Below are 42,940 nucleotides of genomic sequence, written 5' to 3'. Positions count from 1 at the left end.
CCCGGATTAAACTGAAGCGCCTTTATCCGTCAATTAATTTTTGACAGACTACTAGTAACGCAGCGGCACTTTCTCCAAGGGTGAGATTGACGAACAGGTAAGTGGGTTTGTCTGGAATAGCGACGGAAATAACACAGCCATGACTGCACGCCCATAAGCAGCCTACTGGTTGAATTTCAATTTCTTCATCTGGTAATTTTTCGGTGCATAAAGTGTTGATTTGATCAAGTAAATTGTAGTGTGACAAGGTTTATTTTCTGATTGTTTCTCAGATAAAAGTTGGCATGATTACGAACTAATCAGGTGTGTTTAGATGTGATTTTAGAGGTTATTCACTAGATATTTAAATAAGTCATCAATGACAGTATCGGCAGCTAGTAGATTTCTTGATGATTCCCAGTTAGTAGATTCAACAAAATAAATATGATTTTGTTGAAATGCTTTCAGCTTTTTCCACAGCGGTTTTTTCTTGAGAATACTTAAGTTGTGTTTACCATCATGGTCTGCAATAAACATCACATCGCCATCAGCCATTTCTAAAGTTTCTTCAGAGAGACTAAAAGACCCATCTGAGGGAACTTTTTGTGATTCTGGACGATTTAATCCAACATCACTCAATATAGAACCAATAAATGAATTTTCTCCCACACTGTAAATCGTACCAGCATTAAATACGATGACAGAAATTGTTTTATTCTTATAGCGATTGCCTATTGCGCTTTTTAGTTGTTCAATGCGCTGATAGTAATTTTGCCAAAGTTGCTGGCCAATATCTTCTCTGCCTAGCACTTTCGCTATAAAATTAAAATACTCTTTCCAATTATCTGGATGGTTGATATTAACTACCCAATCGTATAAAGTTGTCGGTGCAATATAAGACAGTTGAGAATAGGTTGACTGTTCATTATGTTTCCAGCCAATAATAATATCAGGCTTAAGTAAGGCAATACTTTCTAAGTTAGGCTCTCCCCAAGTACCTAAAAACTTGATTCCCTCAATTTTGTCTTGAAGATAAGGCGGCAACTGATTAATTGCTTCAGTAGCACTTCCAGTAGGTTGAATGCCAAGCGCGATCGCATTGCCCAAGGCAGCAGGGTTTAAAGTTACAATCCGTTTTGGATGATTAGGAACGCAAATTTCTCCCATTGCATGTTGTACAATTCGACAATTTTTCGTTGTTTGGCTTTTTTCTGGCTGCGGTGTGTTGTGGTTACAGGCAGCGATCGCTAAAACCAACACTATTGTCAGAAAGAATGGTAAAAATTTATAATTACTCGAAATCTGTCGGGGTTGCCACAAGATATACAAACTAGAAAAGACAGTCTTGACAACCCAAACAAACTTAGCAAAAGGCAAAAGGCAAACGGCTTTAACAACAAGTAACAACCGCATAATTGTACTAATGGCTTTCTTTGTCATTGCAAGGGATTTTTTCTTTAACTAATATTCGGCGGGTTGTCTAAAAGACTGGTGTTGTGTACACGCAAATTACTTAACTGATGATCTACAGGAAAGAGTTAAAATTCCCAGCTAATAGAGCCGATAATTGTAAAAGGCGCACCTCTTCGTAAGAATGTTCTGCCATCGTCAGAGGTTCTAATATAGTCCGTATCAAATAGATTACGGATATTGATACCAGCTTTAAAACCATCTCTACGGTAGTAAATTGCCGCATCAGTACGCAAGTAATCGGGTATTTCAAAGGAGTTAGCTGAATCTCCCGATCGCGTACCCACATAAAATAGCCCCAAACCAAATCCCAAACCCTTCAAATCGCTATTTTGAAACTCATAGGTTGTCCAGAGACTAGCTTGATTTTCTGGCACACTTACCAATCGATTGCCTACAGGAATATCGTTATCTTCAGTTACTTCTGCATTAGTGTAAGCATAGGAAGCGATCGCCTTCCAGCCGGGTAAAATCTCCCCCGCAATATAGAGTCAAGTCCGTTCTATCACCTAATTTCCAAGCGATTGTTGGTGCGATTGTAGTCAGATTTGTATTGACAAAATCTTGAAAACTATCTGAGCTTTGATAGCTAGCGTTGAAGCGATAAAGCAAAGTTCTATCGGCATTTAAAGGCCCTGAAAAATCAATACTAGGCTGATAAAATGCCCTGTTCCCCACCTCAAATCCCAGCTGATAATAGGGTTCACTCAAGGGTTGTTTGGTGTTGGAGTTTAGACTAAACGGGCAACAAACCCAGAAAAATAGAGGGTGTGCTTGAACACAGACCCCCTATTAGCAGAACCTGAGAGAAGAACGACCAACTCTCATCTGCCAATATGAAACGTGCCTTATTAGAAGAATTTCGTCAAGCAGCGTACAGATATCTAGGTAGAGCGCATGACGCAACTTTTGAACTGACGGATGCAATATTACTGACTCGCAACGCCTACTGCTGACAATGAAGGGTAATCAATTCTACAGCCTTACTTTCTAGATACATCTGCTTCAGATAGCCTTGATAGGGACACTGGAGAATATGAGATAATACAACCCACATTTCCTGTGTGATTTCCCCTTGCTGGTAATAAGGCTGTAATTTATCGCCCATTAAGGCTTGACGCAGAGAAATTGGGATCTGTTCTAAGTCTTCATCGCCAAAACTGGAGAAAAATTCCTGCGGTTCGATTTCTAGATAAATGCGTGAAAATTTCTCTCCGGCTTTCCAATACTCAGTTTCTTTGATATCGCAATTACATTCAGAATAATATCTGCCTACTGATTCGTCAGTTTTATCTGTTAAACCGTGGCGTTCAATTCTCACTTTTCCTGAAAGAAAAAAGCTCAACCCAAAGCGATAATCATCGAAACTATCTCTCATCCACACAAGATCATCAATAAACTCTTCTTCGTGTATCCAAATAGATAATCCATTGCGTAACTTTGTCCAGCAGTGATAGGTATTACAGACATCGAGAATTTTCCCTTGGCGGATAGTTTCAACTCCCTTTGATTGAATGAAAAGTATACCCTTTTGCTCACTTTCTGCCTTTAGTTCTTGCCAATTTATATCTGTAAGAATTTTTGTCATGGTTTAATAATAATTAATGTCATTATCAAGCTAATATATGATCAGGGCTGAGGCACTTTTTGGAAGTTACCAGAACGACAAAAGCATACTAGATAGAATGCTCATGGTTGCTTACAGTCAGCTTGTTGGTAAATGATGATAGTCATAGCGATCGCCTTGGCAATCAACCAAATAATTAATTAAGAATAATTCTTAATTGTCTCATGAATTTAGCAGTAAGAACAGAAACTGAGTATAAAGTCACTTGTTCTCAAGTAATCCACTTTAATTTTTGATAGCTTGTATAGCTTTAATAAATAATTAAAAGTATAAAAATATACGTTTATAGAAACTTTTACCATCCGGCTTTTCAATTTCATGCAATATTCAAGTTCACAGATAAATCCGGCAGTCAATTCAAATGGGAAACCTACCCTAACTTTGGTAAAATTTCCGGTAACAAATGACCAGGAACTTTAGATAAAGCAAGATTTTGTCCTTGAATGCCTAATTCGCTGTGGAAAGCCCGAATTGTTTTCACCACATAAGTCAAAGTTGTTTGATAAGCCTCTGGTTGTTGGCTCAATCCGTTTAAAGCTTGTAAATGATTATTTAATGCTGCTTCTAGGTGTTGTGAACTAGTAGCTTTATTGCCACTAAAAGAACTATCTGTTACTAATTGAAAATGGGCTAATCCCAAGTTATTATGAGTAGCAAATAAATCAAAACTTAAAGGTATCCCACTCAATGAATGAGCCAGTGCAATGGCTTCGTCATAAGCGATAATAGACAATTTCAATAACTTTTGTCGTGCTTCTTTAGTTGTTTGGGATAAATTTGCTAAATGCCAGTAGGCGGTACCAAGATTATTTTGTGTAGCAGCACAAGCACTAGGAACCTGAGCGGGTGTACGATATTTTAAAGCTTCACAATAAACATTAATAGCTAGTTGCAGATGTTCAGATGGTTGTTCATATTGTGCTAAATTCCAGTAGGCAGTGCCGATATTGTTTTGAATCATGCCATATTTGAGCGGTTCCTGTTCGGGGTTGTAGTGCGCCAATGCTTGACTGTATGCTGCGATCGCCTGCTGCAAATGCTCTACTGGTTGTTCGTATTGGGCTAAATGCCAATAAGCAGTACCTAAATTATTCTGGCAAGCTGCATACTTTAAGGGTTCCATTTCCACAGTCCGATAGCGCAGCGCCTCACTGTAAGCTGATACTGCCTTTTGCCAGTTTTCCGATGGGTTAGCAAACCGAGCTAAATCACCGTAAGCTGTCCCCAGATTATTTTGCACCCGTGCATAAGTTTCTGATTGTTCTTGGGCAGAGATGATATTCAAAGCCAACTGATAAAATTCTATTCCCTGCTGGATGTAAGTTGGCCCATCTGCCGCATTGTGCGGTGTGCGGGACAACATCCAATAAAGTGTCCCCAAGTCATTTAAAATATCTGGTAGTTGGGGTGATGCTTCATCGTAGGCGATCGCCTCTTGATAAGCGAGAATTGCTACCATCAAGTTTTCTAAAGTTGACTGCCCTTGTTCAACCCGGAGGCGATATAAATTACCTAAGTGATGATACGCTGCTGCCAAATCCTCTTTAGAAGCTTTTTGTGCATGTAATTCTTCAATCTCTAATAGAACTTGCTGCGGTTGCCAATTATCTTCATCTTGAGAAATCTTGGTATTCAACGTTGCTATTACTAGCTCAGTTAGCTCCTTGCTAATATAAGACAACGACGATATTGATGGGCTATTATTTCTACTAGATTGACTACCAGTTGATTTCTCTGTCTTTGGTCTAGCCTGCAATGATTCTTCATTCACAGCCACAACTTCTTGCTGTTTCTCTAAAGAATGACCTGGTGTTTTCTCAGTGAAGTCAAAATCATCTCCAAATTTGAAGTCTGTTGCAGAGACATTTCTCATTTCTGCTTCCAGAACTGATTCATCCACAAAAGATTGCTCATTTCCTAAATCCAAACTTCTAGAACTAGCAGCACGTTCTGGATAACCTTGATTTTGTGTCGTAGGTGTAGGTTCTCCAGCAAAAACAAACACACCAGTCCGCCAACGCCAAAACTGTGGTACCGACTGCTGAATAGCTGATAACCAAGGCCGTGACACCCACAGCAACACACTAGAATCTAGGAACCGACCAGATTCTTGACTAGAAAAATTCTGATCACTTAAACGCAAATAGTGTAAAAACAAACGCTGTACTGCTACCGTTTGCTTAGTGAGTTGCTCCACACCGACAATTTGAAATGACGGTATCGGTAAAGGTCGTCCAGGTGTATCTTTAGATGCACCAACAATTGGTGGTGGATAGTTAGCCAACCACTGATTTATTTGCTCTATGGGATTAGGATCACTTAAATTTAACCTTAAGGTTACCAATCGCGGATAAGCAGGTGTACTAGTTTCATACCCATCGACAGGCTGATATAGCACCTGCCCAACTGGATAAGCCAAAGTAGAATGCAAACGAGCAGCTACTTGATTTCTCAAGTGTAAATCATCACTTACTGCCAAAAACAACTGTCGTCGTAAGCCCAGACTGAGGCAAAGTTTCAGACGGTGATATACTTGTCTGTTCCAAGTAAAATTATTGGAGTGTGGAGTATCATTCACGCTCATGGCGGCTAAATAGCCAAAACATACTACACATAAACTTTACAAGATGTATTCCGGTAGACGAAAAACTTAATTATGACAGTTAATTTGCTAAGGATGAATCCATCCTTTGAGGTTTGAACAATGTTTAAGTATATATTTATACTTGATATTTTTCTTTTATGATTCTAGCAAAAAACAAAAAACAAGGCTCCTACTAATCAGGGAACCTTTCTAGCTAAAAAATTAAATTTTATTAAACAGTTTATGTCTAACTGACATGAGAAACAGAGAAGGCAACAAAAATTAAGCCAGCAACTAAACCTGCACCAGCCAGCCCTAAGAAAATGTAGTTACGCTTTTGCTCGTTTGTAGGAGGTTCTGCTTGGTAAACTTTTGGTTCCTTGGCAAAATTGTTCAAAAGTCCGCCTTCTTCGTTTGTATAGGGCATGAATTAATTCCTTCACTATCTTCTTTAATTGAATTTATGTTACATAAACCCTATATTCTGCTCGCTTACTGAGAGACAAATCGTTACATTAGGGGCTGGGGATTAGGGAGTAGGGAGAAGAAGCAGAGGGGCAGAGAGCAGGGGGGAAAACTTCTAGCTATGACCAACATTTTCCCTATTGCCTTGTCCCCTTGTCCCCTTGTCCCCTCCCCACTCCCTAACTAGTAATCGTTCCAGTTAGTGGCGAACTAGCGCTAGCATAAGTTTTCAGGGGCATCCTACCGGCTAGATATGCTAAACGACCAGCTACTGCGGCCAAATTCATTGCCTGAGCCATTGCTGGTGCATTTTGGGCCAGGGCGATCGCGCTATTAATTAATAAGGCATCTGCACCTAATTCCATTGCTTGGGCTGCTTCTGATGGTGAACCAATTCCCGCATCTACTACCACTGGTATACCAGCATTTTCAATGATGATTTGAATATTGGCTGTTGTTTTTAGCCCTTGTCCGGAACCAATTGGCGATGCTAAAGGCATGACTGTCGCACAACCGACATCTTCTAATCGTTTAGCTAACATGGGGTCGGCATTGATGTAGGGCAATACGGCAAAACCTTCTTTTACTAGCTGTTCGGCAGCTTGTAGTGTGCCAATAGGATCGGGAAGTAAATATTTAGGGTCAGGTATTACTTCTAATTTGACAAAATTATTATCTTCTTGTCCCAATAGTTTTGCCATTTCTCGCCCCAAACGAGCCATGCGAATCGCTTCTTCTGCCGTTGCACAGCCGGCCGTATTGGGTAACATCCAAATTTTTGTCCAATCTAAGGCTTCAGCTAAACCTTCATGTCCAGCTGCTTTTGTTTGCACCCTGCGTACTGCCACGGTGACAATCTCGCAACCACTGGCAAGAATACTTTGCTGCATTTCGGCAATACTGCGATATTTGCCTGTTCCCGTCATTAAGCGGGATTGAAAGGTTTTACCAGCAATAGTCAGCGGTGAGTCGTCAATGAGTGGCAAGATTGCAGAACGGTGTCCGTTGGCAAAGTTGGCGGAGTGAGTCAGCATGGAGTTTTGGGTAGATGGCTGGGTATGAAAGCGCGAAACTTGGAAGTGAGATAAAATCGGGTCAAATTTTTGTTCGCAGATGCTATCAGCAATTAAGGCGGCAGTAACAGGTGCTAATAATATGCCATTGCGGTAATGCCCGGTAGCCAAGGTTAAATTTTGACAGTGACTAGGTCCAAGAATGGGTAACTCATCGGGGGTAGCTGGGCGAAATCCCCACCAAAATTCTTGAATGGGATAATTTTGTAATTGGGGATATAAACTAATGGCTTGTTGGAGTAAAGTTTGCATCCCTGCGGGGGTATTGTCGGGCGTAAAGCCCACATCCTCGCTAGTTGCCCCAATGATGATCGAGCGATCGCGCCTCGGTACGATGTAAATATTTTCCCCAAATAAAACCCGCCTTAAAGGCAACTCAGATGAAACTTCTGGTACCCGTACACGCAGCATTTGTCCCTTACGCGGACGTACGGGTAATGGTAGTAACTCATTTGACCAAGCACCTGTAGCTAAAACATAGTGGGCAGCACGCATTACCCCTATGTTGGTTTGGACACCAGCTACTTCTCCCTGTTGTTGTAAAAATCCTTCGACTGTAATCCCATCTTTAAGTTCTACCCCCAAAGACTCGGCGGCTGTCCGCAGTACCTCAGCTAAAGCGCGATTATCAACTTGTGCATCTTCGGGATACCACCAGCCACCAACTACTTCTTTTGCTAATCCTGGCTGATATTGATGAATTGCGACTTCATCTAACCAATATGCCGGGGAATGGCCAGATGGCGCGGAAATTATCTTGCTTTCTTGTTCTTGATAAACCGGTGTTAATATCCCACAAGGCCAATAACCAGTATTTAAACCTGTTAAATCTTCGAGTTTGCTTGTCCAATCTGGATATAAGGCACGCGATCGCCTGCACAAAACACGCATGGCTTCATCGGGAATGTTTTCGGCATCTGGTGCTAACATCCCAGCAGCAGCGTGGGTAGCGGCAGCCTGAAAATCACGGCAAAGCACGGTGACATTTGTCCCGCGCAATTTTAGTTCAATGGCGATCGCTAAACCAATAACGCCGCCACCAATAATTAAAACGTCACTAGTCATTAGTCATTTATCATTAGCTATTTATCATTAGTACATAACTAATAACGCATAACTCATAACTAACGACTAGCAACTTAAAACTATCCCGGTTTACCATAAAGCCCGGATAGGTTCTCTGTTTTGATTTGCTGTTCTGCTTGGTGTCGTGGTGCTTTGGGCGGTGGTAGTTCTGGTACCTGTTGTCGTTCCAGGGGTTGAGAACGAATCATTACTTTGAGCCACACTGCTTCTGTTATCAGGAGCAGAAAAACTATCTTGAGCAACGCCGCCTCTACCTGGGGTGGCTGTGCCATTTGTACTCCTGCTAGGGGCAGAACTATTAACATTAATATTCGCCGGCAGGACTCTGGAAGTTCTACCGCCGGGAGCATTATTGCTGGCAGTTTGTTGTTGACCCATAGGAAAATTAATGCCTAAGAGTGTACCCATTAAAATTGCCATGCCTCCGGCCATGAGAATTAGTGGCGTCCATCTACCCATCTTGTTTTTCTCCTTTTTTTAACCTAACCTTCTGGTGTCCATACGATTCGAGAACCTTGTCCCCAAAATTCTGCGAATTTTGTCACTTTTACATCACCTAGCACCTCAGTTTGACAAGCTAAACGTAAGTCTGTTGTAGGAGAATGAGGAGGAAGCGAGCGTCGTGTTTTGTCACGCCAATTCGCAGATGACACCTCACCTTCTACCTTGACTGCACAGGTACCACAACTGCCAATTCCCCGACAGTTTATTACCTTAGCACCGCCATTGTAGAGGTCAATACCATTTTGCTGCAAAATTACCCGTAAATTAGCTCCACGAACACACTCAATTGTCTTCCCTTGAGCTAGTACTTTGGGCATATTTTCATTATCAAACTGGCTTTTTGTTGTATATTGGCACATTGCCTTCAAAGTTGTCTCACAAGTCTTAGTCTTATGACCACACACCCTTCACCTCAACTTTGGCTTTATGACACCACGCTACGGGATGGCACTCAGCGCGAGGGGCTATCAGTTTCTATAGAAGATAAGTTACGCATTGCCCGTAGACTCGACCAACTAGGGATTCCCTTCATCGAAGGTGGTTGGCCTGGTGCCAATCCTAAGGATGTTCAGTTCTTCTGGCAACTGCAAGAAGATCCGCTTAAACAAGCCGAAATTGTGACATTTTGTTCAACTCGTCGCCCCAACACTCATGCCGCAGATGAGCCGATGCTACAGGCTATTTTGACTGCGGGTACTCGCTGGGTGACAGTTTTTGGCAAATCTTGGGATTTACATGTTAAAGAAGGTCTGAAGACGACTCTAGCAGAAAACCTGGCAATGATCCGTGATACTGTTGAGTATTTTTGTTCTCAAGGACGGCGGGTAATTTACGATGCTGAACACTGGTTTGATGGCTACAAGCACAATCCGGATTATGCTTTACAAACATTAGACGCGGCGATGGCATCTGGTGCTGAATGGCTAGTCCTCTGTGATACAAATGGTGGTACTTTACCCCATGAAGTTGGTCAAGTCGTGGAATCCGTCATTAGTCATGTGTCATTAGTTAATGGCCAACAACAAATACCCCAAATTGGTATTCACACACATAATGATTCTGATACCGCTGTGGCTAATGCTTTAGCTGCGGTCATGGCAGGGGCAAAAATGGTACAAGGGACAATTAATGGCTATGGTGAACGTTGTGGTAATGCTAACCTTTGTTCATTAGTTCCCAATTTACAACTTAAACTTGGTTACAGTTGTATCACAGAACACCAGCTAAATCAACTTACAGAAGCTAGTCGTTTCGTGAGTGAGGTGGTAAATCTTGCCCCTGATGAACATGCACCCTTTGTAGGACGTTCGGCTTTTGCTCATAAAGGTGGTATCCACGTCTCAGCCGTAGAACGGAATCCCCTGACATACGAACACATTCAACCAGAACAAGTCGGTAACCGTCGCCGCATTGTCATTTCCGAACAATCTGGACTAAGTAATGTGTTAGCAAAAGCTCGTACTTTCGGTATAGAACTAGATAAACAGACACCAGCCGCCAGACAGATTTTGCACCGCCTCAAAGAATTAGAAAGTGAAGGATATCAATTTGAGGCAGCAGAGGCCAGTTTTGCTTTATTAATGTACGAGGCTTTAGGTGGTCGTCAGCAGTTTTTTGAAGTTAAAGGCTTCCAAGTACATTGTGATTTAGTGGAAGGCAAAGAAACAAATAATGCCTTAGCCACCGTGAAAGTAGGGGTGAGTGGCAAAAATATTTTAGAAGCAGCAGAAGGAAACGGCCCAGTCGCCGCTTTAGATGCAGCCTTACGCAAAGCTTTAGTCAACTTTTACCCGCAAATTGCCACATTTGAGTTAACAGATTACAAAGTGCGGATTCTCGACGGACATGCAGGTACAGCAGCCAAAACCCGCGTACTAGTGGAATCAGGAAATGGTTCTCAACGCTGGACAACTGTAGGAGTCTCCCCCAACATCTTGGCAGCTTCTTATCAAGCAGTGGTAGAAGGCTTAGAATATGGTTTGTTATTACATGCTCAAGCAGAGGTAGCCGTGGAGAGTTCGAGATAGATGAGGAGGATGGGGAATGGAAGAGATAAGGAAGATGAGGAAGATACAAAACAAAGATATTGGTAATCACCGAAAGTCTTTCCCCCCTGCTCCCTGCTCCCTGCTCCCCTGCTTCTTCTTCCCAGTTCCCTAAGAAAACTCTTCCCAAGATTGAGTTAACAACTGACTCAGCCAACGCCGTTGTTGCTGGTCTAACACAGGGTCATCAGCTAGCACTTGAGCAGTTAATTCTTCTAAAGATTGTCCTTGTGAACGTACTAGTTTTATCACTCCGGCGATCGCAGCGGCGACTATTTCTTCATCAACTGGCTTTTGTTGTAGGGCAAAAATTTCTTGGGGACTGTCTGGGATGGGATAATTCATGTCGTGGTGTTAAAAAAATTCAAAATGAACAATAAACTTTGACAAACTATTAAAAATTCTTTACTCAATCTTTATTGAACCAATTAGGGCGGAGTCTAGCGTACTTTATGACTTTCTAAAATCTGTCTTAGTGAATAAATTTATCGGATTTGTCAGCAAAACATGATGAAAGAAATACTCTATTTAGAAGTTCCAACTCCAGATACGGCGGCTGTACTAAGTTGGCTAAAAACAGATTTTGAACCAAAAATTGGGGAAAAATTACTCACCCCAGACGGCTTTCGCCTGAAATTACCCACTGAAACTACAAATACTGACACAGCAATTTCCGACAAATTACCTAGTGAACTTTCTGTATTTGTCTGGTCAGTGCAGCGAACGACCTACGTAAAAGCGTTTCGTTGGTCAGAAAAACCTTTTCCCTCGGAAGGGCAAATCCTGCAACACTTGAGGACTGAAATCAGAAAGCAATTTCCCCATAACTACCCTGAACCTCCAGCTATTGATTCTCAACAGTCTATTTTTGAGGCACTAGCGCCTTATTACCCCCTAACTGTCAAATACTTCCAAAAAATGCCCAAGGGGGAATATGACCTCCAGCGTGCTTATTGGTGGGAACAAAGATGGCGCGAAGGTGTGCGTAATCCTCAACAACCCCGACAGGTGGTTTTCTCTCACAGTAAAACATCCCCATCATCCCCCACCTACGACCTGATTTATATCGGCGGTGCATTAGGGGTAATTCATGCGGCAGTCATGGCTCAAAGAGGCTATAAAGTCCTGCTGATTGAACGTCTGCCCTTTGGACGGATGAATCGAGAATGGAATATTTCTCGTGATGAACTACAGAGCTTAGTTAATTTGGGTTTGGTGACATCCGCCGAGTTGGAAACTGTCATTGTCCGAGAGTACAAAGATGGATTCAACAAATTTTTTGATGGCAATAATCCCCCTAAACTGCGATCGCCTATTCTCCACACACCCACGGTGTTGAATATAGCTTTAGACTCTGATAAATGGCTGCAAATGTGTGGGCAAAAGCTCAAAGATGCCGGTGGTGAAATTTGGGATGAAACAGAATTTATCCGTGCTGATATAGATAAATCACAAGTTGCGATTAAAGTCAAGCATTTGCCTAGTCAAAATGAGCAACAAGTTAGTGGGCGACTATTGGTAGATGCAATGGGAACAGCTTCCCCCATAGCTTGGCAATTAAATGGTGGCCGTGCCTTTGACAGTGTGTGTCCCACAGTGGGCGCAGTGGTTGAGGGGGGATTTGAGCCAGGAGTTTGGGATTCTCAATATGGAGATGTTCTCTATAGTCATGGCGATATTTCCCGGGGCCGACAATTGATTTGGGAATTATTCCCCGCAGCAGGTGAAGAACTGACAATTTATTTATTTCATTACCACGAAGTCAATGCCAAAAATCCCGGTTCTTTACTGGAAATGTACGAGGATTTTTTCACGATTTTGCCAGAGTATCGCCGCTGTGATCTAGATAAATTAATTTGGAAAAAGCCAACATTTGGTTATATTCCGGGGCATTTTAGTGTGGGAAGTAGCGATCGCACGGTGGCCTTTGATAGATTAATTGCCATTGGTGATGCTGCATCTCTTCAGTCGCCCCTTGTCTTTACTGGTTTTGGTTCCCTGGTGCGTAACTTAGAACGGTTGACAATACTTTTAGATACTGCTCTCAAACATAATTTGCTGAGTTTCCGCAATTTAAATCGCATTCGCGCCTACCAAAGCAACGTCTCTGTGACATGGCTATTTTCCAAAGGAATGATGGTACCCACTGGGAAATTTTTACCCCCCCAAAGGATTAATTCCATGCTCAATACCTTCTTTGGGCTATTAGCAGACGAACCCCCACACGTAGCAGATAACTTTATTAAAGATAGATGTGATTGGTTTACCTTTAACCGCCTCGCCCTCAAAGCAGCGCGCAAAAATCCGGCTTTACTGTTATGGATTTGGGAACTAGCTGGGTTTAAGGATTTAGTCAGATGGCTAGGTAATTATTTCAATTTCGGTTTTCACTCCTTAGCCAGTACTTTACTGAGTAGATGGTTTCCCCCCTTCCTACTGCGGAGCAAACCTTGGTTAGAAAACCGCTATCCAGCATTGTGGTTAAGATTATTAGTTATTAGCTACGCTATCACCACAGGTAAGCCGCGATCGCAAAATCCCTTAGCACAAATTAACTCAGACACCGTGCTGCAAAAATCTGAGGCGAGAATTCTCAATTAATTGGGGACTAGGGACTAGGTAAATTTTTATCTAGCCTCTAGCCTCTACTGATTATTCGGTCGAAAATTTGGTAGTTCCACCGAAGACAACGACTTACGCCCCTTGGGTGGACGTTGAGGATAAACTACGGGTGATGGTGATTGATTATCGTTGGCGTAGTCGTTAGCTAATTGTTGGGACAAATCAGTAGACGAAAATTCCACTTCAGACAATTGTGAAATTTCTGACAAATAGTTCTCTGGGGTTATATCTATGGCGTCACTACTTAAGCTGTCGTCATCCCAGCTATGAGAATTTGACTCGTTCACCGCTGAATGCAAGGAAGTTTGTGAATTACTTTCTGCTAAAGTTGTTTCGTCTTCTTCTTCGGCAGCAGAATTTATTTCTGGTGCTAATGTTTGAGATGGCTCATCATCTTCTAGGGTTGTGGCCCAAGTCTCCCATACAGGATCTTCAGTTTGATTGCTGTCTGCATTTTCGGGAGTTGGTGGTGGCGATGCAGGTACAGATGGGGGAGTGAAAAACATTTGAATGAGACTATCAATTTGCTGATCTAGATTTGGTGAACCAGCAGATGAAGGAATTTCTGGTTTTGTGAAAAAATCATCAATTTCGGAAGCAGTCGCCGATTGTGGGGGATTGGGTGTATCTTCCTTAACAGGCCAGTTCCACGGTGATGATGGATTAGTAGGAGGAGGATTATGACTGGTAGATGAAGGTGGTTTTGCAGATTGACCCCCAGGATAATTAATTTTATCAATAAAGGATTCTGGTTCTGCTGACCAAGGTCTAATGGGCTGCACATTAGGAAACAAAGACCGCGCTTTTCTGGAAAATCTTGTTTGGTGGTTGGTTGTTCCCTGGGAATTAGATGCTGTTTCGTCTGAAGAGTCACCGGGAGCGGGAGTTTCTAGGCATTTTTCCAGAGCCGCTTTGAATTGTAAGGTCTGGCGTTGTTGTCGCATTAACCTACTACGGAGTTCTCGACAAGTATTTTCTGATTGCAATGCCTGCTGAGACTGTTCGTTATAGTTAGTTTGCAGTAGCGCACATTCTCGCTCTAATTGGGCAAGACGCTGTTGACTAATTTGGAGTTGTGTTTTATAAGTTTCAATAAAGTTTTCTTGGCGTTGAACAGTTTGTACAGCCGTTTCTAATTCTTGAAAGAGGGATTTAATTTGGGCTTGGGCTGCGGCCAGTTCTTGGGTTTGTTGGTTGAGCATAGATTCAGCAACACTAGAGCGCCGTTTCTGCCACTGCAAGGCTTTTTCCGATTCGGCTAGGTTGTCTTTGAGATGTTCTACCTGCTCATACAATTCATTATTTGCAGCACGCAATTCTTCGTTTAATGTCAGTAATTTCTGAAATTCAGTATCAATAAGTATTTGTTGTTCTTTATTAGGTTCCACAACCCAATCCTGCTGAGTCGTATCTTTTGGCAAATGAGAATTTTGTGTATCTGGTGATTGCTCTGCTGCCGGCTGGAGAAGTGGCAATTGATTGTTTACCATGTTGTCAGGAGGCACAACTGAGTAAAAGGGACAGCTAGGCTGCTCCGGTTGTAGCGAATTATCAGAATTTAAGGATTCCATTACAGCCCGGTTGTTTGAGGTGTCAGGTTCATTCATCACTCTTGACCCACCCACTTAGAATGTTCAGCAGTGCTAAGTTTAGTAATACTTATCAATTGCGTCAGATCAGGGTTTATTCTATAAGCCAAGTTAAACTCTCTCCCAGCATGAGGTAGTCAATCATCAGCTTAGTTCTCCTCTTTTTTGATTGAGGCCTGATGCCGTTATAACATTATGAGCTTATCCCCCGTCAACCTGAGGAATAATGGGGGGTTATAGTTCAAATGCTACCAATGTACGGATTTTTCTACAGATGCCGAGAAAGTTTTTTATCTGGCTCGGCTTTGTTAAACAGTTATTTGGTAGTAGCTTCCTGAGATAAATTCACATTCTCAAGCAAGAATAGCGATGTATCTAATTTAGCAAATACTAGGCTTTTCCAGATAGTTAATATTTAATTCAGTTAACCAGAAAAATGTATTTTCTCCACTTCCTGTTGTCAAGGTAACCAACGGGGATGGAAACCAACTAATGGCAGTTTTTCTGGTTTGATGGCGCTGGAGGTGTCATCGGTGATGGGTAATAAAGGCATTAACCATAAGCTACTAGTAGCGATCGCCTCCCCATCTTCGGTTTTTAATTGGTCTGTAGTCAAAGGTATATCTGGATTTGTTTGTGGTACCACTTGGTCAAATAACAAACCCAAACCATCTGGTGCTAAACTCATTTGCACATTTCGCTGGTCAATTGGTAGTAACAGCAGTGGTTTTTGTTCTCCAGTGTTGACATCTATTGCTACTAAATAAGGCTGTTCTACATATTCTTCTGTGGGGATCAGCTGTGTCAGTAAGCAATACAGTGTGGGTGAGGCAGGATCAAATTGACAGTTAAGAATTGAGCCTGTGGTTTTTAATAGGGGTTTCTGAACGCCTTGGTTGGTCACCAAAAATAAATCTCTGGTGTAATCTGTATTAAATTTTACCATTGCGGCTTGGGAGCCATCTTTAGAGAAAGCCTGCACTAATCCAAATTGCGGGAGAAAATCTAGAGGTTCGTCGGCATCCTTTTGTAGTGGGAGGATAGCAGCTCCTTGACCTTGGGCTACTGCTACGGCTTTACTATCAGGGGTAATCATGAAGTCTCCCCCTGGTTGGCTTTTTAGCTGTTGCGGGGTGGGTCTTTCTCGGGAATTGTTGCTAGTGGTGGGCATAAACCATAAGCCAAAATCGCCGGGATTTTTTCTATTCCCTCGCTGAACTACAATTGTTTCCCCATCTGGCGATAAATCAAATTTGAGGTTTTGATAGTTTTTGTTATCTAAAACTAAGTCAATTTTACCTGCTGGTTCGGCGGGTGCTTGGGGTTGGGCGGCAATACCTGTTGTTACTGTATATAACTGCGCCGAAAGTAAATCTTGATTATTAGAAGTACGAGCCGAAAATAAAATTTTTTCACCATTAGGAAATGGTTTAAAGTCCATGACAATCAGGTCTTTGGGGGTGATGACCTTTTTGTTTTCTTCGGTGAGGTTGTAGAGAACTAACTGTCCACGGTTTTCGGCATCGGCACCTACGTACATAATGACGCGATCGCGGGTGTGGAAGTTACCTGTAAATGGTTGTATTATCCGATTTTTGCCTTCTTTTTCGGCAAATCGATCTCTGGCGTTTTGCAATTGCACTTCGTAATTTGTGCCATAGGGTGCGGGTGTGAGCAGTGTATAAACCATCCGCCGTCCTGCCCAACTAATTTTACCTGCTAGGGGTGGCTCAATTTTCAAGTTCTCCTCAACGCTTTTGACATCCATTGGGCGACTAAAGTTGAGGGTGAAGGAAACATCTTCGGCGCCAATTTGTTGATTTTGCCAGCTAAATTCTCGGACACGAGCTGCCACTACATCACCTTGCAATATGATGAATCCAATCAGCAGACTCAGTAGCAGCATCAGTGCGATCGCCACGCGATCTAGTGGTTGGATAAATGCTTTGGATGTAGTCATTTTTCAGTTATCAGGTATCTGTTATTTGTTGTTAGTTAATAGTTACTTGTTAACTAATAACTATAAGGATTCCGGGGTTGAGGAATTTCTTTAATCGAATTAGCCGCAATGGTCAGGTTGCGTTTACCTGCTAAAGTTTCTGTGGTCATTTCCCCTTCCACTTCTAGCCAAGTATCAGGAGGATAACGTTTTTGATTTTCTGTTAGTTTAACGGGTAATCCTACAGGATAAGCATCTGCTGCACAACAAGTAAGCACAAATCGCGCTAAGAATATATATTCTTCTCCTATGTCTGGTGGGTGAATGACAAATCCCTGGACTTTGGCTTTTTGACCTGTATATGAATCTGGTTCTGGATAAACGTTGAGTGTACGGGCCCAATCTACAAGCGATCGCTCTTCTGGGCGAATGGAAGGCCGAAAGGATTGGGGTTGAACCCGTCCACTTGATAGTAAATCGGTCACTCCTAGTTGTAGAGCAGTGTCGCTAGCAAAAACTCTGGGTGTAACCATTAAACCTAAAATTGCCACTGCCAATAATAAGGCACTACCCCAGCCTGGAGGAAATAAATTGAGATGCTGGACGTTGGCTGTAATCGCACGGCGGCGTTGTCGCCACACTTCTTGCATCTTCAACAAGCCAATCATTAGCAAGGCAATACCACAGACAATCACCAAGCCAAAGAAATTGGGGTGAATCAACAAGTACAACTTGCCAGTTAGCCAGTATTGCAGCATCAAAATGCCCCAAGTTGTAATTGCTAACGCATCCAGCCAGGGGAATAATAAATTTAAAATTTTACGTTTGGGATTTGGAATTGAAGTCATTGCTTATTTAGTCATTGGTCATTGGCTATTGGGATGCTCCTTACATTTCTCCCCATTACCCTAGAAGGGGCCCCGAGTTCCCCACTCAATAAGAGGCAGGGGGCAGGCTTCGCCGTGAGCGTCAGCCGTTAGCGTAGCTTCCCGAAGGGTATGGGGGAAAAGGAGCAGGGGGGAAAACCCATAAATAAATTTAGGGGCTGGAAACAAGGACGCATTATTTCTTGTGCTATGCATCTGGTTCGCGCAGCGTGCCGTAGGCATAATAAATATTTTTGCTTTTGTGCATAAACAAATTTAGGGGCTTGAAACCCTTTTTGCAGGCGAATTTCAGTATCTTTCTCCCCTGCCCCCTGCCTCTTCGGTCACTATTCCCAAAATCAAAGCACATACACGTTCATTAACAGGGACAACAAAAAGGTTAATTGCGCTGCTAAGGCAAATAAGTAAAATATTGTCTTGGGATTAAACACGGATAACATCAATCCCACGCTTTTGATGTCAACCATCGGGCCAAATACTAGAAAGGCCAATAAAGAACCACTACTAAAAGCTGAGGCAAAAGATAGGGCAAAGAATGAATCAACGGTGGAACAGACGGATACAACTGCCGCTAATATCAGCATGACCACAATTGAACTTACATGTCCTGCACCTAAACTCAGGATTAAATCACGAGGAGCAAATACCTGTACAGCCGCGGCGATCGCACTTCCTAAAATCATGACTCCGCCTAATTCTCGCAACTCCTGAACCACGTTATCCAGTACCAGGCGTAGTTTATCGACAACAGATTTACTAGGGGAGGCAGTCAAGGTATCTGCCTGTAATGAACTAGGATCTAAGCGTAGGGGTAATCCTGGCTTTCCTCCTAAAATATAAGTTCCCGATTTTAACCCCTTGGGGACTGCTGCTTCTGGTTGGGCTGCATATCGTCGGCCACGCCGTTTAGTTTCCGGTTTGGCTGGGGGGTTGAATTTGAGATAACGGGCGATCGCTGGCTGCACAATCGGATTGACGTCTTTTTGAAAACTGAAAACAACACCGATAATTACGGCGATTACTAGAGAAAATACGACGCGTAGAACTACTATTTCTGGCTGGTCTCTAAAGGCTATCCATGTTGCCCAAATCACAATCGGGTTAATTGTGGGTGCTGCTAGCAAGAAACCGATAGCCACGGGTGTGGGTACTCCCTGCATCAGCAACCGTCGCGCTACCGGGACATTACCGCACTCACACACCGGAAATAAAAAGCCAATCATACTGCCTGCTAAAGCACCCAGTAGGGGATTTGTGGGCATTTTTGCTACTAATTGGCGCTCATCAATAAAAATCAGCAGCACACTGGAGAATAAGACCCCAAACAGCAAAAAAGGCATCGCCTCGACTAGCAAACTCAGAAAAATAGTGAAACCATTGTTCAGTTGATTCATGGGTGTCGCAGTCAAAAGCGGTTTGAAGTTTTTAGGTTATGCCTAGTCATTCTATCGGAATGGGGATCAAAAGCACCTAAGGGTAACTTAATCTGATGGAAACCAAAAGTCTGTCTTTTGTTTCTAGTTACGTTGTAACTCTTGTCGGCAGAGGCGAGTTGTCGATTATTGTTTTTAATTATGTACATTTACTGACTATGACTATCCCTAAGATTGTAATATTTCCGAAATTGTTCCTAGTTTTGGGGAATTTAAGTATCTAGCTGCATGACGTTTGATTACTGAATGTTTATACTTGCTGTTAACTAGCTAGTGAGGATGTTATCTTCTAGAGATTTTCATACAAGGTTCACAGTCTTTAAACATTTGGGGATCGCTATTAGTGGCTAACAACTGTGGCTTTGGTGGTCTTTGGCAAAATCATATATGACCTTTGTGTTGATTTTCTACTATAAAAATTTCCAAACTGCAAGTCCAAGGGGGAAAAATCAAGTAAATGAGAATAAATATTTTCACATAAATTTGGCAAATGATTTAAAAATAGCGCAAAATTGCATATTTGCCACAGTTATCTAAATAGCAACTGCTGCTACCGTTAGTTAATTGTCATTAAACATTAAGCTGTTTATTTTGTTTTCCCTCTTGTTTTCAATTCAGCAGAAACTAGTAGGAGATAAAATATGAGCTTATTGCTTGTCAGTATTTGTAAATATCAGGGTATCCAGTGCCACAAGAATTTAGTTCCCTAATATTACCACCAGTGTTTTCTGCTGGTAGCGATCGTGATCTAGGATTGGAGTCAACAATCCAAGAGTTAGCAATGTACAACTTTCAGGTGGAGATTAGCTGTACGGTTCCAGAAATTGCTCATTATTTGGACAAATATCCACTACTTCCAGGCGCAATCTTGTTAGAACAGGAAGAGTTTACTGGTATGATTTCGCGGCGACGACTACTAGAATTTTCGATTCGCCCTTATGGAAAAGAGTTATTTGCTCAAGAATCTTTAGGTGTACTGTATAGCTATGCCAGGACAGCTATTTTGGTGCTACCCGAAACCACACCAATTTTAGCAGCTATGCAACATACATTGAGGCGATCGCCTGAACTTTTGGCAGAACCAATCGTAGTGCAAACAGCAGCTAATAGCTACAAATTATTAGATGTACACGACTTAAATATTGCTGCTTGGCAAATTCAGGGAATAGCAACTCAAGTGCGCTATGAACGCAGCCAAGCCCAAATGATTCAAAATGATAAAATGGCACGTTTAGGGCGTTTGGTAGATGGAGTAGCACACGAAATTTTAGACCCAGTGGGTTTTATTTGGGGTAATTTAACTTACGTTTCCCAATACAGTCAAGATTTACTCAAACTAATAGCTGCTTACGAGCAAAATTCACTTCGTCCTCTGGAGGAAATCGAAAATATTAAAGAAGAAATAGAATTTGATTTTCTAGAACCAGATTTATCCAAAGCACTTACTAGCATTCGCACTGGTGCAGAAAGATTAAAAAAACTTGTTACTGGGCTACAAAATTTCTGCCACATTGATGAAGTTCATCCCAAATCAGTAGATTTACACGCCTGTATAGATAATATTGTTCTACTAATTCAAAGCAGATTAAAAGGAGAAATTGCTATAATTAAAAATTATGGTAAATTGCCTCCAGTATCTTGTTTTATGGGACAATTAAACCAAGTATTGATGAATATTTTAAGCCAAGCTGTAGATGCTTTGCTGAATGAAGCTGCACGACAACAGTTTAATCAAGAATATACTCATAAAATTATTCATAAACCCCAAATTAAAATTAATACAGCGGTAATTTCCCTAGCAGCAATTACACCAAATGCGCCAGATTCTCGTTGGATTTCTGTGTGTATTGCTGATAATGGTCCGGGTATTTCCCAAGAATTTCAACAGCAAATTATAAATTCATTTTCTGTCGAAAAATTAACTGAGAAAGAAACCAGTTTAGCCATGAGTTACCGCATCATTACAGCCAGACATGGTGGTAAATTAAATTTCCGTTCACAGCTTGGTGTCGGTACTGAATTTGAAATATTATTACCCTTAGTTTAATATTTATTCCAATCCCCAACTTTTAACATAAGTTGGGGATATTTTTTTAGTCAATCTTGCTTATCTACAGGAACTAAAATATAAGCAGTGTGTGTATCAGGTTTGCTAACTGTCTCGCTAGTAGATGATTGGACATCAGACATTGCACTTTTAGCTATATTAATTGTACCTGTAATAGTGTCGGAAATACCTTGGTCTGCACCCTTGACGATTTCCACTGTATTTTGAACAGTATCGTTAACATCTACGGCTGTCTTCTTCACACTAACCACAGTATCTTTAACACTATCGTTAACATCTACGGCTGTACCCTTAACCGCACCACTAACATCTTTAACGGTATCATTAACACCTTCTGCTACTGTCTTTATTGCATCTCCTACACCTTTGACAGTTTGATTAAAATTATTCGTCGTACTCTTAATGACATTTCCCACAGCTTTGACACTCTGGTTAACTCTTTGGGCTGTATCTTTCATGGCTAAAGCCCCAGCCACAGCGCCTAAAGTTGCACCAATGAATGTTCCCCATACCACTTTACTAAATTCATTATTGGAGTCTTGATTTACTCGACCAATACCAGCGTTATTCGCCTGAACATCTTGATTGTCTTCAACTTGATCTGAAAACTGCTGGCTACCATTCATGATTATTACCTCTTCATATACTTTATTTCACTACTGATTAATTAGAAAAAATCATCAGTTTTGTACATCAAAACTAAATAATTCGTAATTGCAGATAAATTATATTAACAATTACGAATTATCTGGAATTACCCAATCTTATTGCCTTTAACTATCAATTCGATTAATTTCTTCTTCCAGAGAGTTATCTTCAAAAGGCTCCTCTGATATTCTCTCGCCCACAAAAGTTGCCGATTCACTTACATATCCTTCTGTTAGTTCTGGGCTGGAAATGTAAATTGATTGGTCACTACTATCTGGTTGGCCCATGTTCATTTGTTCATTTCTCGTCTGCTGGTTTTCTGTAACTGTTTGGTTATAAGGTTGATAACCCCCCTGTTCAGATGGTCTAGTATTTTCAGCTGCATTCTTGGTTTTTTCAGCACTATTTTGTACAGCTTGATTAACATCCTGTGCTGTCTTCTGTACTGCGTTCATTGTCCCGACTGCGGTTTGCTTAATTCCCTCAGTTACACCTTGGGCTGTGTCGAAAGTGTCACCAACCACAGCATAGCTAGCACCTTCAGCTACACTCTTGGCCACATCTCCTAAACCTTTTGCTGTATAGCCAAGCCCTTCACCAATCGTCTTGGATGCATCACCAACACCTTTGATAGTGCGGTTAAATCCTTCACCAATTCTTCTACCAGCTAAAGCGCCAGCTAATGACCCCAATGTTGCACCAATCAGTCCACCTATCAACGCCCTACTTAAAGCTGGATTGACTCTACCGTTTTCTGTACGAGTTTCGGTGGCATATTGACGTTGTTCTGTACCAGCACGAGGTTGTTCTGTAGTTGTACGGTTAACATTTTCAGGGCTAGATATTCCAGTCCCTATATTCGTTCTTTCTGGGCCAACACAAGATTCATCTGTAGTTGTGCGATTAATATTTTCACCCTGATTATTCAGAGTCCATTGGCTCTCAACCATATTAATAGTCTCCTTGGTTAAATTACGATTTACTTCAATCTGTTATGTGTTGTCGTATAACGCCAATTTAACGATTACAGATTCAGGCTTAACCGTTCTGAAGGAAGACATATGAGACTATACAGTCTGTCTGTAGTTGAGTTAGTTGTAAGTTTTTGTTGTATTGCTAAATACAACACAATTTCACTTAGTGGAAATAGCTATAAATCCGCTAATTTAAGTTTTTATTAGCATTTCAATGTTGTTGACAGCAAGTTTTTACCTGTTTGATAAATTTTACGTGCATAATCTGTCCAAGCCCCTTGTCCCCAGTAACGAAAACAGCTAGTTTGCAACAAAAAGTTATGTAAAAGAACGTTGCGGTACTCAGATGAATTAGTTGGCAATAATGTATCAATTTTTTGATGAAACAAACTGCTGAACTCATACATTGGAGATAACACATTTTCATACCCTTTCACCCAACTAATATGATTCGTCCATGAAGCTCCATCCATGTGGAAATTAGGGTTTATTTGCTTTAATTCTTGAATAGCAGTTTCTACAGCTTCAGTTTGGCAATTTTCTGGTGAAACCCGCTGCCAAATTTGATGTTGTCCGACAGGCTGACATGTAGGATAGTCTGCGGGATCACAACCAGCAGCTGCTATTAATTCTAAATATTCTGTACCACCCACGCCAACAACACCAGATTTTCCTCCACCTTGGTTGACCATTTCGCCCCAAGCTTGTTTGAAGGCACTGGGAAATTCATTCATCATCACACCACCATTTTCGCCATCACCAATTTGGCTAACTATGGGTGGAATTAAAACATTACCTACTTGTTGTTTATCTAAGGTTTTAGCTTCATAGTAAGGTTGCATTTGAGCAACTAATTTAGTATCTGAACCTTGGGTTTTAATTAAAGCGGTAATACTAATTGTTTCGCCTTGGGAATTACGAGCAACGAGACGGTGTGGTAAATGTTTATGAGTAAGAGGTTGACCGTTAATTGTTTCTACGGAATGTTCTTGCACAAGTAACCAACGATAGCCACATTCCTTCAGCGCTTTGACAAATTCAAATAAAGTATCAGGGTGATTTGGCAGGTGCATTTCTGGGGGTGAAAATCCCTTGACTCTTGCCAATGCTTCCCAACCAAAAATAGCAGCAAAGTGATGTTGCCATGCCAAAATATGCAATTTGATATCTGATATGGGAGTAGAAGGAATTACTGCATGACCCCACATTGTTCCTAGCCACTCTACATAAGGGTGATAGGTGGAATCACAGGTGATGCGCTTGAGATTATCTAAAACATCATCGCGTCCCATTTGTCTGAGTCCCCACAAGAGATTACCTGAGTAATCCAGCATGATACGGGGATTACAGCCTTGATTGACAAGTTCCGGGATAAAGTCTCCCATCCGGCTGTAACAATAGGCAAAAGGCGAGGCATTGTGATTATCCCCTTCTTGGGGATGTTCAAACATATATTGCAGATTATTGATTAATTTACCATCATGTCCAGCGGGTATAGTGGGCTGGTGCATGTGTAAGGCGATCGCAAATACTGCTTTTACATCTTCTAACCGGATATTCGTTGAGGGTAAAAATACTGGTGCATCGTGGTTAACTACAGAGAGAACCTCTGTTTCCCAACCAGAAATATTCGGTAAGCCGTCGATGATTTCGGGCAAAGAAGGAAGCGTGGTAGGCAATGAAAACATTTCTGTTTGCTCCGAAATAAGTTTTTTATCAATCTTGCACTGATCCCATGAATACCCCAAGTCATGCAATTCTTAATTTGGTAATTTTTCATCAACAACTGCGAGATCAGGCAAGTCCGGCAATTATTATTGGTGCAGTATTACCTGATATTCCCATCTTTGTGTTCTACTTGCTGATGAAGTTTGTTTACCGTCTGTCATCACCACAGATTTGGTCAGAAGTTTATTATCAGCCTTTTTGGCAAGGTATTGTCAGTACATTTCATTCGTTGCCGTTAGCGTTGTTGGGGGTGTTGATTGCCCATTTCTGGAATTGGCATCTGATAGAAGTTGGCTTAATCAGTATGGTGCTACATTCTGTGTTAGATTTCCCAGTCCATAACAACGACGCTCATCGACACTTTTTTCCCTTGAGTAATTACCGTTTTATTAGTCCCGTTTCTTATTGGGACTCCAATCATTATGGTGCTATTGCAGCTTTAGGAGAAATTTTACTGGTGCTTGGGGCAACAATTTATCTGTTGCCTATTACGGAAAGTAACTGGGGTCAAGGACTGCTAATTGCGGTCAATCTGTTGTATTTTATCGGCTATTACCGTTTTTATCTGAAAAGTAAAAGTGATTAACCGCAGCAAAAATTAATCAGGATTTACGGGCTGAAACGAAAGTAAGCATATTTCTTGACCAGAAAAAATCGTTACGATAAATTCTCGTCCATAAGCTGGGTTTTTCTTCAGGTTGTGCTGGTTTTACCTTGGGCGGAGTGGCGATATGCAAAATCATCTCTAGTAACCAAGGGGCCAAACGTTGACACCACACGGCTAAATGACTTTGCCAGCCAACTAAAATTTCTGGTGCATCTTTTTGCAATCCAGTCACGAGTACTTGGGCGACTGTTTCTGGTGTCATGGGGATCACCCAGCGAAATAATTTTAAGTCCCGCGCCATGTCTGTATCTGTCAGGGTAGGCAATAATGCAATCACCCGGATATTGTGTTCAGCGAGTTCGCGCCGCAAGGCTTGGGTAAACCCGATGATGGCAAACTTGGTAGCTGAGTAAGTCGCCATTGTGGGTGCAGCGACTTTCCCCATTAAACTCGACACATTAACGATTGTCCCTTGCCTTTGGCTCACCATCCGGCGGGCTATGAGACTTGTGAGGTTATACATGCCAAATAAATTTACCGAGAGTTCTTCTTGAACTTTCGGCAGTTTGGTTTGCAAGAATGAGTTTTGGTATGCCACACCTGCACAATTAACCAGCAGATGAATCGGGCCAGAAGTCCGCCATAATTGGGCAACGGCGATATTGACCTCGACTGTTTGCGTTAAATCTATGGGCAAAATTGTAGTTTCCACACCCATTGCCTCGATTTGGTTAGCTACCTCAGTTAACTTTTGGCGATCGCGTGCTACCAAGATCAACCGCTTGATCCCTTGCTGCGCTAGCGCCAGTGCGATCGCTTTACCAATACCACGGGAAGCCCCGGTAATTAGAGCAACTTTTCCTTGAATATTCATCGGTTTTAATCTCCAAAATTTGAGCCTTACCGTACTCTTAGTCATTGTCGACAGACACAATCAAAGCTACTTGCTTGTCTGCACAAGGTAAGACAAATAATCAATAGTTATTGAAATCACAAGAGAAATAAGCCTGTGGCAACGAAATATTTCTGGACTAATCTGCATTCTCTCTTCAAGGCATTTATTTGGGCCTTGGTTCCCAGATTGACAATCAACACTTCACACAATTGGCTGAATGGATATAGCTCATAGGTTTTTTTCTCCTAAATCTCAGAGCGTTCACCAACACCGCTGCCAATACACACGTTAACAATTAAATCAAGTGATTGCAATATTCTTTAATAAGTATTTCTTAATACTTCTTAACGTAAGGTATATATATATAACTTTTTTTTGTGGATAAGTTTTTTTTAATACATGAAGAGAAATATTCACATTTCCTGACATTCATCACATGAGGCATGAAAAAAGAGTCCGGGGATCAGGGCGCAGAAGTCGATCTTTTACCACAATCTTTTTCCTCATCACCCTCATGGTTTTCATTTCTATACACTATATTGAGCTATAGTTGCAATGGGCTAATTCTGTAAATAGTTGCCAAAATTTGTAACTTTGCTATACTGTCAGTACAGCATATTCACCTAATTAATTTTTTCTAAAATATTAATAATCCTTAATAGTATGCACTATTAAGGATCGCTAATAAAAGCCAATAAATGCTCACAAACCCAATCGTTTCTTAGAAATCATCAAGAAACTGGCTTAGGCGGCTAATGACGGGATCAACTTCTTCCGGAGGGTGAACATCATAAGTAGGATTGGCTACTTCTGATGTTGGTGTCGATGGAGTTGGAGGCTGAATAACTGGTCGCTCGGTGACCATAATTGCCAGATGCGCCATTTGTTGCGTCAGTTGCAAAATATGGCGTTCCATCGCCTCCAAACGATGAGATTCCTTAGCAAAAAAACGTTCCTCTAGGTCAGCCACTTGACGTCGCAGTTCATCGATTTTTTGTTCAACCGAATCTGTTACTGCTGTTTTTGGACTGGGTTTTGCAGCTTCCGGTACACATAAAGATTGCCATAGGGCTTCTTTACAGAGGTCGCTAAAAGTTTTGTCAGGTAGTTGTTCTAAATGGTTTTCTACAACTGCTAACAAACTTTCATCAGCAACCTCTGGGTTGAACGTGACCGATTTAACTACCTTTTTTGACCATTGGAACATCAGTTTTAAGCCCTAGCAGCTCGAACGGCGGATAATTGCGCCTCTCCATAAATATACTGCCCCAAGGCGTTAGCCTGACGGGAAGGTGCGGATAAATGGGCATTAATTTGTGCTTCTTTGAGTAAACGTTGAACGTCTTCCCAGAAGAATTCACCACCACCACCAGTAATAATCACATCTGTGACCCGCTCTGGCAACCAGGCTAGCACGCGACCACAGATATCACGAGAAAACATCTCTATGAGGTTGGGAAGGAAATCATCAAGGTTGGCAGGCTTGCTAGCGCCTTTAGGACGATAGAAGCGTTCACCTTTGGGTTTGTTGACAGCAGAAATCAGCGCTAAAGATTGACTATCAGCTCCCTCGATCTCGGCGGCCACCATTTCATAGAACTTGTTCATGCCAAAGTCTTCACTCTTAGAAGCACCTCGGGCAAAGCGGAAGTTATCTACCATCAACAGATCAATGGTTTGATGTCCGATATCTACAATTGCCACAGATATTTTAGTGAAATCGGGAACTCTAGCGCCTGTCTTCGGTTGAGCTTCCGACCATAGCAAGCTGCCATAGCCTTCTGGCATCACCCAAACTTTATTAATGTTTAGGGATACAGATTCGCCCCGGAAGTTCAACATGTGAGGGCCACTGACTTGGCTAGTCAACTGCGCCTTTTCTTTTTCAAATTGCTCTAAAGAAAGGAAAGGAAGACCTAGTACGACCGAGATATCGTCTTTGAGTTTGAAGTAGCCAGCACTTGCCAAAACTTTGATCAGTGCATCTTCTACCTTAGATTGGCCAACTCCTAAATTTGCCCCAAAGTCTGCGGCTAGTTGACCAACAGCAAACCCATTACCTTGGTATTCCAACCACAAATCCATGAGAGGGTCAGTAGCACGGGCTTCAAAAACTCCACCCCGAACTTGTTCTATGGACATTTTCTTGACATTGGCAGGTACGAACACCACATTATTTGGTTCGCGGCTCACACAAGTTTTAGTGGAAGTTCTACCTAAATCAACGCTGAGAATCGTTTTGCTAGAAACGATACTGGGCTTATTGGTGGGAGTATTAATCGGTGTAGATGCTGACACCCTATTGAGAGGTATGGCAGCGGCATTCATTGGAGTAGCGGCGGAAGGTTGGTCTGTCATGAAAGCTCCTAGTCCTTACTTAACTGTAAAAATTTATCATGCTTATCTTACAAACAAGGGAGATACCAGAAATTCTAGGTTCCGTCAAGTGTAGCTAGAAATACGCCAAATGTTTAGATTAGGCGAAACCTCCGGTAAGCTTTGCTAACGTTAATTCAGCATTATTTGGCATAGTGTAGGCGAATTTTAACCAGATGTAACCCCCACCCTCAAACTAAAAGCGTCTGTTTTTTAGCTTCTGGTACGTTTTCGCTGACGCTTGAGTAACCAGCCAACAAGTGCCAGAAGTAGAATTGCCAGCACGATTTTAGATACAGGAGCAAGGTACTTTGCCACAAGTTCATACTGACTACCCAATAGGTATCCAGAGTATGTTAGCAAACCTACCCAAACAGTGCTACCCAGAGATGTATAAAATAAAAATGGTAGCAAATGCATATTGCTGATCCCCGCAGGAACGGAAATTAAAGTTCGCACTCCCGGCACCAGACGCCCAATAAATACTGCTTTACTACCTTGAGAGTTGAACCAATGTTTTGCCTTAGTGATATCTTGATAGGATATTGTCAGCCACTTGCCGTACTTATCGGCCAAAGTTCTTAAGCGCTGTTCACTCAACAATTTACCTGGATAGTACCAGACAACCGCCCCCATTATTGAACCGAAAAGTCCTGCAAAAAATACGCCAAAGATATTAAGTGTGTCTGGTGTTGTTCTGGCTGTGAATCCTGCCAGGGGCATGATTAATTCTGAAGGAATGGGTGGAAAGAGATTTTCCAAGAACATTAATAGAGCAATTCCCCAATAGCCCAAGGAGTTAATAGTATTAATAATCCATTCGAGCATGAAATTTTTTGAGTACAGGAGCTACATCTCCCGTCTCGTTATAAATTTAGCTTAGTCTTGGTAAAAATTAATCATCCCCACTTGTTGAAGTGGGGAGTAGGCTTGCCGTGAGCGTAGCTTCCCGAAGTGTACGGGAGTGGGGAATAGGGAGATGCAATTGGGTTTGTATTAACATCTTTTTTCCTGATCTCCCTCATCCCCAGTCCGTCTTTTAAACTGTTGGGGTTAATGATTGCACTTGTGGTTCAGATTCCCACTCTAATGGATTCCAAACCCGATCTTCCAAGGCCATTTGCTCAATTAAACTTGCCAATCTTAATGCTTTGAGGGCTTGCTCACCACCAACGGAAGGTTGATTCCCACCGTGTACACAGTTAACAAAATGTTCTAATTCTGCACTTAAAGGCTGAATATTCGTGGTGTAGACTTTTTCAATCACACCATCTTGTCTGTAAAGCACTTGTCGAGGCTCATTGAGAGAGTTGTTATTTGTTTGGCGGTGAATTAAAATTTCGTTTTTAAGAAAATCGGCTTCTGTAAATGAGTTTTTGCAATGAGCGACAATACGGCGGATTTTGCGATGCGTGACTTTACTAGCTGTGAGAGTAGCAACAATGCCATTGGCAAAACCCAAGGTAGCGGTCACGTAATCCAAATAACCAGAGTCTAAAGAGCGAGTACCACTAGCTGTCAACTTCACCACTGGGGAAGCTGCTAGCTCCAATAGCAGGTCAATGTCATGGATCATTAAATCCAGCACAACCGAAACATCATTGGCTCGATTTGAGTAAGGACTCATTCGATGGGCTTCTAAAGCCAGAACTTCCTCTGTTTTGAGGACTTTGCTGAGTTCCCTAAAAGCTGGATTGAAGCGCTCAATATGACCTACTTGCAGAATACACTGAGATTCTGCCGCAGCATTTACTAGTGATTCGGCTTCAGAAATGCTCGCAGCAATGGGCTTTTCAATCAAAACATGAATCCCTGCCAACAAACAGTTGATGCCGACTGCATAATGCAAACGGGTAGGTACAGCGACACAAACTGCTTCCACATGGGGTAGCAAGTCACAATAATCTTCAAAAAAACGAACTTTGTATTTACTGGCTGTCTCCAAGCCTCGGTCAACATTGATATCTGATACCCCGACGAGTTCAACATCTTTCATTGAACTCAGTATGCGAGCGTGATGTTGTCCCATGTTACCCACCCCGATTACGCCTATGCGAATCGGTTTTGGTTGATTGCGCTGTGTAAATGAATTTGGTTCTGCCACTGACATGCTATTTTGCACTATTGTTATCTCCTCAACCACCAAATTTAGAGACGCTACGGCCGTTGGCGTTTATACTTGACAGCCAGTTATGCTCCGTCGAAAACCATCCAGATGGTAACATAGAGGCTACGTTTATGAAGAATTTCAAAGTTTGTAATCAGTTCCCGAAATTTAGTTTTCTTTTGAATCTTCGGTTCTAAATTGATCAGTCTTTGGCTCTTCATAAAAAATATTAGGTGTCTTTTTATTAACTTTACAAATCAAGTAAGACGTAAGTAAAATTCCAGAGAAAACAGTTAGATAATTAATTACTGTGATTAATCTTTAACTGAGTATAATTTGCTAATAAGATAATTTTGTGATTGACAATACAGAAAACCTAAACTTTATACTGAGATACTTGTATGAAAAAAAATATATTGGGAATTGCTACCGCTGAAATACTTAAACAATTTTTGCATAATTAGCGGTAAATTTTACATATTGTTGAGCCGTTTGTCTTTTTTCAGGTACTAGTATAAAGAGTTGACCTTAGCTAAGAGGTAAATATTCATAGGTACTGCGTACTTATTTGTACAGATAACCCTAGTTAAGGTTAGAAGATAGAAAAAATAGTGCTGAACTTTATATCTGTGTACCGATTTAAAAGCACTTGCTGCTTCCCCCCTCAGTATGGATTAAGTCTGACTCAGGTAACAGTACATTCAACTCAGCACGTTTTTAGTGATTTGGCGATGGAAAAATGAAAGCTGTAATTTTATTGTCTGGAGGATTGGACTCTTCCACAGTTTTGTATCAAGCCAAAGCGGATGGTTATGAATGTCATCCTATTTCCTTTGATTACCAGCAACGACATCAGCGAGAGTTGCGTTCGGCCCTACTTGTGGCGCGCAAAGCTGGAGTTGCAGAACACCAAATTATCAATTTTGACTTACGACAATGGGGTGGTTCAGCATTAACAGACGACAAAATTGATTTACCCCAGGAGCGATCGCTTGATGAAATGTCGCAAAATATCCCAGTTACCTACGTACCTGCACGGAATACTATCTTTTTAAGTTTTGCTCTGGGCTATGCCGAAGCGATCGCAGCTGAACGCGTTTATATTGGTGTTAACGCCTTAGATTATTCAGGATATCCTGATTGTCGTCCTGACTATATCCAGGCAATGCAAGAAGTTTTCCGGCTAGGAACCAAACAAGGACGAGAAGGGCAACCCATCACCATTGTCGCCCCACTAATTGATTTGAAAAAAACCGAAATCATCCAACTTGGTAACCAATTGGGAGTTCCTTGGGACTTAACTTGGTCTTGCTATGCAGGTGACGATGTAGCCTGTGGTGTCTGTGATTCTTGTCGTCTTAGGCTAGCAGCGTTTGCCGAGTTAGGATTGAAAGATCCAGTGCCATATAGGGAGTAGAGAGAATAGGCGGTTTCCAACTCCCTGCTTTCGTAGCTTTGACAACACACAATGTATCTATCATGTAAAATTTACACCGATCAACCTCTGACTAAGGCAATCCAGGCGAGATACCCACCGTTGCACCATTGGGGATATCTAACTCAATATTTGGCCCTCTATCTAAAACTTCAAGATCCCACTGACCACGACCAGCGGTTTCAAATACAATGTAACGTCCATCTGGACTAATACCAGGATTTCTGACCCAGCCACGATAAGTTGGAGTGAGAATTTGTGACTTTTGGGTAGCGCGATCGTAAAGCGCCACTACGGGTCTACCCTGGTCACTAGTCAAATAAGCAATGTAACGCCCTGTATAGCTCAGGCTAGGACTTTCGGTAATTGTCTGAGGTCGATTTAAGCCTGGGGTACGCACAAATTGTTGCTGTGATAAATCGTATACTAGCAGTTGATGACTACCATTACGATTAGAAATAAAAGCCAAAAAACGCCCATTTCCACTCAATGCTGGTTGCTCTTCTGTGTAGCGACTATTGAGAGAAGTCGGCCCTATGGGTATTTCATTGGAACTACAAGATGCCAATAAACTAGCAAAACTAACCACTAGGCTCCAATGAATTGGTCTTTGGAGCCGAAACCTAGGCGTAAGTCTTTTCACCTCAACTGTTTTCCATCGCCTCTCAGGTTAACCTCACCTGAGTGTTTTAAATAAGATTGTCGTCAAAATCGGTCGAATTATCTGGCTCCTCATTGGGCCTTTCAATGGGGTTATATGGTACGTAGTCAGTTGGTATAGCATCATCATCCTCACGTGGTCTCCGTGAAACTGAGTCAGCAGGAGGACGACGCTTTCTGGATCTGGGAGGGATATCCTGGTCACGAATTTCCGGACGCGGTGAGTTACCACTAGTACGACGAGAGGGTTTTCTTACTTCTGTGCTGGAACCTTCCCAATCATCAACTTCCCCACCAGCAGAACTCCAATCTTCTTTTTCATAATTTTCAGGGCTGCGACTTACAGGACGACTAGAACTAGGACGGCGCTTTCTTTCTGCTATTTCTGGTCTTTCCCTACTGCTGCGGGTTTCTGGACGACGAGGTGGTTGATCTTCGTAGTAATCATCACGAGAGGAACGAGCATCTCTGCTGCCCCGAATCCGAGGACGGACGGGTGGTTCTTCTTCTTCATAAGGCAGTGGTTCTAAATCTGTCTCCACTTCAGCCTCATATCCCCGGCGATTGTACGAATAGTTCCTGCTGACTTCTCGCTCGTCATCCACAATAGGAGTGTTACGTTTAGCTTGTTGAGTAGCAATCCCTCGCAAACGAATACTTTCAACCGCAAAAAAGACAGTTGAGCCAACTAACAGCAACTGACCAAATTGCAAAATCGGGTCTAAACGCCATCCTTGGAAAATGAGAATGAAGCCACAGAGCAAGCCCACCGCTGCAAAAAAAATATCTTGATCTCGTGACAGTTCTGGACGCACAGTGCGGAGAAAATACAGTGCTGCCCCAGACACAGCCAGGAAAATTCCTAGAATACTGGCTGAGTTCGCCCCAAAATTGACCTGAGCCAGAACGCTGGCTGAGTTCAGCCCAAAATTTATCATTGTTCTTTTCCCAATATCAAATCTATGTTAGCGAGTCACAATTAAAAGCACTACTCTAATCAAACACAATATATTTAAGCTTCAAAGCATCTGGTAAAGAAAGCGTCTGAGGCTGTTTACCGAAAGCTAAAAAAACCTATGTCTGTCAGCTAAGTATACCTTGTCCTCAGTAGAAGGATTTGATGCCTTAAGAGCAATTTAGGTAGATAGCTAACAGACAATCGGTAGTGATATGAGAGTCAAACAGACTCCCCCAAGCATTATGAACGCTGGATTTTATCTTTCTGGCTAATGAAAATCAAACCAACTGTAGCTGGAATAACTACAATTACAAAACCCCAAAACAAACTCCAAAGAAAATTTGCTAAAGAAGGCGTCATAGTTCTCAACCTTTTTTTACACACTTCATCATAATTCTAATATGGTGTATCACTTCCTTGAGAATCCTTTGAATATAGGCTGCCAAACTTGATTAGCATCATCACAAGTTATGGAGTGAAAAATTTGGGTGTATTTGCCCTGGAATACGCAAGAGTGCGTGACAGTATTTGGTTAGAATTAGAGAGAGAATGCTTTACAAAGCTTAAAATTTTCTGGCTTTCGCCTAAGTTTTTCTTGGTTCACAGATAGTAGTTCAAACCAATGACTGGTGTTAACCTGACCGTTTGGATTCTCGGCCCTGTACTGGGACTGATGACGTTCTTGTTTATTTTCCGCATAATTCTCACTTGGTATCCCCAAGTAGACCTAAATCGTTTGCCCTTTAATCTCATAGCTTGGCCGACCGAACCATTTTTAGTGCCGTTGCGAAAGCTAGTACCACCTATTGGTGGGGTAGATATCACTCCTATTCTTTGGGTAGGCATCTTCAGCTTGGTCAGGGAAATTCTTTTAGGTCAGCAAGGATTACTCACTATGATGACTCGTTTGCATTGAATTAGGTAGTAGGGAGTAGGGAATAGGTGAGACCAGCGCGGTCTTGGGGGTTTCCCCCATGAGCGACTGGCGTACAGCCTTCGGCATCCGAAGGCATCACCCGAAGGGGAGTAGGAGAAAAACCTCCTAGCCTCTAGCCCCTAGCCTCTAGATATTCATCTCCTGCACAAAATTGGTATAAACATTACCTTGTAAGAATTGTGGGTTTTCCATAATCTTTTGATGAAACCCAATGGTGGTTGGTAATCCGGTAATGGCACACTCTCGTAGTGCGCGTTTCATGCGGTTAATGGCAGTAGCGCGGTCTGGGCCCCAAACAATTAACTTACCAATCAGGGAATCATAATAGGGAGGAATTTGGTAGTCGGTGTACACATGGGAATCAATGCGAACACCGGGCCCACCAGGGGGAAGATAACCACTAATACGTCCCGGCGCTGGGCGAAAATCATGGTCGGGGTCTTCAGCATTGATGCGGCATTCTATTGAATGACCCCGCAAGACTACTTGGTTTTGGGTCAGCTTTAGTCTCTCCCCTTGGGCAATGCGGATTTGTTCAGCCACCAAGTCTACTCCAGTAATCATCTCTGTGACTGGATGCTCAACTTGAATCCGGGTGTTCATTTCCATAAAGTAGAATTTACCAGATCTATCCAGCAAAAATTCCACTGTACCAGCCCCAGTAAAGTTGATAAACTGGGCCGCTCTCACCGCAGCCTGTCCCATTTTTTCTCGTAGTTCTGGGTCAAGTGCCGGACTGGGTGCTTCTTCTAAGAGTTTTTGATTGCGGCGCTGAATTGAGCAATCTCTTTCACCTAAATGGATAACGTTGCCGTAATTATCGGCTAAGATTTGAAACTCAATATGGCGGGGACGTTCAATAAATTTTTCTATATAAACGCCAGAATTACCAAAGGCAGCTCCCGCTTCTCCTTGAGCAGCCAAGAAAAGTTTGACAAATTCATTTTCAGAACGTACTAGACGCATACCCCGTCCACCACCACCCGCAGTAGCTTTAATCATCACGGGATAATCCATTTCTTTGGCAATGACCAGTCCTTCTTCCTCGGATTCTACCAACCCATCACTACCCGGTACAGTTGGTACCATAGCTTTTTGCATGGTGTCTTTGGCAGTTGATTTATCTCCCATCAGCCTAATAGCTTCGGGGGTTGGGCCGATAAAGGCAATATGATGGTCGGCACAAATTTCGGCAAAGCGAGCATTTTCTGCTAGGAAACCATAACCAGGATGAATAGCACTGGCATTGCGCGTCAGGGCAGCAGCAATAATATTAGGAATATTCAAATAACTTTTACTGCTAGCAGGTTCGCCAATGCACACCGCTTCGTCGGCAAGTTGTACGTGCAGAGCATTTCGGTCAACGGTGGAGTGAACCGCAACAGTCGCTATCCCCATTTCTTCACAGGCTCGGAGAATGCGAAGGGCGATTTCTCCCCGATTGGCAATTAATATTTTGTCAAACTTCATTTTTAGCTTTGATACTAGTACCAGTAGATAAACATTGTCTCCTATCCCATTTGCCACAATGCTGGCGCTTGATCTCAAATTATGACAGGAGTTTTTTAGCTTCATCCTCAGCAAATTTTAAATAGGATTTGGCTTCCTGCTTCTACGGGACTTAACTAAACTAACAATATTGCATTTGCTAGTCTCTGCCAGTTTCCCGAACTAGGCTGTTGTGAGCAAGTTTTGCATCTTACAGTAGCCATACCCTTTTTAATATCACTTGTGGAGTTACTTTATTTCTGTCCGTCATATATCCACCTTCAAGAAATTTGGGTACAATTCAACTTAAATTTTTGGTGAATTTTGGTAAATCTCAATATTTCCTAACTGAATTGATTTTTTTGTGCTACCATTTACTCTTGGACAACTAACGCGGATGTGGCGGAATTGGTATACGCGCACGCTTGAGGTGCGTGTGGCTTTGCCTTGCGAGTTCGAGTCTCGCCATCCGCATTTTTTCAGTGTTAAGTACTGTTAACGTAGTGGAGCGTCAGCTGTACTTAGCACATATCAGAATTGTTTAAATACCCCATGTTTTACTCTCTATTTGGATTCCTATTGGAACGCCTTGTTTTTTGTGCTTTGATAGAGATAGGTGAACTTTTGTAAAGAACATTGACTGCAATTTTTACAGCTACCAACAACTCAACACTGCCGACTGCATGGCATCGCCTCACTCCGATTTGGCAAGGTGGTGAGGAAGTTATACAAACAAGTTTGCCCCATACTCAGCTGGCACCGGCTTGGCAGTTATTACTGTTAGGTGACGGCTCGCCCACCAGACATTTACAATTGCTCACTGGTGAACCAACAGAAGTAGATGTCATCGATATGTCTTTGATTGGCATGAATTTAGATGATGCCCCAAATTTAATTAAAGCTGTACCAGGGCCACGATTGCGGCGACAGGTGTGGTTGCGTACCGCATCAGGTCAGCGATTAGGTTATGCAACTTCATGGTGGGAAGCTAGTCACATTGATGAGTTTTTACAAAATCGTTCATTACCGATTTGGGCGAGTTTAGCTCGTATCCGTACAGAGTTATATCGAGATATTCAAGGAATTTACTACGGCGACTCGGCTGCATTAGAATCAGGGTTTGAAGTGGCTGGCCCTTTTTGGGGTCGGCATTATTTGTTTTGGCATCATGGACAGCCCCTGACTTTGATTTATGAAGTTTTTTCGCCTTATTTAACCAAATATTTGGGATCTACACAGATGGGTTCTTCTAATGGCAAAGCATAGACTCTACTCTTTAGGAACTTTTAGCAGGAAACGAGAAGTCACAAGTCAGCAGTCAGCTAGGGGGATGGATTCTTCTTTTCTGGGGAATCCACGGTGATTGAGGTATCTCTATTTTCATTTTGCTGTACTAGCCTTTAATAAGCCAAGTCTGATAAGCTAATGGTTTTGAATTTGACACAATCAATCAAAGTGATGGTATTAATGACGATATAGAGCAGGTGACGATGACTTGCAGCTTTTTCAGGTTAGTTATATTCTCAAAGTGCTGATAATGACAGATTTACCTTCAGGGATTGGTCTGTTGAGAGACGCATTCCTGAAAATTGACCTGCTAAATTTAACAAAGCATGTTAAAAAAGTTAACTAACAAGAAAAAACTACTGTTGAAAGTGTAGAAACTGTGATAGCCGCAGTATCAATTAAATCCAGGGTAGAGAAATTAATCTTATAAGCTGCCCTAGAGAAAGAAAATTATGGTTTACTTGCTTGATTGATCAAGCAATGAATTTGCAAGTATGAGGTATAGGTTTCAATGGCACTGCCTATTGTGTCTGTTCTAAAAAGTAAAAAAAAGAAACCGTCTCTGATGCTGACGCTTTCTGCTGCTGGATTATTGATTGGTGGTGGCGCAGCAACGTACTGGTTTTTATCTCAAAGGCAAACATTTTCCCGAAACTTGCCAGTAGGTGCAAATATTATTCCTCAAGATGCCCTGTTTACGGTTTCTCTAACTACAGATCCCCAACAATGGCAGAAATTGCAAGAGTTAGGGACAAAAGAAACCCAAGCAGAAATAAATAAAAATTTAGTACAGTTACGCGATCGCTTTCTAACTAATAATGGTTATGACTTTGAAAAAGATATTCAGCCCTGGGTAGGCAATGAAGTCACCCTGGCAATATTGTCGCCACAAATGCAACCAGCACTTAAACCCGTGGCTACCGATGGAGATGCTGCTAATACTCAGCAATCGATGGTCATGGTATTACCTGTGAGCAATCCAGAAGCGGCTAAAAACATTTTGGCTGAACCTAAAACACCTAAACAAGGGACATGGGTGAAGCGTACTTATCAGGGAATCACTATTAAACAAAGCCAGGGTCAAGCAGGATCAAAGCTTTCAGCCGCATTGTTAGATGGTAGGTTTCTCGTCATTACTGACCATCCTCACGCCACAGAACGAGCAATAGATGCCTATCAAAGTAAAACATCACTGGCAACAGTGGGCGGCTTTGCTGATAATTTCCCCAAAATTGCCAAGAATCGCCCCTTTGCTCAGTTTTATTTGAATGTCCCCATAGCTGCCAGAATCGCGGCCGCTTCTCCCAAACGCCCGTTACCAGCTCAAGTTTTAGCTCAACTGCAAAATAACCAAGGTTTAGCAGGGTCTATGACATTGGAACCTGAAGGAGTACGCTTAAAAGGTATTTCCTGGCTAAATCCTAATAGTCAGCGGGTTTTAGCAGTGGAAAATCAAGCCGGAACTATGCAAAACCGTGTACCTGCGGAAACCTTAATGATGCTTTCTGGAGGGAACTTACAGCGGTTGTGGGGAGATTACGTTTTAACATCACAAAAAAATCCCCTCTCGCCCATATCACCAGAACAGTTGCGGAGTGGTGTCAAGTCACTCACGAACCTGGATTTAGATCAGGATTTTCTCAGTTGGATGCAAGGAGAGTTTTCTGTCTCCGTGATTCCCAATACCTCAACAGATGATTCTGCCAAAGATTTCCGAGCAGGTTTTCTCTTCATGGTACAGGCAAGCGATCGCTTATCAGCTGAAGCATCCTTGAAAAAGCTGGATGAGGTGATGAAAAGCCAGTACCAGTTCCGCATTCAACAGGGAACAGTGGCCAGTAACCCTGTTGTTAACTGGATTACACCTTTTAATACTTTAACTGCTACCCGTGGCTGGTTAGATGGCGATATCGCTTTCTTAGCTTTGGGCGCTCCGATCACAGATAAAATCGTTCCTAAGCCCAATTACACACTAGCTAGTACTCTGCCATTTCAGCAAACGGTTCCTACAGAACCCAATCCCACCAATGGACAATTTTTTCTAGATATGGAAAGGACTGTCAAAAACTTTACTTTAACTACATTGTTTCCTAACCAACAAATTTTTCTAGACGCAACCCGTTCCATTGGCGTAACAGCGGCTGTCAGTGATAATCGCAGTACCCGTTACGACATTTTTATCGCCCTGAAAAAAGATGACACCTCAGCCGTGTCACCTAGTTCTAGTACTGCTGTCATCCCGCCTCTTACTACACCAGCAGTTACAGTACCCTAATCCCCAAAAGCTGGTACATAGTTTTTAGTAATGCTTAAGCGAGACTAAAAACCCTGTCTGATGAGTCTCTAAGCAGATAGGATCAGAACAGTCGGAATCAATATTTTAACGAATCCACTGGGGAGAACACTTTATGAATCTGGTTGAACTCCAGAACTGGCTGGACAATGCCTCTTTTGCCGTATTATTCCTCACCATGCTGGTGTACTGGGGGGGAGCAGCTTTTCCGAATCTACCAGCAATTGCGGCGGTGGGAACTGCTGGGATGGCTATAGCTAATTTGTGCATAGCTACCTTATTAGGAGCAAGATGGATAGAGGCTGGTTATTTTCCCCTAAGTAATCTGTATGAGTCCTTATTTTTCTTAGTTTGGGGAATTACCGCAGTTCATCTTTTTGCCGAAAACACCAGTCGCAGCCGCCTAGTGGGAGTTGTCACTGCCCCTGTAGCGATGGGGATTACTGCTTTTGCTGCCCTCACTTTACCATCAGAAATGCAATCAGCAGAACCCTTAGTCCCCGCGCTGAAGTCCAATTGGCTGATGATGCACGTCAGTGTGATGATGTTGAGTTATGCCGCTTTGATGGTAGGCGCACTACTAGCGATCGCATTTCTCATTGTCACTCGTGGTCAAAACATTCAACTTCAAGGTAGTTCTGTAGGTACTGGTGGCTACCGCAGCAACGGCTACCGCTTGCACAAAGCTGGTGAGCTAATTACTCAACCAGCAACACCTGTAGGGGACAATAATGGCTTTGCTCGTTTTGAAAGCAATAACAATGGCAACGGTAATACTGCTGTGATGAATTTAGTAGCTGCTGAATCTTCTAGCGTAGCTACTGCCAATGAACCCCTTTCCCCACAGCGCCTTAGCTTGGCTGAAACTTTAGACAACATCAGCTATCGCGTCATTGGACTGGGATTTCCCCTACTAACTATTGGCATTATTGCTGGTGCAGTTTGGGCTAACGAAGCTTGGGGTTCCTACTGGAGTTGGGACCCTAAAGAAACCTGGGCGTTAATCACTTGGTTAGTTTTTGCTGCTTACCTCCACGCCCGTATTACTCGCGGTTGGCAAGGTCGTCGCCCAGCAATTTTAGCTGCAAGTGGCTTTGTGGTTGTCTGGATTTGCTATCTTGGTGTGAATCTTTTAGGTAAGGGCTTGCATTCTTACGGTTGGTTTTTTTAATCAATCCCTAACCCCTCCTGTTGCTTGTGAGGAGGGGAAAACAAGCGATGGAAATTCACTACTATCTCCTGGGAATTATAAGCTTAGTTACAGGAGATATGTATGGTAAATATATTTGAACATCTAAATGCTAATGAAGTTGTGTCTGTAGAAGCAAATACTTTTAATAATTTAGACGTTTCTCGAACTTTTAAAGTCTATGATTTACTCATAGCTTGAAAATTTGCATAAATAAAAAACGTGGTTAAAATATAATGATGAGATATTTAGGGTGGGTTAGGCTCTGAGTAAAGCCACATTATTCTAGGATTAATGTGTTAATACATACATATAATTAGGCAGCATCTATTTTAACAAACTCTTATTTTATTTGAGCTTAACTTCTATCGCTATGGAAACAATAGATGTAGTGACAGGAGATGACTATGGAAAATCAATTTGAACGACTAAATCATCATGAAGTTGTATATGTACAACCAGATACTTTTAATAACTTAAAAGTTGCTGGAACTTTTAAAGTTCATGATTTAATTGCAGCAATTAAAGAATATTTAGGAGCAACAGGCACAACAGAAGAAAATTTGTATGAACAAGGATTAAATTGCGAAGTTTTAAAATTTAGTTCTGAGGGATGGACAAAAGGAAAAGTCAGACTATCTTTAGAATTTTGTCCTGATGAGCCGGAATTTCCGTTAGAGGAAATCTATCTACAACTCCAGCAAATGGAAAAACAATCAGACTATAGCAAGGAACGGGCTTGAAAGTCTCTTAGTATCCGGGTTTGATCATCAATACTGATAAAATAAAAGTTATCTAGATTGATGTGCGGTTAAAAACCAAAAATGGTATGGACGAATCTACATGCAAAAATACATCGCACTATTCGATCGCGCCACTTATTTCCGCAAAACCAAAAACTATTAGTAGCGGTTTCCGGTGGGCAAGATTCCCTGTGCTTGATTAAATTACTGTTAGATTTACAACATAAACGGGGATGGAATGTAAGTATTGCCCATTGTGATCATCGCTGGCGTGCTGATTCAGAAGCTAATGCGAACCATGTAGAAAAATTAGCTAAAAGTTGGGGTGTATCTTTTTATTTAGAAACAGCTACGCAGTTATTGAATAGTGAAGCTGCGGCGCGTAATTGGCGATATCAAGCTTTAAGTGCGATCGCCCAAAAAAATAATTACCATTATATTGTCACAGGTCATACCGCAAGCGATCGCGCGGAAACTCTACTCTATAACTTAATGCGTGGTACTGGTGCAGATGGGTTACAAGCTCTGACTTGGCAAAGGCCACTAACTGAAGACATTTTATTAGTGCGTCCACTGTTAGAAATTACTCGCCCAGAAACAGAGCAATTTTGTCGAGAATTTAATCTCCCAGTTTGGGAGGACTCCACCAATCAAGATGTGAAATATGCCCGCAACCGCATCCGCCAAGAATTAATTCCCTATTTACAAATAAATTTTAACCCCCAAGTAGAATCTGCCCTAGCTCAAACAGCAGAATTATTGCAAGCAGAAGTGGAATATTTAGAAGCAACCGCCCACAAGTTGAGGGAAGCAGCGATGGAAGAAGGAGAAGGGCGTGGGGAAAATGGAGTTGCTTTCAGATTAAATAGACGAATATTGCAGCCAGCACCTTTAGCATTGCAACGTCGGGTGATGCGACAGATATTGCAACAAACACTTGCTGACGCACCAAGTTTTGAACATATTGAAAAATTAACGGCTTTGATTACAGCGCCAAACCGCTCGCAAACCGATCCATTTCCTGGTGGTGCGATCGCCCAAGTCCAAGGTGATTGGATCTGCTGGAAACAGTCCTAAGTACTTTAGCTTAATTATTCCAGGACTTACGTAACCAACCACGTATTTTCGTCATTGCGACCGTAGGGAAGCAATCTCAAAGCCTTGATTTTCGTAGCGAGTGCGTAAGTCCTCTTAACGGGTGACAAGGCAGTTGAAGATGAGATGTGGCAACAATTTGAGAAAAT

The 42,940-nt window shown here is 42.1% G+C and carries 38 protein-coding genes and 1 tRNA gene; 12 read left to right on the top strand and 27 right to left on the bottom strand.

Annotated features, from left to right (window positions below):
* Positions 1-22 precede the first annotated feature (22 nt).
* From ACM0OS_RS16205 to ACM0OS_RS16160, 10 genes are all read right to left on the bottom strand, one after another.
* Positions 23-247: a DUF1636 domain-containing protein gene (locus ACM0OS_RS16205; RefSeq protein WP_414544221.1), complete on the bottom strand. Its 225-nt coding sequence runs from the start codon at positions 245-247 to the stop codon at positions 23-25.
* A gap of 74 nt (positions 248-321) precedes the next feature.
* A complete protein-coding gene (locus ACM0OS_RS16200) occupies positions 322-1,419 on the bottom strand; it encodes an ABC transporter substrate-binding protein (RefSeq protein WP_414544220.1) in 1,098 nt (365 codons plus the stop codon).
* Between the two features lie 98 nt (positions 1,420-1,517).
* A complete protein-coding gene (locus ACM0OS_RS16195; protein WP_414544223.1) occupies positions 1,518-1,853 on the bottom strand; it encodes a TonB-dependent receptor domain-containing protein in 336 nt (111 codons plus the stop codon).
* A 25-nt stretch (positions 1,854-1,878) separates the two neighbouring features.
* Positions 1,879-2,160, bottom strand: coding sequence for a hypothetical protein (locus ACM0OS_RS16190; RefSeq protein ID WP_414544219.1), 282 nt, complete (start codon positions 2,158-2,160; stop codon positions 1,879-1,881).
* A gap of 235 nt (positions 2,161-2,395) precedes the next feature.
* On the bottom strand, positions 2,396-3,037 hold the full coding sequence (locus ACM0OS_RS16185; protein ID WP_414544218.1) for a hypothetical protein: 642 nt from the start codon (positions 3,035-3,037) through the stop codon (positions 2,396-2,398).
* A gap of 409 nt (positions 3,038-3,446) precedes the next feature.
* Positions 3,447-5,660, bottom strand: a complete 2,214-nt coding sequence (locus ACM0OS_RS16180) for a tetratricopeptide repeat protein (protein WP_414544217.1) — start codon at positions 5,658-5,660, stop codon at positions 3,447-3,449.
* A 247-nt stretch (positions 5,661-5,907) separates the two neighbouring features.
* Positions 5,908-6,087 carry a photosystem II assembly protein Psb34 gene (gene psb34 / locus ACM0OS_RS16175; RefSeq protein ID WP_414544216.1) on the bottom strand — a complete coding sequence of 60 codons (180 nt, stop codon included), beginning with the start codon at positions 6,085-6,087 and terminating at the stop codon, positions 5,908-5,910.
* Between the two features lie 217 nt (positions 6,088-6,304).
* Positions 6,305-8,263 (bottom strand): glycine oxidase ThiO, encoded by a 1,959-nt coding sequence (thiO, locus tag ACM0OS_RS16170; protein ID WP_414544215.1) that lies wholly within the window; start codon positions 8,261-8,263, stop codon positions 6,305-6,307.
* Positions 8,264-8,353: 90 nt separating this feature from the next.
* Complete coding sequence (locus ACM0OS_RS16165; RefSeq protein WP_414544214.1) at positions 8,354-8,743, bottom strand: hypothetical protein; 390 nt, start codon at positions 8,741-8,743, stop codon at positions 8,354-8,356.
* 23 nt (positions 8,744-8,766) lie between these two features.
* Complete coding sequence (locus ACM0OS_RS16160) at positions 8,767-9,105, bottom strand: 2Fe-2S iron-sulfur cluster-binding protein (RefSeq protein ID WP_414544213.1); 339 nt, start codon at positions 9,103-9,105, stop codon at positions 8,767-8,769.
* A 75-nt stretch (positions 9,106-9,180) separates the two neighbouring features.
* Between ACM0OS_RS16160 and cimA the strand changes: the two genes are divergently transcribed.
* Entirely contained in the window at positions 9,181-10,815 is a 1,635-nt protein-coding gene (cimA, locus tag ACM0OS_RS16155; RefSeq protein WP_414544212.1) for a citramalate synthase, read from the top strand.
* A gap of 129 nt (positions 10,816-10,944) precedes the next feature.
* On the opposite strand, the gene ACM0OS_RS16150 is transcribed toward cimA, so the two are convergent.
* Positions 10,945-11,178, bottom strand: a complete 234-nt coding sequence (locus tag ACM0OS_RS16150) for a hypothetical protein (protein WP_414544211.1) — start codon at positions 11,176-11,178, stop codon at positions 10,945-10,947.
* Positions 11,179-11,343: 165 nt separating this feature from the next.
* Between ACM0OS_RS16150 and ACM0OS_RS16145 the strand changes: the two genes are divergently transcribed.
* The gene (locus ACM0OS_RS16145; protein WP_414544222.1) at positions 11,344-13,434 is read left to right on the top strand and encodes an NAD(P)/FAD-dependent oxidoreductase; all 2,091 of its coding nucleotides are present in this window, start codon (positions 11,344-11,346) and stop codon (positions 13,432-13,434) included.
* A 44-nt stretch (positions 13,435-13,478) separates the two neighbouring features.
* On the opposite strand, the gene ACM0OS_RS16140 is transcribed toward ACM0OS_RS16145, so the two are convergent.
* From ACM0OS_RS16140 to ACM0OS_RS16125, 4 genes are all read right to left on the bottom strand, one after another.
* Positions 13,479-15,062 (bottom strand): hypothetical protein, encoded by a 1,584-nt coding sequence (locus ACM0OS_RS16140; RefSeq protein ID WP_414544210.1) that lies wholly within the window; start codon positions 15,060-15,062, stop codon positions 13,479-13,481.
* A 442-nt stretch (positions 15,063-15,504) separates the two neighbouring features.
* The gene (locus ACM0OS_RS16135) at positions 15,505-17,004 is read right to left on the bottom strand and encodes a hypothetical protein (RefSeq protein WP_414544209.1); all 1,500 of its coding nucleotides are present in this window, start codon (positions 17,002-17,004) and stop codon (positions 15,505-15,507) included.
* A 53-nt stretch (positions 17,005-17,057) separates the two neighbouring features.
* On the bottom strand, positions 17,058-17,831 hold the full coding sequence (locus ACM0OS_RS16130; protein WP_414544208.1) for a TIGR03943 family putative permease subunit: 774 nt from the start codon (positions 17,829-17,831) through the stop codon (positions 17,058-17,060).
* A 377-nt stretch (positions 17,832-18,208) separates the two neighbouring features.
* Entirely contained in the window at positions 18,209-19,264 is a 1,056-nt protein-coding gene (locus ACM0OS_RS16125) for a permease (protein WP_414544207.1), read from the bottom strand.
* Between the two features lie 724 nt (positions 19,265-19,988).
* Between ACM0OS_RS16125 and ACM0OS_RS16120 the strand changes: the two genes are divergently transcribed.
* On the top strand, positions 19,989-21,350 hold the full coding sequence (locus tag ACM0OS_RS16120; protein WP_414544206.1) for a sensor histidine kinase: 1,362 nt from the start codon (positions 19,989-19,991) through the stop codon (positions 21,348-21,350).
* Between the two features lie 50 nt (positions 21,351-21,400).
* On the opposite strand, the gene ACM0OS_RS16115 is transcribed toward ACM0OS_RS16120, so the two are convergent.
* The 3 genes from ACM0OS_RS16115 to ACM0OS_RS16105 form a co-directional block, all read right to left on the bottom strand.
* Complete coding sequence (locus tag ACM0OS_RS16115; RefSeq protein WP_414544205.1) at positions 21,401-21,997, bottom strand: hypothetical protein; 597 nt, start codon at positions 21,995-21,997, stop codon at positions 21,401-21,403.
* Positions 21,998-22,144: 147 nt separating this feature from the next.
* Positions 22,145-22,969: a hypothetical protein gene (locus ACM0OS_RS16110; RefSeq protein ID WP_414544204.1), complete on the bottom strand. Its 825-nt coding sequence runs from the start codon at positions 22,967-22,969 to the stop codon at positions 22,145-22,147.
* Between the two features lie 227 nt (positions 22,970-23,196).
* On the bottom strand, positions 23,197-24,681 hold the full coding sequence (locus ACM0OS_RS16105) for a glycosyl hydrolase family 57 (RefSeq protein WP_414544203.1): 1,485 nt from the start codon (positions 24,679-24,681) through the stop codon (positions 23,197-23,199).
* Between the two features lie 47 nt (positions 24,682-24,728).
* Here ACM0OS_RS16105 and ACM0OS_RS16100 point away from each other — a divergent pair, with 47 nt between their 5' ends.
* Positions 24,729-25,307 carry a hypothetical protein gene (locus ACM0OS_RS16100; protein ID WP_414544202.1) on the top strand — a complete coding sequence of 193 codons (579 nt, stop codon included), beginning with the start codon at positions 24,729-24,731 and terminating at the stop codon, positions 25,305-25,307.
* A gap of 16 nt (positions 25,308-25,323) precedes the next feature.
* On the opposite strand, the gene ACM0OS_RS16095 is transcribed toward ACM0OS_RS16100, so the two are convergent.
* The 5 genes from ACM0OS_RS16095 to ACM0OS_RS16075 form a co-directional block, all read right to left on the bottom strand.
* The gene (locus tag ACM0OS_RS16095; protein ID WP_414544201.1) at positions 25,324-26,202 is read right to left on the bottom strand and encodes an SDR family NAD(P)-dependent oxidoreductase; all 879 of its coding nucleotides are present in this window, start codon (positions 26,200-26,202) and stop codon (positions 25,324-25,326) included.
* A gap of 742 nt (positions 26,203-26,944) precedes the next feature.
* Positions 26,945-27,430, bottom strand: a complete 486-nt coding sequence (locus ACM0OS_RS16090; RefSeq protein WP_414544200.1) for a plasmid segregation centromere-binding protein ParR — start codon at positions 27,428-27,430, stop codon at positions 26,945-26,947.
* A gap of 5 nt (positions 27,431-27,435) precedes the next feature.
* Entirely contained in the window at positions 27,436-28,581 is a 1,146-nt protein-coding gene (locus tag ACM0OS_RS16085) for a ParM/StbA family protein (protein ID WP_414544199.1), read from the bottom strand.
* Positions 28,582-28,812: 231 nt separating this feature from the next.
* Positions 28,813-29,427 carry a DedA family protein gene (locus ACM0OS_RS16080; RefSeq protein WP_414544198.1) on the bottom strand — a complete coding sequence of 205 codons (615 nt, stop codon included), beginning with the start codon at positions 29,425-29,427 and terminating at the stop codon, positions 28,813-28,815.
* A gap of 211 nt (positions 29,428-29,638) precedes the next feature.
* Positions 29,639-30,721: a Gfo/Idh/MocA family oxidoreductase gene (locus tag ACM0OS_RS16075; protein ID WP_414544197.1), complete on the bottom strand. Its 1,083-nt coding sequence runs from the start codon at positions 30,719-30,721 to the stop codon at positions 29,639-29,641.
* 724 nt (positions 30,722-31,445) lie between these two features.
* Here ACM0OS_RS16075 and queC point away from each other — a divergent pair.
* Positions 31,446-32,123, top strand: a complete 678-nt coding sequence (gene queC, locus ACM0OS_RS16070) for a 7-cyano-7-deazaguanine synthase QueC (RefSeq protein WP_414544196.1) — start codon at positions 31,446-31,448, stop codon at positions 32,121-32,123.
* Positions 32,124-32,214: 91 nt separating this feature from the next.
* Here queC and ACM0OS_RS16065 read toward each other — a convergent pair whose 3' ends face one another.
* The 3 genes from ACM0OS_RS16065 to psbX form a co-directional block, all read right to left on the bottom strand.
* Positions 32,215-32,784, bottom strand: a complete 570-nt coding sequence (locus ACM0OS_RS16065) for a TolB family protein (protein WP_414544195.1) — start codon at positions 32,782-32,784, stop codon at positions 32,215-32,217.
* Between the two features lie 46 nt (positions 32,785-32,830).
* Positions 32,831-33,739: a Ycf66 family protein gene (locus tag ACM0OS_RS16060; protein WP_414544194.1), complete on the bottom strand. Its 909-nt coding sequence runs from the start codon at positions 33,737-33,739 to the stop codon at positions 32,831-32,833.
* 260 nt (positions 33,740-33,999) lie between these two features.
* A complete protein-coding gene (psbX, locus tag ACM0OS_RS16055; RefSeq protein WP_414544193.1) occupies positions 34,000-34,119 on the bottom strand; it encodes a photosystem II reaction center protein PsbX in 120 nt (39 codons plus the stop codon).
* Between the two features lie 262 nt (positions 34,120-34,381).
* Between psbX and ACM0OS_RS16050 the strand changes: the two genes are divergently transcribed.
* Positions 34,382-34,675 carry a YggT family protein gene (locus tag ACM0OS_RS16050; protein ID WP_414544192.1) on the top strand — a complete coding sequence of 98 codons (294 nt, stop codon included), beginning with the start codon at positions 34,382-34,384 and terminating at the stop codon, positions 34,673-34,675.
* Between the two features lie 147 nt (positions 34,676-34,822).
* Here the strand turns inward: ACM0OS_RS16050 and accC are convergent, their stop codons facing one another.
* On the bottom strand, positions 34,823-36,166 hold the full coding sequence (gene accC / locus ACM0OS_RS16045; protein ID WP_414544191.1) for an acetyl-CoA carboxylase biotin carboxylase subunit: 1,344 nt from the start codon (positions 36,164-36,166) through the stop codon (positions 34,823-34,825).
* 411 nt (positions 36,167-36,577) lie between these two features.
* Between accC and ACM0OS_RS16040 the strand changes: the two genes are divergently transcribed.
* The 6 genes from ACM0OS_RS16040 to tilS all read left to right on the top strand — a co-directional run bounded on the left by ACM0OS_RS16040 (position 36,578) and on the right by tilS (position 42,773).
* A tRNA-Leu gene (locus tag ACM0OS_RS16040) sits at positions 36,578-36,658 on the top strand.
* A 162-nt stretch (positions 36,659-36,820) separates the two neighbouring features.
* Positions 36,821-37,450 (top strand): chorismate lyase, encoded by a 630-nt coding sequence (locus tag ACM0OS_RS16035; protein WP_414544190.1) that lies wholly within the window; start codon positions 36,821-36,823, stop codon positions 37,448-37,450.
* Positions 37,451-37,982: 532 nt separating this feature from the next.
* On the top strand, positions 37,983-39,746 hold the full coding sequence (locus ACM0OS_RS16030; RefSeq protein WP_414544189.1) for a DUF3352 domain-containing protein: 1,764 nt from the start codon (positions 37,983-37,985) through the stop codon (positions 39,744-39,746).
* A 133-nt stretch (positions 39,747-39,879) separates the two neighbouring features.
* Positions 39,880-40,935, top strand: a complete 1,056-nt coding sequence (gene ccsB / locus ACM0OS_RS16025) for a c-type cytochrome biogenesis protein CcsB (protein WP_414544188.1) — start codon at positions 39,880-39,882, stop codon at positions 40,933-40,935.
* Positions 40,936-41,360: 425 nt separating this feature from the next.
* Positions 41,361-41,696, top strand: a complete 336-nt coding sequence (locus ACM0OS_RS16020) for a KGK domain-containing protein (RefSeq protein WP_414544187.1) — start codon at positions 41,361-41,363, stop codon at positions 41,694-41,696.
* An 81-nt stretch (positions 41,697-41,777) separates the two neighbouring features.
* Complete coding sequence (gene tilS, locus ACM0OS_RS16015; protein ID WP_414544186.1) at positions 41,778-42,773, top strand: tRNA lysidine(34) synthetase TilS; 996 nt, start codon at positions 41,778-41,780, stop codon at positions 42,771-42,773.
* The last annotated feature ends 167 nt before the right edge of the window (positions 42,774-42,940 follow it).

The sequence above is a fragment of the Nostoc sp. CCY0012 genome (genome assembly GCF_963920855.1).
Classification (GTDB): Bacteria; Cyanobacteriota; Cyanobacteriia; order Cyanobacteriales; family Nostocaceae; genus Cyanocohniella.
This window is presented reverse-complemented; position numbering and strand designations above follow the sequence as displayed.

Excerpts from the sequence above, each read along its gene's own strand:
- ACM0OS_RS16200 (WP_414544220.1), bottom strand. The coding sequence starts at position 1,419 with ATGACAAAGAAAGCCATTAGTACAATTATGCGGTTGTTACTTGTTGTT.
- ACM0OS_RS16185 (WP_414544218.1), bottom strand. The coding sequence starts at position 3,037 with ATGACAAAAATTCTTACAGATATAAATTGGCAAGAACTAAAGGCAGAA.
- ACM0OS_RS16180 (WP_414544217.1), bottom strand. The coding sequence starts at position 5,660 with ATGAGCGTGAATGATACTCCACACTCCAATAATTTTACTTGGAACAGA.
- psb34 (WP_414544216.1), bottom strand. The coding sequence starts at position 6,087 with ATGCCCTATACAAACGAAGAAGGCGGACTTTTGAACAATTTTGCCAAG.
- thiO (WP_414544215.1), bottom strand. The coding sequence starts at position 8,263 with ATGACTAGTGACGTTTTAATTATTGGTGGCGGCGTTATTGGTTTAGCG.
- ACM0OS_RS16165 (WP_414544214.1), bottom strand. The coding sequence starts at position 8,743 with ATGGGTAGATGGACGCCACTAATTCTCATGGCCGGAGGCATGGCAATT.
- ACM0OS_RS16160 (WP_414544213.1), bottom strand. The coding sequence starts at position 9,105 with ATGCCCAAAGTACTAGCTCAAGGGAAGACAATTGAGTGTGTTCGTGGA.
- cimA (WP_414544212.1), top strand. The coding sequence starts at position 9,181 with ATGACCACACACCCTTCACCTCAACTTTGGCTTTATGACACCACGCTA.
- ACM0OS_RS16150 (WP_414544211.1), bottom strand. The coding sequence starts at position 11,178 with ATGAATTATCCCATCCCAGACAGTCCCCAAGAAATTTTTGCCCTACAA.
- ACM0OS_RS16145 (WP_414544222.1), top strand. The coding sequence starts at position 11,344 with ATGAAAGAAATACTCTATTTAGAAGTTCCAACTCCAGATACGGCGGCT.
- ACM0OS_RS16140 (WP_414544210.1), bottom strand. The coding sequence starts at position 15,062 with ATGAATGAACCTGACACCTCAAACAACCGGGCTGTAATGGAATCCTTA.
- ACM0OS_RS16135 (WP_414544209.1), bottom strand. The coding sequence starts at position 17,004 with ATGACTACATCCAAAGCATTTATCCAACCACTAGATCGCGTGGCGATC.
- ACM0OS_RS16130 (WP_414544208.1), bottom strand. The coding sequence starts at position 17,831 with ATGACTTCAATTCCAAATCCCAAACGTAAAATTTTAAATTTATTATTC.
- ACM0OS_RS16125 (WP_414544207.1), bottom strand. The coding sequence starts at position 19,264 with ATGAATCAACTGAACAATGGTTTCACTATTTTTCTGAGTTTGCTAGTC.
- ACM0OS_RS16115 (WP_414544205.1), bottom strand. The coding sequence starts at position 21,997 with ATGAATGGTAGCCAGCAGTTTTCAGATCAAGTTGAAGACAATCAAGAT.
- ACM0OS_RS16110 (WP_414544204.1), bottom strand. The coding sequence starts at position 22,969 with ATGGTTGAGAGCCAATGGACTCTGAATAATCAGGGTGAAAATATTAAT.
- ACM0OS_RS16105 (WP_414544203.1), bottom strand. The coding sequence starts at position 24,681 with ATGTTTTCATTGCCTACCACGCTTCCTTCTTTGCCCGAAATCATCGAC.
- ACM0OS_RS16100 (WP_414544202.1), top strand. The coding sequence starts at position 24,729 with ATGAATACCCCAAGTCATGCAATTCTTAATTTGGTAATTTTTCATCAA.
- ACM0OS_RS16095 (WP_414544201.1), bottom strand. The coding sequence starts at position 26,202 with ATGAATATTCAAGGAAAAGTTGCTCTAATTACCGGGGCTTCCCGTGGT.
- ACM0OS_RS16090 (WP_414544200.1), bottom strand. The coding sequence starts at position 27,430 with ATGTTCCAATGGTCAAAAAAGGTAGTTAAATCGGTCACGTTCAACCCA.
- ACM0OS_RS16085 (WP_414544199.1), bottom strand. The coding sequence starts at position 28,581 with ATGACAGACCAACCTTCCGCCGCTACTCCAATGAATGCCGCTGCCATA.
- ACM0OS_RS16080 (WP_414544198.1), bottom strand. The coding sequence starts at position 29,427 with ATGCTCGAATGGATTATTAATACTATTAACTCCTTGGGCTATTGGGGA.
- queC (WP_414544196.1), top strand. The coding sequence starts at position 31,446 with ATGAAAGCTGTAATTTTATTGTCTGGAGGATTGGACTCTTCCACAGTT.
- ACM0OS_RS16060 (WP_414544194.1), bottom strand. The coding sequence starts at position 33,739 with ATGATAAATTTTGGGCTGAACTCAGCCAGCGTTCTGGCTCAGGTCAAT.
- psbX (WP_414544193.1), bottom strand. The coding sequence starts at position 34,119 with ATGACGCCTTCTTTAGCAAATTTTCTTTGGAGTTTGTTTTGGGGTTTT.
- ACM0OS_RS16050 (WP_414544192.1), top strand. The coding sequence starts at position 34,382 with ATGACTGGTGTTAACCTGACCGTTTGGATTCTCGGCCCTGTACTGGGA.
- accC (WP_414544191.1), bottom strand. The coding sequence starts at position 36,166 with ATGAAGTTTGACAAAATATTAATTGCCAATCGGGGAGAAATCGCCCTT.
- ACM0OS_RS16030 (WP_414544189.1), top strand. The coding sequence starts at position 37,983 with ATGGCACTGCCTATTGTGTCTGTTCTAAAAAGTAAAAAAAAGAAACCG.
- ccsB (WP_414544188.1), top strand. The coding sequence starts at position 39,880 with ATGAATCTGGTTGAACTCCAGAACTGGCTGGACAATGCCTCTTTTGCC.
- ACM0OS_RS16020 (WP_414544187.1), top strand. The coding sequence starts at position 41,361 with ATGGAAAATCAATTTGAACGACTAAATCATCATGAAGTTGTATATGTA.
- tilS (WP_414544186.1), top strand. The coding sequence starts at position 41,778 with ATGGTATGGACGAATCTACATGCAAAAATACATCGCACTATTCGATCG.